Origin of the sequence: Streptomyces sp. NPDC059695, from assembly GCF_042733785.1 — a bacterium.
Lineage (GTDB): Bacteria > Actinomycetota > Actinomycetes > Streptomycetales > Streptomycetaceae > Streptomyces.
The window spans coordinates 1-55,457 of the sequence record NZ_JBHWFF010000012.1 but is presented as its reverse complement, the minus strand read 5'-3'; the positions used below and the strand labels follow the sequence as shown (position 1 = coordinate 55,457).

The window sequence follows — 55,457 nt, the reverse complement described above, 5'->3', positions numbered from 1 at the left end:
CCGTGTCCGTCGTGTCCCGCCGTGTGCGAACTCTTGTCCAGGGGTTTACCGGCCAGTAGCCTTCGCGCTGTCGAACGTACTGGCGGTAACAGGCGAATCCAGGGGGTGGCCGAGGTGGCCCGCAGACCGATAGCCCTCGTGACGGCCGCGGTGCTCTTCCTCGAAGCGCCCGGCATCGTCGCGATCAACGCCGTCATGGCGGGCTTCCTGGAGGCGCAGTCGATGTCCCTCGACGGCATGGACCCCGACGCGATGGTCAAGGGCACCTGGGGGCTCGGCATCGCCTCCGGCGTCGCCCTCGTCGCCTGCGCCCTCGTCGCCCTCGTCGCGGGCGTCCGCGACCGCCGCCCCGGCCGCTTCGGCAGGGGCCTCCTGATCGGCTGCGCGGTCGTCCACGGCGTCCTCGGCGCCGTCGCCGTCGCGCTGCTCGGCTGGACGGCCTTCGCCTTCCTGGTGGCCGTGCTCGGGCTCGTCGTCCTCACCCTGGTGGCGTACGGCAAGGAGGCCGCCGCCCCCGGGGGGCGGGCGGCGACCGCCGGCTGATCTCAGGCCCAGAGGTCGGTGATCTCGACGTCCAGCTTGCGCAGGAGCCTGCGCAGCAGCGGCAGGGACAGGCCGATCACATTGCCCGGGTCGCCGTCGATGCCGTCGATGAACGGGGCCGAGCGGCCGTCCAGGGTGAACGCGCCCGCCACGTGGAGCGGTTCGCCGCTCGCCACGTACGCCGCGATCTCCTCGTCCGTCGGCTCGCCGAAGCGGACCACGGTGGAGGCCGTCGCCGACTCGTAGCGCTTCGCGGTCGTGTCGTAGACGCAGTGGCCGGTCTGGAGGATGCCGACCCTGCCCCGCATCGCCTGCCAGCGGGCGACGGCCTCCGCGGCGTCGGCCGGCTTGCCGAGGGCCTGCCGGTCGAGCTCCAGGACCGAGTCGCAGCCGATGACCAGCGCGCCGAACGCCTCGGGACGGGCGGCGACATGGGCGGCCTTCGCCTCCGCGAGGGTGAGCGCGAGCTCGGCCGGGGTGGGGGCGTGGACCTTGTCCTCGTCGACGCCGCTCACGATCACCTCGGGGGCGAGTCCGGCCTGCCGGAGCAGACCGAGCCGGGCGGGGGAGGCGGAGGCGAGCACGACACGGCGCGGATCAGCAGTCATGAGGGCAGCGTAGTCAGTGGCGGGCGCGCGCACGCGCGTGCGTGCGGCCCCGCGCGCCTGCGCACGGCACGACGCGTGCGTGTGCGGCCCCGCGCGCCTGCGCACGGCACGACGCGTGCGCGTGGTCAGCGGGCGGTCGCCACGAACATCGCCACCACCATCGCGAGCGCCAGCAGGACGCCGGTGCGGCGGAGCATCGCCTGCATGTCGCGCAGGAACTTCGGCGGCTGGTTCTTCGGGTCGGACCACAGCATGCCTCCGATCCTGCGGGCGGGACGGGCCGGGCGCCTGAGTACGGATACTCAGGCGCCGGGGTCCGGAAGGCCTAGATCCGGGTGGTCCGGATCCGGGAGGCCCCGCCTCAGGCCCGTACGAACACCCCGTCCCGCGCCGCCGCCAGAGCCGCCGTCACCGCCCTTTCCGCGACGGCCCCGTCGAGCTCCTCGCGGGTGACCGCGAAGCGGTAGTAGAGCGGCGCGGACACGGCACGGAGGACCTCGAAGGGGTCCGTGCCCGCCGGGACCTCGCCGCGCGCCGCGCCCCTGGTCACGACCGGGGCCCATTCGGCGAGCCGGGTCCGGTAGAAGCCGGCGAGGGCGCGGGCGCACTCCTCGTCGGAGGCCGCCGCGGCGATGACCGCGCGGAAGACGGCGCCCATCCGGGGGTCCACGAGCGTGGCCCGGACGAGTTCGGCGTTGGCCCGCAGGTCGCCCGCGAGGGTGCCGGTGTCGGAGGCGGGCAGCGACTGCTCCGCCATGTCGTGCAGGAGGTCGGTGACCAGACCGACGGGGGAGCCCCAGCGGCGGTACACGGTGGTCTTGCCGACGCCGGCGGCCGCGGCGATCCGGTCCATGTTCAGGGCGGGGAAGCCGGTGTCGGCGAGGGCGTCCAGGGTGGCGTCGAGGACGGCCCTGCGGACCTTCGCGGTGCGGCCGCCGGGGCGCACGGTGCCGGGCGAGGCCGGCCGGCTCTCAGTCAAACGGGTCTCCTGTTCCATTAACACCTTCGACTCTGCTACGGTACGGGACATCTTAACGGAACGAGCTTCCCATTAAGGGGTTCTCCGCATGGTTGCCGTCGATCTCCCCGCCACCTCCACCGCCCACCCCGACCGGATGACCGGCCGGATGCGGCTCGTCCTCGTCGTCCTCCTCCTCGCCCAGTTCATGCTGGCCGTGGACTTCTCGATCCTGAACGTCGCCCTGCCCGTCATCGGCCAAGGACTCGGCTTCACCCTCGGCGGCCTCCAGTGGATCGCCACCGCCTTCGCCCTCGCCGCCGCCGGATTCACCCTCCTCTTCGGGCGCGTCGCCGACCTGATCGGCCGCCGCCGCCTCTTCCTCGGCGGCATGGCCCTCCTCGGCGTCTCCTCCCTCGCCGGCGGACTCGCCACCGGCCCCGAGGTCCTCATGGCCGCCCGGGTCGCCCAGGGCCTCGCCACCGCCGCCGTCACCCCCGCCGGGCTCTCCCTGCTCACCGCCTCCTTCCCCGAGGGCCCGCTGCGGGCCAGGGCGCTCGGCCTCAACGGCGCCCTCATGTCCGCGGGCTTCACCACCGGCGCCATCCTCGGCGGCGTCCTCACCGACCTGCTCTCCTGGCGCTGGGCCTTCCTCGTCAACGTGCCCGTGGCCCTCGCCGTCCTCCTCGTCGCCCCCGCCGTCCTGAAGGAGAGCCGCCCGGCCGTCCGGCCCGGCCTCGACGTGCCCGGCGCGATCACCGTCACCGGCGGACTCCTCGCCCTCGTCTACGGCCTCACCGTCACCGGCGGGCACGGCTGGACCGACCCCACCGCGCTCACCGCGCTCGCCGTCGGCGCGGCGCTCCTCGTCGCCTTCGTCCTCGTCGAACGGCGCGCCGCCTCACCGCTGGTCCCGGTCCACGTCCTGAAGCGCCGCACCGTCGTCTGGGGCAACCTCGCCGGGCTGGTCGCCTTCGTCACCGAGACCTCGCTGGTCTTCCTGATGACCCTGTACCTCCAGGACGTCCTGGGCTTCTCCCCGCTCGCCGCCGGACTCTCCTTCGGCGTCCTCGGCGCCGGCACGATCCTCGGCGGCCTGGCCGCCTCCCGCTTCATCGGCCGCTTCGGCGCCCGCGCCGCCCTCGTCTCCGGCGGACTCCTCCAGGCCCTCGCGACCCTCGCCCTGTACGGACTCGGCGACGACCGGGGCAGCCTCGCGCTGCTGCTCACCGCGACCTTCGCCGGCGGCGTCGGCAACATGCTCGCGATCGTCGGCTTCATGGTCACCGCCACCTCCGGCATCCCCGACGGCGAGCAGGGCATGGCGACCGGCCTCGCGACCATGACCCAGCAGATCGGCATCACCCTGGGCACCCCGGTCATGAGCGCCGTCGTGGTCACCGCGCCCGTGCTCCTCGACGGCATCGGCCTCGCGGTCCTCGTCAACGCCGCGATCGTCGCCGCCGGAGCCGTCCTGTCGGGCGTCTTCCTCCGCCGGACGTGACCCGCGCCGGGGCATGCGAAAGGGCCGGATCCCCCGCACACGGGATCCGGCCCTTCCTCGTGCCGTGACGACTACACCGGCCAGTACGACCGCGCCCAGGCCCGCGGGCCCGGCCGCTGCCGTACGGTGCGCGCGATCCGCGAGGGATCCGACCAGCCCTCCGGCACCGCCGGGCCGCCCGCCCCGGCGGACGCCGCCGCCGTCGCCGCGGCCCGGGCTTGGACCACCGCCAGTGCGGCGGCCAACTCCTCCGGAGTCGGGTTGCCTCGTACGACCTTGATCATGTCGGCTCCTTGAGGTCCGGAGGGTCTAGAGCGGGATGTTGCCGTGCTTCTTCGGAGGCAGGGATTCCCGCTTCGTCCGCAGCTGACGCAGACCCTTCACGATCTGCGGGCGGGTGTCCGAGGGCAGGACGACCCCGTCGATGTAGCCGCGCTCGGCCGCGATGTACGGGTTGAGCAGGGCGTCCTCGTACTCCTGCATGAGCCGCGCCCGCTCGGCGTCCTGGTCCTCCGCCTCGGCGATCGTCCGCCGGTGCAGGATGTTCACCGCGCCCTGCGCGCCCATGACCGCGATCTGCGCCGTCGGCCACGCCAGGTTCAGGTCCGCGCCCAGGTGCTTGGAGCCCATGACGTCGTACGCGCCGCCGAAGGCCTTGCGCGTGATGACCGTGATCAGCGGGACGGTCGCCTCCGCGTACGCGTAGATCAGCTTCGCGCCGCGCCGGATGATGCCGCCGTACTCCTGGTCGACGCCGGGCAGGAAGCCGGGCACGTCCACGAAGGTCAGCACCGGGATGTTGAAGGCGTCGCAGGTCCGGACGAACCGCGCGGCCTTCTCGCTCGCGTCGATGTCCAGGCAGCCCGCGAACTGCATCGGCTGGTTCGCGACCACACCCACCGGGAAGCCCTCGACGCGGCCGAAGCCGGTCAGGATGTTCGGCGCGAACAGCGACTGCGTCTCCAGGAACTCGCCGTCGTCGAGGACGTGCTCGATGACCTTGTGCATGTCGTACGGCTGGTTCGCCGAGTCCGGGATCAGCGTGTCGAGCTCGCGGTCCTCGTCCGTCACCTCGGTCTCCGCGACCTCCGGGAAGGCCGGCGGCTCCGACAGGTTGTTCGAAGGAAGGTACGAGAGGAGGGACTTGACGTACTCGATCGCGTCCTTCTCGTCCCCCGCCATGTGGTGCGCCACGCCCGAGGTCGCGTTGTGCGTCCGGGCGCCGCCCAGCTCCTCGAAGCCCACGTCCTCGCCGGTCACCGTCTTGATGACGTCCGGGCCGGTGATGAACATGTGCGAGGTCTGATCGACCATCACCGTGAAGTCGGTGATCGCGGGGGAGTACACCGCGCCGCCCGCGCACGGGCCGACGACCAGGGAGATCTGCGGGATGACCCCGGACGCGTGCGTGTTGCGGCGGAAGATCTCGCCGTACATGCCCAGCGCGCTCACACCCTCCTGGATGCGGGCGCCGCCGGAGTCGTTGATGCCGACGACGGGGCAGCCCGTCTTCAGCGCGAAGTCCATCACCTTGATGATCTTCTGGCCGTACGTCTCGCCCAGCGCGCCGCCGAAGACCGTGAAGTCCTGCGAGAACACGGCGACCGGACGGCCGTCCACCGTGCCGTAGCCGGTGACGACACCGTCGCCGTACGGCCGGTTCTTCTCCAGGCCGAAGTTGGTCGAGCGGTGGCGCGCCAGCTCGTCCAGCTCCACGAACGAACCCTCGTCCAGGAGAAGGGCGATCCGCTCGCGCGCCGTCAGCTTGCCCTTGGCGTGCTGCTTCTCCACCGCGCGCTCCGAGCCGGCGTGCGTGGCCTCGTCGATACGGCGCCTGAGGTCCGCGATCTTGCCCGCGGTCGTGTGAATGTCGATCTCGTACTGCTCTGCCGGCTCGGACATCGGGATGCGGCTCCCTGCCTGGTCACGGGGGGTTCGTTGACTACGAATGGGCTACTGCTGGCCTACTGACCCGTAGAGTATCGACGCCGATACGGTTCGGCACTGCGGTCTTTGCCACACCTAGTCTGGCTTGCATGACGTCCTCACAAGCCTCAGGCGGACCCTGGTCCGACCTCGACCGGCCCCCGCTGAACGCCACCGCGCTGCGCCGCGCGCTCGTTCTCCCCGACGGGCTGTGGACCTCGCTCGACGTGGTCACCACCACCGGCTCCACCAACAGCGACCTCGCCGCCCGGGCCGGTGAACTGCCCGAAGGCGCCGTCCTCGTCGCCGAGGAGCAGACCACGGGCCGCGGGCGGCTCGACCGCACCTGGACCGCGCCCGCCCGCTCCGGGCTCTTCCTCTCCGTCCTCCTCAAGCCGGACGTCCCCGTCCACCGCTGGGGCTGGCTCCCGCTGCTCACCGGGGTGGCCGCCGCCACCGGCCTCGCGAAGGCCGCCGGCGTCGACACCTCCCTCAAGTGGCCCAACGACGTCCTGGTTTCCGTCGCGGGCGAGGAGCGCAAGGCCGGCGGCATCCTCGCCGAGCGCGCCGGCGAGGACGCGATCGTCGTCGGCCTCGGCATCAACGTCACCCTCCGTGAGGACGAGCTGCCCGTCCCCGCCGCCGGCTCGCTCCTCCTGGCCGGCGCGGTCTCCACCGACCGCGACACCCTCCTGCGGGCCGTCCTGCGCTCCCTCGCCCAGTGGTACGGCGACTGGACCCGGGCCGACGGCGATCCGGCCGCCTCCGGCCTCCAGACGGCCTACGCGGCCGGCTGCGCCACCCTCGGCCGCCGCGTGCGCGCCGAGCTGCCCGGTGAGCGCATGCTGGAGGGAGAGGCCGTCGCCCTGGACGGGGACGGCCGTCTGGTCGTCGCCACGGAGGGCGGCGGCACGGAAGCGGTGGGAGCGGGCGACATCGTCCACCTGCGGACGTGACCCACGGGTGCGGCGCCCTCCCGTCGGTTCGCCCGGAGGGCCCGCGCGCGGTCGCCGGGCGGCCGCGATCGCGCGTGAGCCAGCACACACCTGCCGTATCGTGGAGCGCGATCCACGGCGACAGATCGGCAGGACAAGTGGGCAGCGGCAGGGAACGGGCAGGAGGCGGCCGGTGACCGTCGACGACGCGAACGCGGGCGACGGCGCCGAGCCGGCCGGACCGCCGACGTACCCCACCCCCCACCACGAGGTGGACCACACGGCCGAGCCGAGCCACGACCCCCTCGCCATCCGCCTCGAACAGCTCATCCTCGGGGCCGACCGCCGCTACACCCCGTTCCAGGCCGCCCGCACCGCGGGCGTCTCCATGGAGCTCGCCTCCCGCTTCTGGCGCGCCATGGGCTTCGCCGACATCGGCCAGGCCAAGGCCCTCACCGAGGCCGACGTCCTCGCCCTGCGGCGGCTCGCCGGCCTCGTCGAGGCCGGGCTGCTCAGCGAGCCCATGGCCGTGCAGGTCGCCCGGTCCACCGGACAGACCACCGCGCGCCTCGCCGAATGGCAGATCGACTCCTTCCTGGAGGGCCTCACCGAGCCGCCCGAGCCCGGCATGACCCGCACCGAGGTCACGTACCCGCTGGTCGAGCTGCTCCTGCCCGAGCTGGAGGAGTTCCTGATCTACGTGTGGCGCCGGCAGCTCGCCGCCGCGACCGGCCGGGTGCTCGTCCAGGCCGCCGACGACGAGGAGATGGTCGACCGCCGGCTCGCCGTCGGCTTCGCGGACCTCGTCGGCTTCACCCGGCTGACCCGCCGGCTGGAGGAGGAGGAACTCGGCGAGCTCGTCGAGGCCTTCGAGACCACCTGCGCCGACCTGGTCGCCGCGCACGGCGGACGGCTCATCAAGACCCTCGGCGACGAGGTGCTGTACTGCGCCGACGACGCGGGCACCGCCGCCGAGATCGCGCTCCGGCTCATCGAGACCCTGAGCCACGACGAGACGATGCCCGCGCTGCGCGTCGGCATCGCGTTCGGCACCGTGACGACCCGGATGGGCGATGTCTTCGGCACCACCGTGAACCTGGCCAGCCGCCTCACCTCGATAGCCCCCAAGGACGCCGTCCTCGTCGACGGGGCCCTCGCGGAGGAGCTGACGAGGACCCGGGAGGCACCCGCCTCGGAGGCGTCGGCCGCCGAGGAGGCGACCCGCGCCGAGAAGGAGGGCCGCCCGGCCGAGACGTACCGCTTCGCGCTCCAGCCCATGTGGCAGCGCCCGGTCCGGGGCCTCGGCGTCGTCGAACCCTGGCTCCTGAGCCGTCGGCCGACCTAGAGACCGCCGACCGGCAGGGCCTAGGATCTCCCGGTGAACGCCTGTTAACAGCTGTTGACGGGCCCGAGCCGGGAGGGTGTCGGTCATGTCCGAGCAGCGCTTTGGTGAGTTCGTGGTGGTCCGGAAGGACGGCCACGTCGCGGAGCTGGTCCTCGACCGGCCCAAGGCCATGAACGCCGTCTCCTCCGAGATGGCCCGCTCCCTCGGGGCCGCCTGCGACGCCCTCGCCGCCGACCCCGAGGTCCGCGTCACCGTCCTGACCTCCTCGAACGACCGCGCCTTCTGCGTCGGCGCCGACCTGAAGGAGCGCAACTCCTTCACCGACGCCGAGCTCGTCCGCCAGCGGCCGACCGCCCGCGCCGCCTACACCGGCGTCCTGGAGTTGCCGATGCCGACCGTCGCCGCCGTGCACGGCTTCGCCCTCGGCGGCGGCTTCGAGCTGGCGCTCGCCTGCGACGTCATCGTCGCCGACGCGACCGCCGTCGTCGGCCTCCCCGAGGTCTCCGTGGGCGTCATCCCGGGCGGCGGCGGTACGCAGCTGCTGCCGCGCCGGGTGGGCGCGGCGCGCGCCGCCGAGCTGGTCTTCACGGCCCGCCGGGTGGAGGCGGCCGAGGCTCGTGCGCTCGGCCTGGTCGACCTCCTGGAGGAGGACGCGCGGACGGGGGCCCTGGAGCTCGCCGGCCGGATCGCGGCGAACTCGCCGGTCGGCCTGCGCGCCGCGAAGAAGGCGATGCGGCTCGGCCAGGGCCTGGACCTGCGGGCCGGCCTGGAGGTCGAGGACGCGGCCTGGCGTTCGGTGGCCTTCTCGGGCGACCGCGCGGAGGGCGTGGCGGCCTTCAACGAGAAGCGGAAGCCGAACTGGCCGGGCGAGTAGATTTTACCGTTTCATGCCACTTGTGACTCTTGGTGACGTCTCGGTGAGGAAAACGGACCAAACCTCCCTAAGCTGGAGGAATGGGTGAGGATGTACGGCTGCGGGCCGTCGTGGCGCTGGCGCAGGGGATGGCGGCGGCGCACACTCCGCGTGAGTTCTGGCGGGCGGCGGCGCTCGGGGCCTGTGACGGGCTCGACGGGAGCTTCGCCGCCCTGTCCGTCTGGCAGCGGGACCTCGGCCGCCTGAAGGTCCTGGTGAACGCCGGGGACCGGGCCGCGGGCGAGGAGGAGTTCCCGGACTCGGAGACGTATCCGGTGCACCAGTTCCCCGAGATCACCGAGTTCCTGCACGAGCAGTGGGCCGGCGGCGGCGAGCCGGACGCCTGGGTGGAGACGGCCGCCGACTCCGTCGCGACCGGCCGGGTGGCCGGCCTGCGGCGACGGGGGCGCGGCTGCTGCGTGGTCGCCCCGATCGTGCTGCACGGGCGCGCGTGGGGCGAGCTGTACGTGGCCCGCCCTCCGGAGCAGAAACCTTTCACTCGGAGGGACGCGGATTTCGCGACGGTCCTGGCGGCGGTCGTCGCCGCCGGCGTCGCCCAGGCCGAGCGTCTGGAGGAGGTCCGCAAGCTGGCCTTCACCGACCCCCTGACCGGCCTGGCCAACCGCCGGGCCGTCGACACCCGCCTCGACGAGGCCATCGAGCGCTACCGGGCGGACGGCTCCGTGGTGAGCCTCGTGGTCTGCGACCTGAACGGCCTCAAGCGGGTCAACGACACCCACGGCCACGCCGTCGGCGACCGCCTCCTCGAACGCTTCGGCTCGGTCCTGTCCCGCTGCGGCGCGATGCTCCCCGGCGCCCTCGCGGCCCGGCTGGGCGGCGACGAGTTCTGCCTTCTCACCGTCGGCCCGACGGCGGACGAGGTCGTCGCGGTGGCGGAGGAGCTGTGCGTCCGGGCGGCGGAGCTGGAGCTCGGCGAGGGCGTGGCCTGCGGGGTCGCGTCCACCGGCGACCCCATCGGCCCGCTCAGGTCGGCCCGGCGCCTCTTCCGGCTCGCCGACGCCGCCCAGTACCAGGCGAAGGCCGAGCGCTCGTCGAAGCCCGTCGTCGCGGGCCGCGACGGCACGGTCATCCGGCTCGCCGACGCCCCTCCGGGGGCCCGGGACCGCCGCCGCTTCCGTGACGCGCCGCCGACCGGCCCGCTCCCGGCGGGTCCGGGTGCCCCGGGGGGCCCGGGGGCGCCCGGCGATCCGGGTCCCTGAGGGTCAGTTCTCCGAGTGGACGATCGACCAGAGGTCGAAGTACGAGCCGTAGCTGCGGTTGTCGCAGGTGTCGAGCTTCATCTTGGCGCCCTGGGCGGTGCCGCCCCAGGCCGTGACACAGGTGGAGGAGGCGTTCTTGGGCTGGAACTGGAAGTAGTCGTTCCAGCCCGAACCGACCTGGTTGAACCAGGAGTCGGTGCTGCTGTTGCAGGCGTGGAGCTTGATGGGGTCGCCCTTGGCGCCGCGGCTGTTCCAGTTGTTCAGGCACAGGCTCGGGTTGGCGTGCACCCGCACCTGGAAGTACTGGCTGCTCACGTAGACGACGTCCCAGCGCTGGGCGTTGGTGCTGTTGCAGCTCCACTCCTGGACGTCCACGCCGTTGCTGAAGTTGGCGTTGGGCACGTCGAGGCACTTGCCGTCGGCGAGGTCGATCTCGATGTTGTAGAAGTCGGCGGCCTGGGCCGGGCCGGCGGTCGCGAAGGTGCCGAGGGCGGCCGCGGCGACCGTGGTCATCGCGAGGGCGGTGGTGCGCAGGCGCATGGGGTCTCCCAGGAGGTGCCGAAGGCGTCGGAGGTGATCGGTGCAGGTCAGGGGGAACCTAGCGAGGCCGGGCCGCCCGTGCCGGTCCCACGGGCCGCCGGGACGTCCCGAGACGGGAGTGGGGCCGTCCCGGCGGCCCCCGGCGGTTCGGGCGCCGCCCCGACGGGGGTCCCGGTCCTCGCCCGACGGCGGTTCGGGCGCCGCCCCGGCGGCCGCCCCGACGGCCGTTCCGGCGGAGCCCCGGGGGCCGTCGGGGCGCAGACTGGGAGTCCGTCGGCGGGGATCGGCCCCGTAAGGGTCCGTCCCCTGGAGGGACGGTGACGAAGTCGACTAGTGACATGTCGGTCTTCAATCCGTAGGGTGCTGAATATGGATATGCAGACAGTCGTCCTCGGCACGTCCGGCACGACCCCGCAGGACGTCATCGACGTCGCCCGCCACGGCGCCCGCGTCGAGCTGTCGAACGAGGCCGTGCGCGCCCTGGCCGCCGCCCGGGACATCGTCGACGCGCTCGCCGCCAAGCCCGAGCCCGTCTACGGGGTCTCCACCGGCTTCGGCGCGCTCGCCACCCGGCACATCAGCCACGAGCTCCGCGCCCAGCTCCAGCGCAACATCGTCCGCTCGCACGCCGCCGGCATGGGCCCGCGCGTCGAGCGCGAGGTCGTGCGCGCCCTGATGTTCCTCCGGCTGAAGACCGTCGCCTCCGGCCACACCGGCGTCCGCCCCGAGGTCGCCCAGACCATGGCCGACGTCCTCAACGCCGGCATCACCCCGGTCGTCCACGAGTACGGCTCCCTCGGCTGCTCCGGCGACCTCGCCCCGCTCTCCCACTGCGCCCTCGCGCTCATGGGCGAGGGCGACGCCGAAGGCCCCGACGGCGAGCTGAGGCCCGCGGGCGAACTCCTCGCCGCCGCCGGCATCGCGCCCGTCGAGCTCAAGGAGAAGGAGGGCCTCGCCCTCCTCAACGGCACCGACGGCATGCTCGGCATGCTGGTCATGGCCCTCGCCGACCTCGACACCCTCTACAAGTCGGCCGACATCACCGCCGCGCTCTCCCTCGAAGCCCTCCTCGGCACCGAGAAGGTCCTCGAACCCGAGCTGCACGCCATCCGCCCGCACCCCGGCCAGGCCGCCTCCGCCGCCAACATGCTGGCCGTGCTCAAGGGGTCCGGCCTCACCGGCCACGCCCAGGCCGGCGAGGCCCCCCGCGTCCAGGACGCCTACTCGGTGCGCTGCGCCCCGCAGGTCGCCGGCGCGGGCCGCGACACCATGGCCCACGCCCGGCTCGTCGCCGAGCGCGAACTGGCCGCCGCCGTCGACAACCCCGTCGTCCTGCCCGACGGCCGCGTCGCCTCCAACGGCAACTTCCACGGCGCCCCCGTCGCGTACGTCCTCGACTTCCTCGCGATCGCCGCCGCCGACCTCGGCTCCATCGCCGAGCGCCGCACCGACCGGCTCCTCGACAAGAACCGCTCGCACGGCCTCCCGCCGTTCCTCGCGGACGACGCCGGCGTCGACTCGGGCCTGATGATCGCCCAGTACACGCAGGCCGCCCTGGTCAGCGAGATGAAGCGGCTCGCCGTCCCGGCCTCCGCCGACTCCATCCCGTCCTCGGCCATGCAGGAGGACCACGTCTCCATGGGCTGGTCCGCCGCCCGCAAGCTGCGCACGGCGATCGGCAACCTCAACCGGATCATCGCGGTCGAGCTGTACGCCGCCACCCGCGGCGTCGAGCTCCGCGCGGGCCTGACCCCGGCGCCCGCCTCGCAGGCCGCCATCGACGCCCTGCGCGCGGCCGGAGTGGAGGGCCCGGGCCCGGACCGGTTCCTCGCCCCCGACCTGGCGGCCGCCGACGCCTTCGTACGCGAAGGGAAGCTGGTCGCCGCGGTCGAGCCGGTCACCGGACCGCTGGCGTAACGACGCCACCGTGCGTGCAAGGGCCGCCCCCGGCACCCGGGGGGCGGCCCTTCGCGCGTCCGTGCGGAGCCGCAGACCCGCGGAGCCGCAGACCCGCAGACCCGCAGAGCCGCAGGAGGCACGGAGCCGCAGGGGAACGCGGGGCCCAGGACGCGCAACGCTCAGAAGGCGCAACGCTCAGAAGGCGCGGCCCCGGCGGCGCATCGCCAGTGCCACGAACCCCGCCCCGACCCCGAGGAAACCCGTCCCGCCGAGCAGGTACGGCGTGGTGTCCCGGTTCCCGGTCTCGGCCAGGCGCCCGTCGTCCGTCAGGGGCCCGTCCTGGGTCACCCCGATCCTCACCCCGCCCTGTTGGTCGGTGGCGTTCGCCGACGGCACGAACCACAGGGCGCACAGGAGCGTCCCCGCGGCGACGGCGGTCAGCAGTGGGCGTCGGGCCACGGACACGGAAATTTCGATCCCCCTTGCGGAAACCGCGAATTGGTCGCTGCGCCGATGCTACGGAACACAGCGGGTCGCGGGAAACCCGAGAGCCCGCGGCCCCCTACGCTCCGACCCATGAGCACTTCTGAGACCGCCCGCTATATCCGCCTTCGCGTCGATGTCGTCCTGGAGATCGACGGATCCGCCGAACTGACCGAGGCCGCCGTGGCCCGGATCGACGGCGACGAGTTCATGCCCGAGGAGGAGCGCGTGCAGGCGCGTGCCGCCGCCCGCGAGGACAGCGCCGAGGCGCTCGCCCACCTCGTCGAGCCCTTCGACCTGATCCGGGACGTCCCCGGCATCGAGATGGTCCAGGCCTCCTGGAGCAGCGAGGAGGTCGAGTACGACCCCGACGCACTGGAGTGGGACCTCGACGGGGAAGATGGTGCCGAGGAAGACGACGACCAGCCGTAGGGCCGGGTATCCGCCCTGTTCGCGGGCCCCGGGACGCCGTCCCGGGGCCTTTCCGGTTTTGCCGGGGTGATCCCGGGAACCGGAAGTCCGGTGGACGCGTGTGGATCAGTGGTGTTCCCCACAAACCGTCCGGTCACGGAACCGGACGGGGTGTCATGGGCGTTCATAGAAGATGTTGGCAGGGAACCGGCGACGATGGAGAAGCGTGTGATGACGGTCGGCAAGCGCCGCAGGAGCCTGGCGGCCGCCGCCGCGGTGCTCAGCGGCGTACTCGTGCTCTCGGCGTGCAACGACGGGGACAAGGGCGGCAGCGCCTCCGGTTCCGCGACGCCGCAGTCACAGGCCCAGGTCGACGAGGCGGCCGCGCAGAAGACCTCCAAGGCGCAGATCACCATCTCGCCGAAGAACGGCGCGCAGAACGCCTCCATCAACAACGACGCCAAGGTCACCGTGACCGAGGGCAAGCTCACCGAGGTCACCATGACCTCGGCCGAGGGCGCCGAGGTCAAGGGTGAGATAGCGGCCGACGGGCTCACCTGGAAGCCCAGCGGGCCGCTCAAGCGCTCCACGGTCTACAAGATCGCCGCCACCGCCACCGACGCGGAGGGCCTGGAGGCCCACGAGAACTCCTCGTTCACCACCGTCTCGCAGGCCAACAGCTTCATCGGCAACTTCACGCCCGAGGACGGCTCGACCGTCGGCGTCGGCATGCCGGTCTCGATCAACTTCAACAAGGCGATCACCGACCAGAAGGCCGTCCAGGGCGGCATCACGGTCACCTCCAGCTCCGGCCAGGAGGTCGTGGGCCACTGGTTCAGCCCGACGCGCCTGGACTTCCGCCCCGACGCGTACTGGACCGAGGGCTCGACCGTCACGCTGAAGCTGGACCTCGACGGCGTCGAGGGCGCCGACGGCGTCTTCGGCGTCCAGCAGAAGACCGTCACCTTCAAGATCGGCCGCAACCAGGTCTCGACCGTCGACGTCGCCACCAAGACCATGACGGTCAAGCAGGACGGCAAGACGATCAAGACCATCCCGATTTCCGCCGGCTCCCCGGAGAACACCACCTACAACGGTCAGATGGTGATCTCCGAGAAGTTCAAGGAGACCCGGATGAACGGCGCCACCGTCGGCTTCACCGACGACGACGGCAAGGGCGAGTACGACATCAAGGACGTGCCGCACGCCATGCGCCTGTCCACCTCCGGCACCTTCATCCACGGCAACTACTGGGGCGCGCGGTCGATCTTCGGCAGCGTGAACACCAGCCACGGCTGCGTCGGCCTCGCCGACGTCAAGGGCGCCGGCGACCCGAACCAGACGGCCGCCTGGCTCTTCGACCACTCGCTCGTCGGTGACGTCGTGATCGTCAAGAACTCCAACGACAAGACGATCAAGCCGGACAACGGCCTCAACGGCTGGAACATGAGCTGGTCCGAGTGGAAGGCCGGCTCGGCGGCCTGATCCACGGATCCGCGCGTACGCGGGGGGGGGGGCCCCCCCCCCCCGGGGGGCGCGCGGCCCGGGCGCGGGCGGGGTGGGGGGGGGGGCGCGCCCCCCCGCGGGGGGGCCGCGCGCCCCCCCCCCCCCCCCCCCCCCCCCCCCCCCCCCCCCACGTCCGGGTGAGCGTGCGTCCGCGTCACCGCAGGGCGTGATCCGCGCCCCAGCTGGCCAGCAGCCCCAGCGCCTCCTCCGAGGGCGACCCCGGCTCCGCGTGGAAGGTCACGAGGCACTGCTCGGAGTCCCCGGCCAGCACCAGCGTCTCGCACCACAGCGTCAGCTCACCCACCAGCGGGTGGTGCAGCCGCTTGCTGCCGTGCCCCTTGTCCTTCACGTGGTGGGCCGCCCACAGGCTCCTGAAGGGCTCGCTCTTCACCGACAGCTCACCGACCAGCGCCGACAGCAGCGGGTCGTCCGGATGACGGCCCGCGTCCACCCGCAGGAAGCTCACGACCTCGCACGCCTTCTGCTCCCAGTCGACGAACAGGTCCCGGCAGTTGTCGCCCAGGAAGAGCAGGCGCGCGATGTTCCGCTGCTCCGGCGGCAGCGCCGTGACGTCGCCGAACAGCGCGGTCGCCATGCGGTTGGACCCGAGGACGTCCGTGCGGCGCCCCACGACGTACGCGGGGATCCCCGTCATCGCGTCCATCAGCTGCTGGACGCCCGGCCGCAGCCGCTGCGGCCGCGCGGGCCGCTTCCGGGCGGGCGCGGGCTTCGCCAGCCGGGTGAGATGGTCCCGCTCGGCCTCGCTCAGGCGCAGGGCCCGCGCGATCGAGTCGAGGACCTCCAGGGACACGTTGCGCCCGTTGCCCTGTTCGAGCCGGGTGTAGTACGCCACGGACACCCCGGCCAGCTGCGCCAGCTCCTCGCGGCGCAGGCCCGGCACCCGCCGGTGCCGCCCGAACTCCGGCAGACCCACGTCCTGGGGCTTCAGCCGGGCCCTCCGGGAGCGCAGGAATTCGCTGAGTTCGGCACTGAGGTCCATACCGCCCCATTATCGCCGCAGGTCGTCGCTGACGGACGGACGTTCCTGACCCTGCCGGTGGTAGGCACGCCGGTCGTAGGCAGAACAGGTGACTGGGTACGGTCCGCGCGCTCCGGCATGCTGGAGCGCATGACCACGAACGTGACCACCGTCCCCGCCTACGCCGCACCCGCCCCCGACGCGCCGCTGGAGCGCACCACCGTGCCGCGCAGGGCCGTCGGCGAGCACGACGTCCTCATCGAGATCAAGTACGCCGGAATCTGCCACTCCGACATCCACCAGGCCACGAACGGCTGGGGCGAGGGCATCTTCCCGATGGTCCCCGGCCACGAGATAGCCGGGATCGTCGCCGAGGTCGGCCCCGGGGTCACGAGGTTCCGGGCCGGCGACCGGGTCGGCGTCGGCTGCTTCGTCGACTCCTGCCGGGAGTGCGCGTACTGCCTGCGCGGCCTGGAGCAGTACTGCGCGAACGGCATGACCGGCACGTACAACGCGCTCGACGGGAACGGCGAGCCGACCTACGGCGGCTACTCCACCCACATCGTCGTCGACGAGAACTACACCCTGCGCATCCCCGAGGGCATCGGCCTCGACGAGGCGGCCCCGCTGCTCTGCGCCGGCATCACCCTCTACTCGCCGCTCGCCCACTGGGGCGCCGGGCCCGGCAAGAAGGTCGCGATCGTCGGCCTCGGCGGCCTCGGCCACATGGGCGTCAAGATCGCCCACGCGCTCGGCGCCGAGGTGACCGTCCTCAGCCAGTCGCTGCGCAAGCGGGAGGACGGCCTGAAGCTGGGCGCCGACCACTTCCACGCCACCAGCGACCCGAAGACCTTCACCGAGCTCGCCGGGACGTTCGACCTGGTGATCTCCACGGTCTCGGCGCCGCTCGACTTCGACGCCTACCTGAGCCTCGTGAGGACGGACGGGGCGCTGGTGAACGTCGGCGCGCCCGAGGAGCCGGTCAAGGTCGGCCTCTTCTCCCTCATCGGCGGCCGCAAGACCCTCGCGGGCTCGATGATCGGCGGCATCGCCGAGACCCAGGAGATGCTCGACTTCTGCGCCGAGCACGGCCTGGGCGCCGAGATCGAACTGATCCGCGCGGACCAGATCAACGAGGCGTACGAGCGGGTCGTGAAGAGCGACGTCCGCTACCGCTTCGTGATCGACACGTCGACGATCTGACCCGTCACCGCGGCCGGGGCATGACCTCCGGGGTAATCGACCCGGACGCCGTGCCCCGGCACGCTGGTCCCATGACCGCATACGCCATCGGAAACCTGCACCCGAAGCCCGTCCTCGACGAGGAGGTCTTCGACTACATGGAGCGCATCCAGGACACCCTGGACCCCTTCGGAGGCCGCTTCCTCGTCCACGGCGCCCCCGCCCGCGAGGTCCGCGAGGGCAGCTGGCCCGGCGCCGTGGTGATCATCGGCTTCCCGACGTACGAGGACGCCAGGTCCTGGTACGACTCCGAGGCCTACCAGGCCCTGATCCCCCTCCGCACCCGCCACATGCCCGGCGACATCCTCCTCGTCGAGGGCGTCCCGGCCGACTACGAGGCCGCCGCGACGGCGGCCTCGCTGCGGGCGGCGGGCGGCTGAGCGCTACTCGGCCTTCGCGACGCCGATCGGGCAGGACAGGCCCGTGCCGCCGATGCCGCAGTAGCCGGCCGGGTTCTTGTCCAGGTACTGCTGGTGGTAGGGCTCCGCCGGGTAGAACGGGCGGGTCTCGTCGGCCGGGAGGACGTGGGTGGTGATCTCGCCGTAGCCCGAGCCCGTCAGGACCTTCTGGTAGGCCTCGCGGGACGCCTCGGCCGCCGTGGCCTGGGCGGGGGAGTGGGTGTAGACCGCCGAGCGGTACTGGGTGCCCACGTCGTTGCCCTGGCGGAAGCCCTGGGTGGGGTCGTGGGACTCCCAGAACAGCTTCAGGAGCGACGCGTACGAGACCTTAGACGGGTCGAAGACGACGCGGACGACCTCGGTGTGCCCGGTCAGGCCCGAGCAGACCTCCTCGTACGCCGGGTTCGGCGTGTGGCCGCCCTGGTAGCCGACGAGCGTCGTCCAGACGCCCTCGGTCTGCCAGAACTTGCGCTCGGCCCCCCAGAAACAGCCCAGCGCGAAGTCGGCGACCTCCAGGCCCTCCGGGTAGGGGCCCAGAAGCGGATGGCCGAGGACGGTGTGGCGCTCGGGCACGGAGAACTCCGGCTCGGGCCGGCCGCGCAGGGCCTGGTCGGGAGTGGGGAGTACGGGGGTGCGGGACAGGAACATGCTGCATCTCTCCTCGACGGTCGGCAGCTCTGTCAACGTCCGAGGGGCGGGCGGGATTCCCCGTCCGGCGCGTGCCCCGCGCAGTCGTCGCGGGCCCGGCAGAACTCCTGCGCCGGGTCCGCCTTGTACCGCCAGGGAAGCGCCCCGACGTAGCCGTCCACCCGGCGGAACTGCTCCATCGCCTCCGCGTACCGGTCCTGGAGCCAGAGGTAGTACGCCAGCAGGTGCCGGGCCTCCGGGAGGCGCGGGTGGGCCGGGTCGGCGGCGGTCACGTCCGCGAGGAGCGCGTCCACGGCCGCGTACATCTCCGGGGTCCGGTCGGCGTCCGTCGTCTCCGAGGCGTCGTGCTCGAAGTGGGCGACCAACGGCAGCGCCGTCAGCAGGCTGCCGGGCGGCGCGCCCGCCGCCGCCCGGACCGCGAAGGCGTGCGCGAGCTCCGCCGAGCCGCACCACTTGGCGCACCAGTACTGCAGCGCCGCGAAGTGCGCCTCGTAGTGGTGCGGGGCCCGGTCGGCGACCTCGCGCCACAGCCGCCGCAGCTCCTCGTGCGGCAGGCCGAGGCCCATGGCCGTCCAGATCTCGCCCACGTACGGCGACGGGTCCCCGGCCGGCGCCAGGGCCACCGCGCGCGCGTGCTCCGCCCGGGAGCCGGTCAGGATCCGGCGGAACCCCTCGCTCTGCTCCGGCGTGGTGTCCTCGTCCCGCCGCCCACCCCGTACGTTCCACGCCAGGAGGACCGTCCCGCGCGCCCTCACCAACGCCGCCCCCGGATCGGCCGGTCGCGCCTCCTCCCAGTCCCGCAGCCACCCGTCCTCCTCGGCCGCGAGGTCCGCGAGCCGCTCGCAGAGCGCCGAGCGGCCCTCCCAGTCGCGGTTCGCGGCCGTCGCGTCGAGCAGCGCGGCGGCCGGTGCCCAGTCGCCGCCGCGGGCGGAGGCCAGGGCCACCGTGAGGTCCGGCGGCCTCGGGGCGGCCAGCTCCGTGTGCTGCCGCTCGGCGGGCAGCAGCCCGAGCGAGGCGGCGCGGGACGCGTCCGCGCCGGCGCTCACGTCCCCGGCGAGGCCGCGCACGACCGCCACGAGGAAGACGAGGGCGACGGCGGCCACGCAGAGGGCGAGCGGGGTCAGGACGATCCAGAGCAGTACGGTCACGACGCTCCCGGCCGGTCGGGCACGATCACGGTCAGGGGGATGAGAGGGGGCATGCGGTGCGTGGCTCCGTCGGTAGGGGGTACGGGTGGTCAGCCGGCGGCCAGCAGCTTGCGGAGCCGCTCGGTGTCCGGGCGGTCCTCGACGGCCGCGTCCAGGGCCGCCGGGAGTTCCCCGGCGTACCCGTCGGGCAGCAGCAGGGACGCGGGGGCCGACCAGGAGAGCTGCCAGCGGGCGCGGCCTTCCGAGGCGAGCGCGGCCGTCAGAAGGCGGGCGAGCTCGCGCCGCAGCGAGGAGCGGGCGAACTCCCGGCGGGCCCGGCCGGTCGCCGCGGCCGCCTCCTCGGACAGGGGCAGCCGTTCGAGGAGGTCCCAGACCGCGCCCGTGGCGACGGCGTCGAGGCAGGCCTCGACCTCCCGCCGGAGCCGGTCGGCGCCGACGGTCCCGTCCGGCCCCGTCGGCGTCGCGAGAGCCGCCCGCAGCTGCTCCGTGTCGCGGACGTACTTCGCCGTCATCGCCTCGTGCACCAGGTCCGGCCAGTCGAGCCGGCGCATCCGGAGCGCCTCCGGGGTCAGGGTCGCGTCCTCGACGGCGCGCAGGGCCTCCTCGGGCGAGGCGAACAGGTCGAAGGCAGGGCGCTCCTCCTCCGCGGCGCGGCCGTCGTCGGGAAGGGCCTCGATGGCGGCGACGCGCTCGGCGGTCGGCGGGTGCGAGTCGTAGGGCGTGGCGGGTCCGCCGGGCAGGGTGGCGCGCATCCTCGCCAGTTCCTCCGCGCGGGCGCCGAGCAGGTGACGCACCCCGCCGAAGACCTCGCCGTGCGGCGGCAGCATCCCGAACTCGACGCCGAGGGTGGCGTACGAGTCCAGGTAGAACTCGTACGCGGTGTCGAGCACCGGAAGCGCGCGCAGCGCCGACGCGGTGGCGTCGCGGCCCGCGATGCGGGCGGCGGCCAGGTCGGCTGCGACCTCCTGGCGGCGGGAGCCGCTCTGGGTGGCACGCATGGAGAAGCGGCCGTACGCCGTGTAGATCCGTGCCATCGCGCGGTACGAGATGCCGACTCCGGTGGTGCTCACCTCCTTGGCCGGTCTGCCCTTGGCGACGCGCCGGGCGGATCGCCGTTCCTGCCGGGCGCGTTCCTTCGCGACCTTGAGGTCGGACCTCTCCTCGAACCGGCCGACGGTACGCGCGACGTGGAGGCGGCTGCGCTCGGTGATGCCGGAGAGCCTGGTGTCGGAGTGGGCGTAGTGGCCGAGCTCGTGGGCGAGGACGGCGCGCAGCCGGGCCTCGGAGAGGCCGGCCACCAGGGGGAGCCCGAGGTAGAGGCGGCGGGTGCCGCCGCGCAGGCCGAGGAGGCGGGCGTCCTCGGTGACGGCGGCGTTCATGTCGGCGGTGAGCCGGATCTCGTCGGGCGCCCGGGTCCCGACCAGGCCGGCGAGGTCGCGGACGGCCGCCCAGAGCCGGGGCTCCTCGGCGTCGGTGACGGGGACGCCGACGACGCCCTCGTCCCGCGGGGTGCGGAGCATGAGCATGCCGCGGACGACGGGGACGGCGAGGACGACGCTGAGGACGTACGTCTTCAGGGCCCACCCGGCCGGGGCCCACCGCCAGGCCACCCAGTCCAGGGCGCCGAGCAGGACGAGCAGCAGGAGGCCGAGCAGATGGAAGCCGGCGAGCAGGACGAGGGCGCGCAGCGCGCGCAGAGTGGCGCCCATCGGGCAGATTCCCCCCACGGGAAAGGCGTGACGATCAGCGGACGAGCGGGTGGGGGGAGTGTCGATCATGGCCCACGGAGGCGGATGCCGTCCACCGGGAATCCGTGGGTTCGCGCAGGTCGCGGCCGGTCGGCGGGCGGGTCGCCCGGCCGGTCGGCGCGGCTGGGCGGCCGGGCCGGCCGGCGCGGGGGCCCCCCCCCCCCGGGGCCCCCGCCCCCGCGCCCCCGCCCCCCCCCCCGCGCCCCCCACCCCCCCCCCCCCCCCACCACCCACACACACACTCAAATATTCCGCGGCAGCGTCCGATGTGTAAACGAGACCGGGGCCGGCCGGCGCGGCGACCCGCCGGGCCGGTCAGCGCGGCAGGGTCGCCGGGCTCCCGCCGTTCGCCTCGTAGCCCGCCACCGCCAGGTTCCGGAAGACCGTGTACTCCGCCGCCGGGTCGCCGCTCAGCGTCCACGGGACCGCGCCCACGTGGCCGTCGACCCGCACCAGCTGGTGCATGGCCTCCGACCAGCGCTGCGAGCGCACCAGGAACCAGACGAGCAGATGGCGGACGTGCGCCAGCATCGGGTCGTCGGGGCGGGCCGAGTGGACCGCGTACAGCGCGCCGTCCATCGCCTTCGACACCACCGCCGTACGGAAGAAGTCCTGCACGAGCACCACGTCCGGCACGTGCTCGAAGACCGCGAACAGCGGCAGCGCGGCCAGCAGCGAACCCCGCGGGGCGCGCGCCGCGGCCGTCGTCGCGAAGTGGTCGGCCTCCTCGCGCGAACCGTGCCACTTCTCGCACCAGTAGTGCAGCGCCGCCAGATGCGCCCCCATGTGCTCCGGCGCGCGGTCGATCACCTTCGCCCACACCTGGTCGAACTCCTCGTGGCCGTAGCCGAGTCCGCGCGCCACCGCGAGCCGCGTGATGTACGGGACCGGGTCGCCCGGGGCGAGCAGCGCCGCCTCCTCCGTGACCTTCAGCGCCTCCTCCAGGATGATCCGGAAGTCGTCGGTCCCGGCCGACGAGGACCGCCACGCCTGCTGCACCAGGAACTCCGCGTGCACGGCCGCGCCGCCCGCGTCCTTCGGCTCCTCCGCCCGCCAGGTCCGCAGCCACGCCCCGCCGGCCCCGGGCCGCTCCTGGAGTTCGAGGGAGGCCGCGCCCGCGAAGGCCTGGACGCGCTGCCAGCGCACCTCGCCCTCCTTGCCGGTGGCGGCGAGCAGCCGCGACGCCGGGCGCCAGTCCTGGGTGGCCTGCACGACGTCGAGGACGTGCAGGAGCTCCTCGTCGGCACCGGGCAGCCGCACGTCCTGGTCCTCCTGGCGCACGAAGCCGTACGCCTCCGGGTCCGCCGCGTCCGGTGCCCCCGGCGCGACCTGCCGGATCCCGCCGCCGCCCCTGCGGCGCAGCACGTAGGGACCGAGGACGCCGAACAGCAGGCCGAGCGCGATCAGGAACCAGAGAATGTCCATGTGTCCATTGTCCAGGACACCCGGTGAGACGAACTCAGCGGCGGGAGGCGCGCGGCACTACGCTCCTGACCCATGAGCGACCAGCACTCCCATCAGAGCTTCGAGACCCGCGCGATCCACGCGGGCAACACCGCCGACCCGCTGACCGGCGCGGTCGTCCCGCCCATCTACCAGGTGTCCACCTACAAGCAGGACGGCGTGGGCGGGCTGCGCGGCGGTTACGAGTACAGCCGCAGCGCGAACCCGACCCGTACCGCCCTGGAGGAGAACCTCGCGGCCCTGGAGGGGGGCCGCCGCGGTCTCGCCTTCGCCTCGGGCCTCGCCGCCGAGGACTGCCTGCTCCGCACGCTCCTCGCGCCCGGCGACCACGTGGTCATCCCGAACGACGCCTACGGCGGCACCTTCCGGCTCTTCGCCAAGGTCGTGCAGCGCTGGGGCGTGGACTTCTCCGTCGCGGACACCTCCGACATCGAGTCGGTGCGCGGTGCGGTCAACGACCGTACGAAGCTGATCTGGGTCGAGACCCCGTCGAACCCGCTCCTCGGCATCACCGACATCGAGGCCGTCGCCGGCGTCGCCCGCCAGGCCGGCGTGAAGCTCGTCGTCGACAACACCTTCGCCTCGCCGTACCTCCAGCAGCCGCTGGCGCTCGGCGCGGACGTCGTCGTGCACTCCCTCACCAAGTACATGGGCGGCCACTCCGACGTCGTCGGCGGCGCCCTGGTCACCGCGGACGAGGCGCTCGGCGAGGAACTCGCCTACCACCAGAACGCGATGGGCGCGGTCGCCGGTCCCTTCGACTCGTGGATCGTGCTGCGCGGCATCAAGACCCTCGCCGTGCGCATGGACCGCCACAGCGAGAACGCCGAGAAGATCGCCGAGATGCTCACGCAGCACCCGAAGGTCACCCAGGTCCTCTACCCGGGCCTCCCGGAGCACCCCGGGCACGAGATCGCGGCCAAGCAGATGCGCTCCTTCGGCGGCATGATCTCCTTCCGCGTGCAGGGCGGCGAGGAGGCGGCCGTCGAGGTCTGCAACCGCGCGAAGCTCTTCACCCTCGGCGAGTCCCTGGGCGGCGTCGAGTCCCTCATCGAGCACCCGGGCCGGATGACGCACGCCTCCGTCGCGGGCTCGGCCCTGGAGGTCCCGGCCGACCTGGTCCGCATCTCGGTGGGCATCGAGAACGTCGACGACCTGCTCGCCGACCTCCGCCAGGCGCTGGGCTAGGTCGTTTCCTTCGGATCAGGCCGGATGAGGGAGCGGCGTCTGGAGCGTGCGTGCCAGGCGTCGTGAGCCCGGCACGATCCGAAAGGGACGGCCTGGTCCCGCGCGGTGACGGCCGGGCCTCCCGGCCGTCACCAGCCCTCCAGCGGCGGCGTCGTCTCCGCGGGCGGGACCTCCCACGGGTGGGTCGTCGACGCCCAGACGACGAACGCGAGCACCGCGACCGCGCCCAGGGCCCACAGCACCCGCCGCACCCGCCGGGCCCGGTGGAGCCGCCGGGTGCCGCGCTCGGCGGCGCGCAGCGCCAGGTCGCCGGGGACGGGCGGATGGGGCGTGTCGAGCAGCCGCCGGACCGCCGCCTCCTTGTCCTCGTGCCGGCTCACGCGGCCGCCCCGGCGGTGCCCGGTGCGCCCCGGGCCGCCGCCCGCAGCGCGGCGACCGAGCGGGCGCACACCGCGCGGACCCGGGCCTCGGGCAGGCCGAGCAGCGCCGCGACCTGCTCCTCCGCGACCCCCTCGTACAGACGCAGGACGACGACGAGACGCTCCTGCGGGGAGAGCGCGGCGAGCACCCCGCCGTCACCGCCGTGGTGTCTCCAGGCGGTGCGGGCGAAGCGGGCGGCGAGGTCGCGCCGGGCGAGATCGTATGGATCCTCGTCGCGCAGCCGGTCCCACACCGCGTACGTGTGCGCGAGGGCGGCCGTCAGCAGGGCCTGGGCGTACGGGTTGCGGGTACGGGTCTCGGCCGTGAGCAGCGTCGCGGCGTGCAGCAGCCGCCCCGCCGCCCCGGCCACGAACGCGTCGAACTCCCGGGTGCGGTGGGCGTGTTCGGCACTCCGCCCGCGCTGCTGCTCTCGCACCTCCTCATCTGAGGACAGCGCGGGTGCGGGGTCAAGAGGTCTGCGCGGACTCCGTCCCCGGCGCGCGGCGGCGCTCCGTCAGGCCGTGACCCCGGACTCCGGCGCGGCGCCCCCGGCCGGCTCCGCCGGAACGTGGCCCGCGTGCGCCGACTGCCGGGCGGACAGGGCGGTGTTGAAGCGGGTGAGCAGCGAGCAGAAGGACTCCCGCTCGTCCGGCGTCCAGCCCTCCGTGACCTCGACCATCAGCTGGCGGCGCGAGGACCGGACCTCCTCCAGGCGCGCGAGACCGCGCGGCGACAGCTGCAGCACGACCGCCCGCCCGTCCTCCGGGTGCGAGGTCCGCTTCACCAGGCCGGTGTCGACGAGCGGGGCGACCTGGCGGGTCACCGTGGACGAGTCGATCCCCATGCCCGCGGCGAGCGCCTTCACCCCCATCGGCCCTTCCTGGTCCAGCCGGTTGAGGAGGAGGTAGGCCGCGCGGTCCATGGAGTTACGGAGCTGCCCGGTGCCGCCGAGCCGCGTCTGCTCGGCGCGGCGGGCGAAGACGGCCACCTGGTGCTGGAGGGCATCGAGGAGACCGGGGTCGAGCGCAGTCGTCATGTCCTGAGAATTGGGCATGGCTGTGGGTCTCTCTCGTGCGGGGGTGGTCGGTCGGTGGGGGACAGAGTACGCGGACCCGCCGGGGTCCGTACCGGCGCTGCGCAAACCCGTCCGGCGACCCGGCCGCCGGACGGCCACGGGGGCCGTGAGCTGCGAGACTTGCTGTCATGAGCTTCCGTACGCCACACCCCTTGCACCGGTTGATGCTCGACGACGTGCGGGGGGCGCAGAAGATGCTGGCCGGGGTGGCCAGGACGACGGCGATGGAGGGCAGCCGCCACCTGTCCTCGCTGGTGGGAGCCCCGGTCCACCTCAAGTGCGAGAACCTCCAGCGGACCGGCTCCTTCAAACTCCGCGGGGCGTACGTGCGGATCTCCGGGCTGCGGCCCGAGGAGCGGGCGGCCGGGGTGGTCGCCGCCTCCGCCGGCAACCACGCGCAGGGCGTCGCACTCGCCTCCCAGCTGCTCGGCGTGCACGCGACCGTCTTCATGCCGCTCGGAGCCCCGCTGCCGAAGGTCGCGGCGACCCGCGACTACGGCGCCGACGTCCGGCTGCACGGCCACGTCGTCGACGAGACGCTCGCGGCGGCGGAGGAGTACGCCCGGGAGACCGGCGCGGTCTTCATCCACCCCTTCGACCACCCCGACATCATCGCCGGGCAGGGCACCGTCGGCCTGGAGATCCTGGAGCAGTGCCCCGAGATCCGGACGATCCTCGTCGGCGTCGGCGGCGGCGGGCTCGCGGCCGGCATCGGGCTCGCGGTGAAGTCGCTGCGCCCCGACGTGAAGGTCATCGGCGTCCAGGCGGAGGGCGCCGCCGCCTACCCGCCCTCGCTGGCCGCCGGGTACCCCGTCGCGATCGACGCGCCGGTGACGATGGCGGACGGGATCAAGGTCGGGCGCCCGGGCGACGTGCCGTTCGCCCTCGTCAGGGAGTACGTCGACGAGGTCCGTACGGTCTCCGAGGACGCCCTCTCCTCGGCGCTGCTGCTCTGCCTGGAGCGGGCCAAGCTGGTGGTCGAACCGGCGGGCGCGAGCCCGGTGGCCGCGCTCCTCGCCGACCCGGCGTCCTTCCGCGGGCCGGTCGTCGCGGTCCTCTCCGGCGGGAACGTCGACCCGCTCCTGCTCCAGCGGATCCTGCGCCACGGCATGGCCGCCGGGGGCCGCTACCTGAGCCTGCGGCTGCGCGTCACGGACCGGCCGGGGGCGCTCGCGACGCTGCTCGCGGTCCTGACGGTGGTCGACGCGAACGTCCTGGACGTGGGCCACGTACGCACCGATCCGCGCCTCGGCCTGACGGAGGTGGAGGTCGAGCTGCACCTGGAGACGAAGGGCCCGGAGCACTGCCGGGAGGTGGAGGAGGCGCTGCGGGACGCCGGGTACGCGGTGCTCGGCTGACGAGCCCGCGTCCGCCCGGCGTCCCTCCGTGCGCAGGGCGTCCCTCCGTCCGCCCGGCGTCACCGCCCGGGCCCGAGAGCCCGCGTACGCCTCCTCCGGCTCTCCCGCCCCTTCCGGCCCTTCCGTCTCAGAGGCTCCTGCGGACCCGGGCCGCCCGGTTCAGGACCGTCACCAGGCCGCCGCCGACCAGGGCCCCCGCCGCGAGCAGGCCCAGGGGCCGGCCGAGGCCCGGCAGGCCGGACTCGCGTCCGGGGGCCGGGATCGCGGGCACGAGCGCCGGCTCCCCGCCCCGCGCACCCTCCCGCGCCCCCTCACGGGCGGCGGTCGCCGCGCGGGCGGCCGTCTCGTGGGCGAGCGAGCGCTCCAGGCGGAGCAGCAGGGGACCCGGGTCCGTCCCGGCGGCCGCGGCGAACTCCTCGACCGCGACCCGGGTCGGCAACTGCTTCTGGTTCAGGAACCGCTCCCACGAGGAGCGGCTGTAGTGCGTGCGCTGCGCGAGCTTGCCGTAGCTCAGCTCGGTGGCGCACTTGATGCGGCGCATCTCGGCGGCCAGCTCGGCCCACGGCGTCGTCGTGTCGCACCCGGCACAACCGGAGCACCCCCGGTCGCCCGTCTCACCCGCCGATCCCGCCCCGCCCGTCGATCCCGCCCCGCCGGTCCTGCCCGTTCCCCCGGGCCCTCCTGTCCTGCCCGTCCCGCTCGTCCCGCCGACTCTGCCCGTACCGTGTGCGCCGACAGCCATTCCGTGCTCCCCGTTCGTCGTGCTCCGTGCCAGGCCCCCAGCTTCGTCCCCGTGACCAACGGCCCGCCAACAGCACGCCAACGGGTGTCCCGGGCCACCGCGCGGGACCCGGTCGGGACGCCCGGGACGCGCTGAGGGACGTCCCGTACGCCCCCGCATGATCGTGCGTCCCGGGTCTCCCCTTCACCGGGCGCGCGGCGCACGGAAATCCTAGGATCGGTAGGAAACGCCCGAATCTCCCTGGGAGAATCCACATGCCAGGCGCGATCTACGCCGAGAGTCTGGTGAAGACCTTCGGCGACGTACGAGCTCTGGACGGGGTCGACCTGGACGTGCCGGAGGGCACGGTCCTGGGCCTGCTCGGCCCGAACGGCGCGGGGAAGACGACCGCCGTGCGGGTCCTGACGACCCTCATCAAGCCCGACAGCGGACGGGCCGTCGTCGCCGGGATCGACGTCCTCAGCCACCCCGACGAGGTCCGCCGCTCGATCGGCCTCTCCGGCCAGTTCGCGGCCGTCGACGAGTACCTCACCGGCCGGGAGAACCTGCAGATGGTCGGCGAGCTCTACCAGATGAGGTCCCGGGCCGCGAAGGCGCGGGCCGGTGAGCTGCTCGACCGTTTCCACCTCGCCGACGCGGCCGACCGGCCCGCGAAGACGTACTCCGGCGGCATGCGACGCCGCCTCGACCTCGCGGCGGCCCTCGTCGTCTCCCCGCCGGTCATGTTCATGGACGAGCCGACGACCGGTCTCGACCCGCGCAACCGGCAGGAGCTCTGGGAGGTCATCAAGGAGCTCGTCGCCGGAGGGACGACGCTGCTCCTCACCACCCAGTACCTGGAGGAGGCCGACCACCTCGCCCATGACATCTGCGTGATCGACCGGGGCCGGGCCATCGCCCGCGGCACCTCCGACCAGCTCAAGGCCCAGACGGGCGGCGAGCGCGTCGAGGTGGTCGTGCACGACCGGGAGACGATCCCCGAGGCCCGGGAGGTCCTCGCCCGCTACGGCGCCGCGGGGATCGGCCACGGCGAGGTGTCCGTCGAGGAGCACACCCGCAGGCTCACCGTCCCCGTCACCGGCGGCGCCAAGCTGCTCGCCGAGGTCATCCGCGACCTGGACGCCGTCGACGTCGAGATCGACGACATCGGCCTGCGCCGCCCGACCCTCGACGACGTCTTCATCTCCCTCACCGGCCACGCGGCCGAGCGGGACGAGGAGGAGGCCGAGCGGCGGGCGGCGGCCGAGGCCGGGAGGAGCCGGAAGGAGGCCGTGAAGTGACCACCGTCATCGGGTCGACCGACGACCTGGCCGCCCCGCGCCGGCGCGGGGCCGTCGTCCAGTCCGTGAGCGACTCGCTCGTGATCGCCCGCCGCAACCTGATCAGAATGTCCCGCATTCCCGAAATGATCATTTTCGGGCTCATTCAGCCGATCATGTTCGTCGTGCTGTTCAGCTACGTCTTCGGCGGCTCCATGCAGATCGGCGACTCCACCTCGCCGGCCGTCTACCGCGAGTTCCTGATGGCGGGCATCTTCGCCCAGACCGTCACCTTCGCCACCGCCGGAGCGGGCGCCGGCATCGCCGACGACATGCACAAGGGCCTCATCGACCGCTTCCGCTCGCTGCCGATGGCCCGTGGCGCGGTCCTCACCGGCCGTACGCTCGCCGACCTGGTCCAGACGACGCTCACCCTCTTCGTCCTGGCGATCGTCGCCCTGCTCGTCGGCTGGCGCATCCACGAGGGCGTCCCGAAGGCCCTCGGCGCCTTCGCCCTGCTGCTGCTCCTCGGCTACGCCTTCTCCTGGATCGGGGCGCTGATCGGCCTCTCGGTCCGCACCCCCGAGGCGGCGACCTCCGGCGGACTGATCTGGCTCTTCCCGGTCACGTTCATCTCGAACGCGTTCGTGGACTCCAGCAATCTGCCCTCCTGGCTCCAGCCCATCGCCGAGTGGAACCCCTTCAGCGCGACCGTCCAGGCCTGCCGCGTGCTCTTCGGCAACCCCGGGGTCTCGACCTCCGACGCCTGGCCGATGCAGCACCCGGTGTGGGCCTCGCTCCTCTGGTCGATCCTGATCATCGTGGTCTTCCGGACGCTCTCGGTCCGCAAGTACCGCTCGGCGACGGCCTGAGGACCCGGTGACCGGCGGAGCCGTCAGGGCAGGTACGCGGAGACCACCAGGCCCTCGGGGAAGGCGAGGAACACCGCCCCTCCGGCGGCGAGCACCTCCGGGGGGAACTCCGGGGTCTCGACCCCCTCCGGGATGTTCGGCCGGTAGTCCTCGGAGCCCTTGCCGTCGGCCGGATACGACGTGACGCGGTCGCTGCTCGCCGTGATCACGCGGTCGCCCGCGACGTACACACGGTCCCGGGACAGCGGCTCGGTCCGCCACCGTTCCCGGCCGTCGGCCACGTCGTACGTGACCAGCGTCCCCGTGGCGTCGAGGAGGGCCACGCGCCCGTCCGCGCTCACCGCGGGCGCGAGGGTCGTCCGCACGCCCAGCGTGTGCCGCGGCTTCAGGGTCCGGGCGTCGAGGACGGCGACCGAGCGGTCGGCGCGGCCCCAGCACAGCACGCTCCCGCTCCTCTCGTGCGCGGTGAGGGAGCCGCACGGCTCCGTGGCCCGCGCCGCCTCCCTGCCCGTCGCCGCGTCCAGCGCGACCGGCGGCCGGTCGCCGAGCGGTACCAGCACCCGGCCGTCCACGGCCACCACCTGCTCGGGGACACCGGGGACCGCCGAGCGCCACAGCATCCTGCGGTCCTTGAGCCGCACGGCCGTGACGAGTCCCGTGCCGTCCTCCCGGAGCCCGAAGTACGAGGAGTACAGGACGCCGTCCAGCAGGTCCGTGCTCTTCACCGCCCAGCCGCCGTCCGGCACCGGGATCACGCCCCGCGCCGCCCCGTCCGCGAGTCCGTACGCGGTGATCCCGTCGGCGTCCGACAGGTACACCGTGTCGTCGACCACCGCCGGATACAGCGGGCCGACCGGCGAGGTCTCGCGCTTCCCCGGCACCGCCCACAGCTTCCGGCCGTCCGAGGCGCTCAACCCGACGGCCGAGCCGCCCGAGCCCGTGCACACGAGGACCTTCGGGGAGAGCGCGCAGGAACCGATCGGCCAGTCGGTCCGGGCCGTCCAGGGCGACCAGCCCGCCGGGCGGTGGGCCGGGTCCGTCGCCGCCGTGCCGAAGTCACGGGACCGGCCGGCCGCGCCGTACGGCTGCACCACCCGGCTCAGCGCGACGACCGGCGGCGTCGCGGTGCTCGCCCCGGGGCCGGTCGCCGACGGTCCCGCGGCCCCGCCCGCACCGCCCTGCCCGTCGTTCCCGGCCAGGAGCACCACGCCCACCGTCGCCACCAGCGCGACCGCCACCGCGCCCCCGACCACCGCGCCCCACGGGCGGCGACGCCGCTCCACGGGCGCTTGGGGGAGCACCGGCCGGTCCGTCACCGCCGTGGGGGAGTAGGGCACGACCGGGCCGAGCGTCGGCAGGTCGGCCACGCCCGCGCCGGAGGCCGCCGCCTCCCCGGCGCTCCGGGCCGCCGCCCCGTACTCGGCGAGCAGCGAGAGCACCGCGCCCGGCCACGGGAACACCTCGGGCGCGTCCCCGCCGCCGAGGAGTTCCGCCAGCTCCGCCGCCGACGGCCGCTGCGCCGGGTCGAGCCGCATGCAGCGCTCCACGGCCGGCCGCAGCTCCCGCGGAACCCCGTCGAGCTCGGCCTCGGCCCGGCTGATCCGGTAGATCACGGCCGCCATCTCGTCGTCGTGGAACGGCCCCCGGCCGCTCGCCGCGAACGCCAGCACCGCGCCCAGGCAGAACACGTCCGAGGCGGGCACCATCGCCCGGCTGCCCACCAGGTGCTCCGGCGACATGAACCCCGGCGAGCCCACCACGAGTCCGGTCGAGGTCAGCGCGGTCGCCTCGAAGGCCTGCGCGATGCCGAAGTCGATCAGCTTCGGCCCGGCCGGGGCGAGCAGCACGTTCGCCGGCTTGAGGTCCCGGTGCAGCACCTTCACGGCGTGCACGTCCGCGAGCGCCCGCGCCAGGGCGACCCCGAGGGCCCGGACGGCCGGGACGGGCAGCGCCCCGGAACGCACGACCGCCTCCGCGAGCGACGGCCCCGGCACGTACGCGGTCGCCAGCCACGGCGACGGCGCGTCGGCGTCCGCGTCCACGAGCCGCGCGACGCCCGGCCCGTCCACGGTGCGCGCCGCCGCGATCTCCCGCCGGAAGCGGGTCCGGAAGTCCCCGTCGACCTCCAGGTCCTCCCGCACGGTCTTCACCGCGACCATCCGGTACGGATCGGCCGTCGGTGCGTCCGCCCGGCAGGCGAGGTGCACCTCGCCCATGCCCCCGGCGCCGAGGCGGGCGAGCAGCCGGTAGGGGCCGAGGAGTCGCGGGGGTCCCGGTGGCAGGGCTTCCAGCACGGGGCTACTCCTTCTCGCCGGGGAGCGCGACGGAGGCGACGACCCCGGTGTCGTACACGACGTGGGCCACACCGCCGAGCGGGAGGACCACCGGCGGACGGATCTCCCGGTCGAGGGAGGTGCCGGACACGCGGTCGTACGGGTCGTCGGCGCGCGGCCCGGGGGCGCCGGGCACGGGCACGACCCGCTCCTTGCCGGGCTTGCCGTCGCTGCCCAGGGGCACCAGGTGCAGGGACGCGAAGTCCGCCCACAGCACGGAGTTCCCGGCGATCAGCGGGTCGGAGACGAGCTGCCGCTTCCCGTCGGCCGCCCCGGCCTGCGGAAGCGGGTAGTGGCCGAGCAGCCTGCCGGTGGCCGGGTCGAGGACGAACGCGCCCTCGGGCGCGCTGGTGTTGTGCCAGTCGGCCCAGCGCATGGCCCCCCGGTCGAGGACGACGGCGGCCCGGGCGGACACGGCGGTCGGCCAGGCGCCCGACTTCGCCACCGCGGCCGGGACGGCCAGCGGGCCGCCGCCCACCGGGGCGAGCGTCGTGGCGTCCAGGCGGTGCAGTACGAGCGGGGCCTGGTTCGTCGCGTCGAGCGGCGCGCAGTAGGCGTACCGGCCCTGGACGAGGAGGCTGTCGCACCCCTTGGCCGCCGGGGGCACCTGGCCGCGCTGCTGGCCGGTCTTCGCGTCGAACGCCACGAAGCCGCCGTCGCTGAGCGCGTACACGAGCCCCTTCGCGTAGGCGACGGGCTCGAAGCTGCGGAACTCCCCGCGTGCGAGTTCGGCGTTGGTGAGCGCCTTGGACCACAGCTCCCGGCCGTCCGCCAGCGCGAAGGCCGTCATCCGGCCGCTGGTGTCGTCACCGGTCGGGACGAAGACCGTGCCGTCGCCCACGACGGGCTGCGTGCGCAGCTTGGAGCCGGAGGTGCTCCTCTTCTCCCAGCGCACCGTGCCGCTGCGGGCCTCGCGGACCTGGACGCGCTCACCGGAGAACAGGACGACGGAACCGTCGTGGACGGCGGGCACGGCGGTGCCGCCCGCGATGAAGATCCCGCCGGTGGGCCCGATGAAGCTCACGTCGTCACGGGGGTCCGCCACGAGGTCGGCGGTCCACAGCCGCTTCCCGTTCGCCGGGTCCAGCGCCTCGTACCGGCCGTCCGTCGTCCGGCACACCAGCGCCTTCTCCCCGGCCGAGCAGCCGAACGCGGGGGCGGTCAGCTTCGCCCGCCAGGGCGTCCAGCCGGCCGGGCGCTGGGCGGCGTTCTGCGCGACGACGCCCGAGGCGTCGGCGGGGCCGCGGTCGCTCACGCCGGGGACGCGGGGCCCGGCCGGCGGGCCCGCCGTGACGGGCGCCTTCGGCGGCGCCGGGTCGGGCCACAGCAGATACGTGCCGAGGCCGCCGGCCACGACCGCGAGCGCGAGGACGGCGGCGAGCAGCCGCTTCCGCCGCTTCCGGGGCGCCGCGGAGGCGGGGACGGTGGGCGGGGACACCGGCCCGAGCGTCGGCGCGGAGTGCGGACCGGGGACGGCCGGGGTGACGGCGGGCCCGGCGGGCGCCTCCAGGAGCGGCCCGCCCGAGGCGACGAGCTGGGCGAGCTCCCTGCCGTACTCGCCGATGTGGTCCCGTACGCCCTCCGTCCACGGGAAGACCTTCCGCGTCCCGGCGCCGAGGAGCCCGGCGAGCTCCCGCGGCGCGGGCCGCTCCTCCGGGTCCACGGCCAGGCAGGCGGCGATCGTCCCGCGCAGCTCCTCCGGGACGCGGGTGAGGTCGGCCTCGGCCCGGGAGACCCGGTACAGGACGGCCGCGAGGGGACCGTCGCCGAAGGGGTCCTCACCGGTCGCCGCGTAGCAGAGCAGCGAGCCGAGGCAGAACACGTCGGAGGCGGCCGTGACCCGGCGGGCGCCGGCCACGTGCTCGGGGGACATGAAGGAGGGGGTCCCGACCATCAGACCGGTCGCGGTCATGGTGGTCGCGGTGCTGCTGCGGGCGATGCCGAAGTCGATGAGCCGGGGGCCGTCGACGGAGAGCATGACGTTGCCGGGCTTGAGGTCCCGGTGCAGGACCCCGGCCCCGTGCAGGTCGGCGAGGGCCCGGGCGACGTCCGCGCCGAGCGCCCGCACGGTCGTGACGGGCAGCGGGCCGCCGCGCCGCACGGCCTGCGAGAGGCTGGGCCCGGGGACGTACGCGGTGGCCAGCCAGGGCACCTCGGCGTCGGCGTCACCGCCGACCGGCGCGGCGGCGTACGCGCTGTCGACGAGCGTGGCGACCTTGATCTCGCGCCGGAAGCGGTCCCGGAAGGCCGGGTCGCCTGCGACGTCCCGCCGCACGGTCTTCACGGCGACGAACACACCGCCGCCGGTTCCGTCGGCGTCCCGCGCGAGGAACACCTCGCCCATGCCGCCGGCGCCGAGCCGTGCGAGCACCTCGTACGGTCCGATCCGGCGTGGCGCATCCCCGCGCAGCGGTCCCAGCACCTCGTCCTCCCCCTGGTGACGTGACGTCAGGGGCGCATCATTACATGTGCATGCAGGACGAAGGGCCGGCCCCCCCGGGGGCCGGCCCTTCGCTCAAGGAGGCGGCTCAGCCGGTGTACGGCTTCGCGCTGAGGATCTTCACCGTGGCCTTCTTGCCGTTCGGCAGCTCGTAGTCCGCGTCGTCGCCGGCCTTCTTGCCGTTGACGCCGACGCCGAGCGGCGACTGCGGCGAGTAGGTCTCGATGTCGTCGCTCGCGTACTCGCGGGAGGCGAGCAGGAAGGTCATCGTGTCGTCCTCGTCACCGTCGAAGGCGATCGTCACGACCATGCCGGGCTCGACGACACCGTCGTCCGCCGGCGCCTCGCCGACCTTGGCGTGCTGGAGCAGCTGGGTGAGCTGGCGGATGCGGAGCTCCTGCTTGCCCTGCTCCTCCTTGGCCGCGTGGTACCCGCCGTTCTCGCGCAGGTCCCCCTCTTCGCGGGCGGCGGCGATCTTGACGGTGATCTCCGTGCGCGCGGGACCAGACAGGTACTCAAGCTCGTCCTTGAGCTTGTTGTACGCCTCCTGGGTGAGCCAGGTGACGTTGTCGCTGGTCTGGGTCACAGGTGCTCCTCGTAGGTACTGGGAATACAAAGCATCGCCCTACACGGGAAGGCCTTGCTGTCCCGGGTGGGCGAAACCACGAGCCTAACAATGAGTGGCGGAAAGCGGGAGGACATAAACCATCAAGATGGCGTCTCCCCAGGTCACCGCAGTGACTCGCCGGGACTCGACACCCCGTCCCTACCCACCGCTACCGGGCCGTACACCCGATGAGCTCGGCACTCGTCGCGCGGGCGGTCGTGCGGAGCGAGAAGACGCGGTCGATCCGGGACGCGGCGTCGTCGACGCGGACGTCCTTGCGGGCCACCTCGGCCCCGTCCTCGGAGCGCGAGCGCAGCGTGCACACGCCCTCGACGGCCTCGTCCTTGCGGATCTCCAGGTGCACCTGGACCTCGTCGTCGCTCATCACTTCGAACTTGATCATCTCGGCGCTGATCTTGTTGTCGACGACGTAGTGCCAGCCGAACCAGCCCATCACGCCGAGGAACACGACCCCGAGCACCGCTCCGACGACCCTGAGCTTGCGGTCGGCCCGCTCGTCCGCGGAGCGCCCGTAGCGTCCCTCGGGCAGCTGCTCTCGCACCGCGCTCATGGGGGATCCTCTCGAAGCCGGGGGTGGCGGAATTTTCACTCCCCCGATTCCGTCACTATAGAGACCACCCTCCGCGTCGAATCACTGAGGATCGAGTCTTGACTGAGCAGCTGCGATTGATGGCCGTTCACGCCCACCCCGACGACGAGTCGAGCAAGGGTGCGGCCACGATGGCCAAGTACGTGTCCGAGGGGGTGGACGTCATGGTGGTGACGTGCACGGGCGGCGAGCGCGGCTCGGTCCTGAACCCCCAGCTTCAGGGCGACCCCTACATCGAGGCGAACATCCACGAGGTGCGCCGCAAGGAGATGGACGAGGCCCGCGAGATCCTCGGCGTCTCCCAGGAATGGCTCGGTTTCGTCGACTCGGGCCTGCCCGAGGGCGACCCGCTGCCCCCGCTGCCCGAGGGCTGCTTCGCCCTGGAGGACGTGGACGGCGCGGCCGGCGCGCTGGTCCGCAAGATCCGCTCCTTCCGTCCGCAGGTCGTCACGACCTACGACGAGAACGGCGGGTACCCGCACCCCGACCACATCATGACGCACAAGATCACGATGGTGGCCTTCGACGGCGCGGCCGACACCGAGAAGTACCCGGAGGCCGAGTTCGGCCCGGTCTGGCGGCCCCTGAAGCTCTACTACAACCAGGGCTTCAACCGCCCCCGCACCGAGGCCCTGCACAACGCCCTCCTGGAGCGCGGCCTGGAGTCGCCGTACGGGGACTGGCTGAAGCGCTGGGACGAGTTCGGCGGCAAGGCGCGCACCCTCACCACCCACGTGCCCTGCGCCGACTTCTTCGAGACCCGCGACAAGGCCCTGATCGCCCACCGCACCCAGATCGACCCCGACGGCGGCTGGTTCCGGGTCCCGATGGACATCCAGAAGGAGGTCTGGCCGACGGAGGAGTACGAGCTCAGCAAGGCGCTGGTCCCGACCTCCCTCCCCGAGGAAGATCTCTTCGCGGGCATCCGCGACAATGCCTGACATGAGCGCACACCTGGCACTGACCCAGCTTGTCCCCTTCGCCGCCGAAGAGCTGGACAAGAACAAGGTGACCCCCGGCGTCCTCGGCTTCGTCGTCTTCGCGGCCCTGGCCCTCGCGGTCTGGATGCTGATGAAGTCGATGAACCGCCACATGGGCAAGGTCTCCTTCGAAGAGGCCCCGGACCCGTCGGCGACGACCCCGGACGCCCCGGCGAAGAAGGCCGGCACCCAGGGCAGGTGACCCGACCGCCCCCGGCCCGCACCGCAGAGGCACGGGCCGGGGGCGGCTCCCGCTTCCCGGCGGCCCGGGGCGTCCCGCGGGCCAAGGGGGGGCACACCCCACCCCGCGGGCCTCGGGGCACCCCGGTACCCCGCGCGTCAGCGGGGGCCCGGCACCCCCAGCACCTCCCTGGCCCGCCGGGACGGGACCAGGCCCAGGTCCCAGGCCTGCCACGGGGTCGTGGGGGCGATGCCGCGGTTCAGGAGCAGGACGTGGGCCTCGGCGCAGTCGTCGACCCGCGGGTCGCGCGCCGGATGCCGGTCCGCCGCCAGGGCCGCCAGCTCCTCGCGCGCCGACGCCGTGCCCGGCTCCGGGCTGTCCGGGACCGCGTGCGGGAGCAGCCCGCAGCGCAGCAGACGGGCCCAGTCCGCACCCCGCCGGTCCCCGTACGCGTCGAAGAGCGCCCGCGCCTCCTCGCACAGCGCCAGCGCCTGCGGGACCCGCCCGTTCCCGGCGTCCACGACCGCCAGCTCCAGGCACGCCCAGGCCTCCCCGTGCGCGACCCCGATCCGGCGGAAGTCCGCCCGCGCGTCCACGAGCAGCTGCCGGGCGAACCCCGAGTTGCGCAGGTTCCCGGCCCGCGCCCCCTGCTGGTCCCGGGTGACCCGCCCCAGCTGGTGCCGGGCGCACGCCAGCCCGTACAGGTCCCGCATCCGCGAGAACATCGACCGCGCCCGCCCCAGCTCCCGCACCGCCTCGTCCCGGTCGCCCCGCTCCTCCAGCGCCTGCCCCAGGTAGTACAGCGTCCACGCCTCGCCGCGCGCGTCCTCCTGCTCCCGGTGCCGGGCGAGCGCCCCGCGCAGCTCCTCCACCGCCGGCTCCGCCTCCCCGGCGGCCAGCCGCACCCGGGCCAGCTGGGTCAGCGCCCACGCCCCGCCGCGCCCGTCGTGCACGCGCCCGTAGATCTCCAGGGCGAGCCGCAGCTCCTCCCGCGCGCCCGGCACGTCGCCCCGCAGCAGCAGCACCTGACCGCGCTGGAAGTGCGCCCACGCCTCGCCGTGCGGCGACTCGTGCTCCCGGTGCAGCGCGAGCGACCGCTCCAGGAGCGCCGTCGCCTCGGCCAGATCGCCCCGGTCCCGCTCCACGGCGGCCAGCGCGTGCAGCGTCCACCCCCGGTCGGCGGCCAGCGACTCCGGCTCCTGGAGCGCCAGCGCCTCCCGCAGCCGCTCCGCGGCCTCCGTCAGCCGCCCCTGGTGGTGCAGCGTGATCCCGAGCGAGCAGAGCGCGAGCGCGGCGCCCGCGTCCTGATGGGCCTCCTGGTAGAGGGAGACGACCGAGGTCAGCGTCGTGTGGGCCTTGTCGAGCTCGCCGAGCTGCCGGGCCGCGATGCCGGTCCGCCACCGCACCGAGCGGGTCAGCAGCCCCTGCCCGACGGACTCGGCCAGCTCCTCGATCTCCCCGAGCCGGTAGAGGTCGCCGCGCAGCAGGCAGTAGTCGCAGAGCGCGCTGAGCAGGCCGAGAACGGTCTCCTGGTCGACGCCCTCCGCGTGCCGCAGGGCCGCCGTGAGGAAGCTGGACTCCTCGTCGAGCCAGCCGAGCGCCGCCTCCAGGGAACCGAAGCCGTGCCCGTCGAACCGGTCCGCGCGGGTCGACATCTTGCCGTCGACCATCCGGATCACCGCGTCGGCGAGCTCCGCGTGGTTCCGCACGAGCCGCTCCTGCGCCGCCGCGATCTCGCCCGCGTCCTCCTCGTCCAGGAGCCGGGCGGACGCGAATCCGCGCACCGCGTCGTGCAGCCGGTACCGCTCCCCGCGCACGTGGTCGAGCAGTCCCGCGCCGGCGAGCTCCCGCAGCCGCCCGGCCGCCTCCGCCCCGCCGCCCCCGCCGAGCAGGGCCGCAGCCGCCGCCGCGCCGAGGGAGGCCCGCCCGGCCAGCGCGAGCCGCCGCAGCAGCTGCCGGGCGTCCGCGTCGAAGTCCAGGAAGTACCGTACGGAGAGGGCGCGTTCGACGGGATCGGTACCCCAGCCGGGGCGGGCGAGCACATGCGCGAGGTCGTCCATCGAGCGGTGCCCGAGCAGGGACCCCGCCACGCGCAGCGCCAGCGGCAGGCCGCCGCACAGCTCCCGTATCCGCTCGAACGCCTCGGCGTCGTACGGGCCGGGGTCGGGCGCTCCGGCGGTCGCGCGCAGCAGCTCCTCGGCGCCGGCCGCGTCGAGCGCGTCGACCGGCAGCGCGTGCACGTCGGCCGGGACGTCCCCGCCGAGGTCCAGCGGCTCCCGGCAGGTCACCAGGACCAGGCCGGCGGAACGCCCGGGCAGCAGGGCCCGCACCTGGGCGGGGTCGGCGGCGTCGTCGAGGATCAGCACCACGGGCACCCCGGCCAGCTGCCGCTGGTACAACTCCGACAGCCTGCGCACCTGTTCGTCCGCCGAGGCGCCCTCGCGGAACAGGAGCCGGTCGCGCGGGGCGCCGAGCCGGTTCAGCAGGTGCAGCAGCGCCTCCCGGGTCGTCACCGGCCGCTCGCCCGTCCCGCCGCCCCGCAGGTCCACCACGCAGGCCCCGTGGAACCGGTCGCGCAGCGCGTGCGCGGCCCGCACGGCGAGGGCGGTGCGCCCGGACCCGGGCGCGCCGTGCAGCAGCACCACGGTCGGCCGGTCGACGGTCCCGGCCCGCCCGGCCGACGCCCAGCCGGAGATCAGGCCCAGCTCCTCCCGACGCCCGGCGAACAACCCGCCGGGATCGGGCAGATGTCCGAAGGACCGCGCCAGGACGCTGCGGCTCCGGGCGGCGGCACTCCGGTCCGCTCCCCGGACCCACCGGTCGGCGGCCCCGGCCTTCGGCGTGGTCCCGGCCCCGGGGGCGGCCGTCGTTCCGCCACCCGCCTCCTCCCCGGCCGCGCGGGCCTCCGGGTCCCGGGCCCCGCCCGGCCCGGCGACGCTCTCCGGCGCTCCCGTTCCCGGCTCCCCGGGCGCGCCGCCCCCGGTCAGGTCCGCCCGCGCCCGCTCGCGCTCCAGGAACGGCCGCACGCCCCGGATCTCCAGGGCCGCCAGCCACTCCCGCCGGAGCCGCTCGGTCTCTCCCGGTCCGTCCGGCGCCCGGTGGCCGGCCGTCACGCGCAGGACGGTCGCCGCCGCCCCGGCCACCGCGACCGCCGCGCCCGCACCGAGCGCCGTCCCCGCCGCCGTACCGAGCGCCAGGTCCGCTCCGAAGGCCGCCGCGGCGGCGACACCCGTGACCAGCGCGGGACCCCCGACGGCCGGTCCCGTGAGCCGGCCCGCCCGCGTCCGCCCGCCCTCCGCCCGCAGATAGGCCGCGTACTCCCCGCCCGCGCCCGCCGCCATCGCGTCGAGGCCCGCCCGGCCCCGCGCGAGCAGCACCTCCGCGTCGGCCGGGGCGCCTCCCCGGGCCCTCACCTCCTCCGCCACGGCCCGCTCCAACAGCGCCTCGGCCTCGGCCCGGTGACTCTCCCGCATCTGCGTTCCCCCTCCGCGCGTGCCCGACGAATCCGGCCCAGTGTCCTGCGTCGTGCGCGTCGGCGCGAGGGAGCGGAGAAAGGAGGAGACGGCTGCGGCAGGATGGGGACATGCCGAACCGACTGGCCCATGAGACCTCCCCCTACCTCCTGCAGCACGCCGACAACCCGGTCGACTGGTGGCCGTGGTCGGCCGAGGCCTTCGAGGAGGCCCGGCGCCGCGACGTCCCCGTGCTGCTCAGCGTCGGATACAGCTCCTGCCACTGGTGCCACGTCATGGCGCACGAGTCCTTCGAGGACGACGCCACCGCCGCCCTGGTCAACGACCACTTCGTCGCCGTCAAGGTGGACCGCGAGGAGCGCCCGGACGTCGACGCCGTCTACATGGAGGCCGTGCAGGCGGCGACCGGTCAGGGTGGCTGGCCGATGACCGTCTTCCTCACCCCGGACGCCGCCCCCTTCTACTTCGGTACGTACTTCCCGCCCGAGCCCCGCCACGGCATGCCGTCCTTCCCGGAGGTCCTGGAGGGCGTCAAGGACGCCTGGGCCGGCCGCCGCGAGGAGGTCTCCGAGGTCGCGGACCGCATCGTGAAGGACCTCGCGGGCCGCTCCCTCGCCTACGGCGGCGACGGCGTCCCCGGCGAGGAGGAGCTCGCGCAGGCCCTCCTCGGCCTCACCCGGGAGTACGACGCGACCCGCGGCGGCTTCGGCGGCGCCCCCAAGTTCCCGCCGTCGATGGCCGTCGAGTTCCTGCTCCGCCACCACGCCCGTACGGGTTCCGTCGGCGCCCTCCAGATGGCCGCCGACTCCTGCGAGGCGATGGCCCGCGGCGGCATCTACGACCAGCTCGGCGGCGGGTTCGCCCGCTACGCCGTCGACCGCGCCTGGGTCGTGCCGCACTTCGAGAAGATGCTCTACGACAACGCCCTGCTGTGCCGGGTGTACGCCCACCTGTGGAAGGCCACCGGCAGCGACCTGGCCCGCAGGGTCGCCCTGGAGACCGCCGACTTCCTGGTCCGTGAACTCCGCACCCCCGAGGGCGGCTTCGCCTCCGCGCTCGACGCCGACTCCGACGACGGCACCGGCCGGCACGTCGAGGGCGCCTACTACGTGTGGACCCCCGAGCAGCTCACGGAGGTCCTCGGAGCGGAGGACGCCGCCCTCGCCGCCGCCCACTTCGGCGTCACCGAGGACGGCACCTTCGAGCACGGCAGCTCGGTCCTCCAGCTGCCGCAGGAGGCGGGCCCGGCCGACGCCGGCCGGATCGCCTCGATCGCGGCCCGGCTCCTCGCCGCCCGCGAGGAGCGCGAGCGTCCCGGTCGGGACGACAAGGTCGTCGCCGCCTGGAACGGCCTCGCGATCGCCGCCCTCGCCGAGACCGGCGCCCTCTTCGACCGCCCCGACCTGGTCGAGCGCGCGACCGAGGCCGCCGACCTCCTCGTCCGCGTCCACATGGACGAGTCCGCCCGGCTGACCCGGACGTCCAAGGACGGCCGTCCCGGCACCAACGCGGGCGTCCTGGAGGACTACGCCGACGTCGCCGAGGGGTTCCTCGCCCTCGCCGCCGTCACCGGCGAGGGCGCCTGGCTGGAGTTCGCCGGCTTCCTCCTGGACCTCGTCCTCGACCGCTTCACCGCCGAGGGCGGCGCGCTGTACGACACGGCCCACGACGCCGAGACCCTCATCCGGCGCCCGCAGGACCCCACCGACAACGCCACCCCGTCCGGCTGGACCGCCGCCGCCGGAGCGCTCCTGTCGTACGCGGCGCACACCGGCTCCCAGGCCCACCGGGCCGCCGCCGAGGGCGCCCTCGGCGTGGTCAAGGCCCTCGGCCCCCGCGCGCCCCGCTTCATCGGCTGGGGCCTGGCCGTCGCCGAGGCCCTCCTCGACGGGCCGCGCGAGATCGCCGTCGTCGGCGACCCCGCCGACCCGGCGTTCCGCGAGCTGCGCCGTACGGCCCTGGAGGCGGCCACCCCCGGGGCGGTCGTGGCCACCGGAGCCCCCGACGGCGAGGAGTTCCCGCTCCTGAAGGACCGGCCGCTGGTGGCCGGGGCGCCCGCCGCGTACGTGTGCCGTCACTTCACCTGCGACGCCCCCGTCACCGACCCGGCCGAGCTGCGCCGGAGGCTCTGAGCACGGCGCCGGACGGGAACGGCCCCGCCGCCCCTCCTCGGAGGGACGGCGGGGCCGCGCCGTGGCCGGGTGCCGCGGCTCAGCTGTTGCCGGCGCCGTTGCCCGAGAGCACCGGGATGTCGCTGAGGATGTGCGACAGCGGCTCGTCACCCTTGGCCTGGGTGGAGTTCTCGGTGCACTGCTGGTTCTGCGGGGAGGACAGGACGTTGACGTCCTGGACCGAGATCGGGATCAGGCCGATCAGGGAACCGGCGTTGACCTTGGCCGGCAGGCCCACGCAGGGCTTGTTCAGGGAGCCCTGGACGAGCGCGAACTGCGGGCTCATGTCGCCGTGGGTCGAGGAGTTGCCGAACTCCTGGTGCGCGCCGTTGCCGGACAGCGAGGTGGTGCCGCCGTCGTCGGCGATCGCCAGCGCCTGACCGGCACCCGCCGCCGTCGCGCCGAGGACGGACGCGGCCACAGCAGCCGTCGCCAAGAGCTTCTTCATTGTTGAGGCCTTTCGGATCCTGGCCCCGCTGAGTGCCGAGCCGTGCTGATCAACTGGTCAGAGGCCCGGAGGTTCCGGGAAGTCCACCGGACGGACTACGGGCAGATGAGCGAGGACCCCCTGGCCGGCCGGTACGCGGCCGCCGGGATCGCGCTCGGCGCGACGGCCTCGCGCGCGGGCAGCGGCCGGTCCTCGGCGAGGCGTCCGAAGACCTCGGCGGCGCCCTCCTCGTCCCAGACGAGCGTGGATCCGACGCCCTCGATCGCCGGGTGGAAGCCCCGCACGGGCACGGTCGCGAACTCCATGCGCTCCGGGGGCAGGTCCCCCAGGCGCGCGGCGAGCGTCAGCAGCTCCGCCGTGGAGAGGCCCCGCTCGGCCGCCGCCGTCCCGCGCAGGCCGGCCGCGAAGGCCTTCAGCCGCTCCGGGTCGTCCAGGACCGTGTCGTGGAGCCGGAGCAGGGTGTTGACCACGAACCGCTGCTGCTTGCGGATGCGGCCGAAGTCCATCTGCCCGTCGGCCTTCCGGGAGCGCACGTACTGGAGCGCCTCGCCGCCCGCGACGCGCGTGGTGCCGGGCGCGAGGTCGATGCCCGTGGACGGGTCCTTGAGCGGCTCCTCCGTGCAGACCGGCACCCCGCCGTCGACGCGGTCCACGGTGTCCATGAAGCGCCGGAAGTCGATCTCCAGGTAGCGGTGGACGGGCAGGCCGGTCATCGACTCGACGGTCTTCACCGTGAACGCGGAGCCGCCCTCCGCCCAGGCGCCGTTGATCTTCGCGTGATGGGCGGCGTGCGTGGTCCCGGTGCGCCGGTCGACGTGCCCCTCCGGGAAGGAGGTGAGCGAGTCGCGGGGCAGGCTGACGACCTCGACCCGGTCGTTCGCCTCGGAGACGTGCACGAGCATCATCACGTCCGTGCAGTCGCACTCCTTCCCGCCGAGGTGGAAACGTTCCTTCTCGTCCGCCGTGACTCCCTTGCGGCTGTCGACGCCGACGACGAGCAGGTTCAGCCCCTTCTCGGGGGAGGGGAGGCCGCCCGGTGCGACGGCGCCGGCCAGGGCGCCGGGAGCGAGGGCGGCGAGGGCGGTGAGAGCGGCCGCCGCGAGCAGTGGACGCCGGAGGGGCCGAAGGCGCGAGAATTCCATGCCCGCACCGTATTTTCGAATCTCTCGCACACAGGTACACGACGCGACATGAACAGGACGAATCACTCTCCCGCTGCGCCTGTGGAATGATGCGGGAATCGCAGCGGAAGGAGCGAAAATGGCGCCGGATCCCGGAAAATGGGAACGGATGGCCTTCATTCCGAAGAGCCGATATGTGAGTGACCCGCCCCCGGCCGACAGCACCCCGTTCCCCCTCTATTCCGCACTCGTCACGCAGTGGGTCCAGGCGGGGCGGGCGGTGCCGGGGATGCCCGACCGGGAGTGGGAGCGCCTCATGGCGACGCCGGTCTGGCCCACCTGGTAGCGACGGACTCGGGGACGACGGAAGGGGCCGCCCCGGAGGGCGGCCCCTGACGTGTGAACGCCGTCGTGCTCAGGCGGAACGTCAGTTGTTGCCGACGCCGTTGCCCGACAGGACCGGGATGTCGTCCAGGATGTGCGAGAGGGCCTCGTCACCCTTGGCCTGGGTGGAGTTCTCGGTGCACTGCTGGTTCTGCGGGGACGACAGGACGTTGATGTCCTGGACGGCGATCGGGATGGCACCGATCAGCGAACCGGCGTTGACCTTGGCCGGCAGACCGATGCAGGGCTTGTTCAGGGAGCCCTGGACGAGCGCGAACTGCGGGCTCATGTTGCCGTAGGTGGCGGAGTTGCCGAACTCCTGGTGCGCGCCGTTGCCGGAGAGCGACGTGGTGCCGCCGTCGTTGGCGATGGCGAGCGCCGGAGAGGCCACGGCGGCGGTGGCGCCGACGATGGAGACGGCTGCGGCCGCGGTGGCCATAACCTTCTTGATCACGGGAGTTCCCTTCTAGAACCTGCTCCGTGCAGGGAGCGACCTGATCAACAGGCCCTCGGACGCCGGGGTTCCGCTGTGTCACCCCGTTGGCGGAGCGCGCGCGGCAGCGCGAAACGCGGACACAGTCGAACGAGTGAAGGGCCGGAACCAAAGCACGCGGCCGCAGTTGATCCGGTCGCATCAATCAGGTCGATTGGTGGGAACAGGAAACGGAATCACCGTGAACAAGAAGATTATGGCGGCCGCGGCCCTTACGGCCTCTGTTGTCGGCGCTTCTGCTGCGGCGGCCTCCCCGGCGCTCGCCATCGCCGACGACGGCGGCACGACCTCGCTCTCGGGCAACGGCGCGCACCAGTCCTTCGGCAACTCGAAGACCACCGGCGACCAGAGCCCGCAGTTCTCGGCCGTCCAGGGCTCGCTGAACAAGCTCTGCCTCGGTGCCCCGGTGAAGGGCAACCTCGGTTCCCTCGTGGGCGTCCTGGTCCCGGTCGCCGTCCAGGACGTCAACGTCCTGTCCTCCCCGCAGAACCAGCAGTGCGCGGAGAACTCCACCCAGGCGAAGGGCGACGAGCCGCTGTCGCACCTCATCGAGGACATCCCGGTGCTCTCCGGGAACGGCGCCTACAACGGCTGATCCGTACCGCGCGCGACGGGGCCGGAGGGAACGCACGTGTTCCCTCCGGCCCTGTTCCGTGCGGGCAATGGAGTGAAAGAGAAGGCGCCGGTGTTATTCCGGTTTCCTTTGTGCGGGATGTTCGTTGTGTTGTGTGCAGCGGAAACGCATTCCGCCGAGGAAAGGATCCAGACGAAATGAACTGTAAGAAGGCTGCGGCCGTCGTCGCCGGTATCGTCCTGGCCATGGGTGTGGCGTCGCCCGCCTTCGCGGACGCGGACGCGGCCGGTGCGGCCATCGGTTCGCCGGGCGTCCTCTCCGGGAACGTCGTGCAGATCCCGATCCACATCCCGATCAACGCCTGCGGCAACAGCGTGAACGTCATCGGCCTGCTCAACCCGGCCATCGGCAACACCTGCATCAACGCCTGAGTCCCGGCGCCCCGCAGACACGCAGGGCCGGTCCCGGAGAGCCTCCGCTCCCCGGGACCGGCCCTCCGTCACGCCGGGACGGCCGTCCTCCCGCCCGTACGCGGACGGCCCGGAAGACCGCGCCCGGCGCCCGCGCGCAGCCGCTGCCGCACCCCCTTCACCAGCCGCCCCGCCGTGTACTCCGCCCCGAACACGAAGCGCATGGACGGCCCGTACGAGGGAGCCGTGAGCAGACCGGAGAGGAAGAGGCCTGGCCAGGAGGACTCGAAGAGACGGCCGACCTCGGGCGCCCCGCCCGCGCCGACCCTGCGCAGCGCCCCGCGCAGCGCGGGGGAGAGCACCCCGGCCCGGTCCAGGTCCGGGACGAAGCCGGTGGCCGCGATCACGTGGTCCGTCTCCAGGACCGTCGCCCCGTCCGGCCCCGCCACGCCGAGCCGGAGCCGCTCGTCCCCGGTGACGTCCGCCGAGGCGATCCGCTGCCCCAGCCGGACGTCGCCGACGGCCGCGAACCGCTCGCGGAGCCACCAGGCGCCCGCCGGGCCGAGCGCCCGCTCGAAGATCCGCTCCCGCGCGGCGGCCGGCAGCCGCCGGAAGATCCCGGGAGTGTCCGCGTACAGCCGGTTCCGCCAGCCGCAGCCGAGGCCCGTGTGCGGGGCGCGGAGCGAGGGCAGAAGTCCCCGGTCGAGGGCCGGCGGCGGGGTGTTCCAGTCCAGCCGGCCGGCCCGGGCGACGATCCGTACGGCGGCGGCGCCCCGCTCGGTGAGGAGCGCGGCGGTCTCCAGGGCCGCCTGCCCGGCCCCCACGACGGTGACGTCCCGGCCCGCGAGGCCGTCGAGGTCGCCGTGGTGGCTGGAGTGGGTCACGAACCGGCGGGGGAGCCCCCGCAGCGCTCCGGGGACCTCCAGGAAGGGCAGGACGCCGACGGCCAGCGCCACCGTCCGGGCGCGCAGCCTCTCGCCGTCCTCGGTGCGCAGCTCGAAGCCCCCGGCGGTGGGCGCGACCGCGCCGACGAGCCGCTCGTCGACCGGGGGCACGGCCTGCCGGGCGAACCAGTCGCCGTACGCGGCGAAGCGCTCCACCGGCAGCGGGACGCCGTGCTCGGCGCGCACGCCCCGGGCCGCCGCGTAGGCGTCGAGGCCGTACCTCCCCTCCGGGTCGGAGAGGTGCGAGGCCCAGGGCTCCGACTTCAGGAACATCCCGGAGGGCATGGCGTGCCAGGACTCCATCGAGCGCCCGAAGACCCGCAGGTCCAGGCCCTGGGCCGCGGCGTGGGCGGCCACGGACAGCCCGTAGGGTCCGGCCCCGACGACCACCAGGTCGTACATCGACTTCGACATCGTGCCTTCCGCGTTCATCGCTGGGTGAGCTGGTCGGTGGAGGTGCGGGCCCGGGGCGCCGAGGGCGTGACGGCCGGGACCGGCCGGCGGGTCCGTAGCGCCCGTCGCAGCGCGCCCAGGGACTTGCGGAGCAGGTGCGCGAGCCAGGCGCGGCCCATGGACAGCGCGGGCGCCGGGTCGTCGGCCGCGAACCAGGCGCACTCGGTCCGCCCCGGTCCGCCGCCGGGCTCGGGCGCGTACCGGCGGCGCGGCGAGGCGAGCAGCGAGAGCGCCGCGTAGTTCTCGACGACGAACCGGCGGCCGTGCACGGGGGAGTGCGGCGGTACGGGACGGCCCGTCAGGTCCAGGTGCAGCGCCCGGACCACGTCCAGGCCGTCCGGGTCGGTGAAGAGCCGGAACTGCGCGCCGGGACGCGGGTTGAAGTCCAGCAGGTGGTACGCGCCGGTCGCCTTGTTCAGCCGGAAGTCCAGGTCGCACACGCCGCGGTAGCCCAGCGCGTCGAGCAGGTCGCGGGCCGTCCGCTCGACGGTCGGGTTCACCGTCCAGCGGCCGGAGGCGGTGAGCCCGGCCCCGTCCGGCCAGGAACGCTCCTTGCGCCCGGTCCCCCCGGTCGAGCAGCGGCCGGCGGAGTCCACGTACCCGTGGAAGAACCAGTCGAGGTCCCGGCCCGCCGGGAGCATCTCCTGGAGCAGCAGGCGGCTGCCGGCCTCCGGGGTGCGGGCGTACAGCTCCCGCACCTCGGCCAGGGAGCGCACGATCGTGGTGCTCCGCAGCCCGCCGCCGCCCGGGAGCAGCCAGGGCCGGCTCCACTTGGCGACGACCGGGAGCCCGATCGACCACGCCATGGCGGCGGCCTCGTCGGCGCCTTCGGGGAGCTCGGTACGGGGGTGGGGGAGGCCCAGGTCCGCGCAGGTCTCGGCGAGCGCCGCCTTGTCGGCGACCCGCAGCAGCTGGTCCTCGGTCTGCGCGGGCAGCAGGAAGCGCGGGACGAGGCCGGAGCGGCGGCGGGCCAGGGCGAGGGCGCTGACGTCGTCCAGCGGCACCGCCACCACGGGATGTGACGGGCCGTCGGCGATCTCGTCCGCGACGCGGGCCAGCAGGGCGGAGAGCTCCGCGGAGGAGTCCGTCCCGGGGCGCACCCGCGCCGAACGGACGTAACGGGAACGGGCGACCGGACTGGTTCTCGATTCGATGACGGCGTGCACCGGAATTCCGGCCCTTCCCAGCGACCGAGCGGCGCCGAGCGTGCCGTGATGGAAGGGATTCCGGTCGAGTCGCACAAGGACGGTGGGGACGCTGGTGTCGAAACGCTGATGGCTCAGCACGGCATGCCCTTCATCTCGGGTGCCCCAACTGGGCGATGAAATCCTCTAATGGACTACTGATCAGAGGGAAATCGAGTCCACGGTCGGCCCATTAGGAATACTTTCGGAGCATCGGATTGACGGACCATCAAATGGCGTACGACGTGAAGGAGCGGCCATGGCAGCTGCACACCGGAGAACCTCGAGAACGTGGCTGGGGGTGTTCACCGCCGCCCTTCTCGCCTCGGGCTCAGTCGTGCTCTCGTCCCCCGCGCACGCCGCCGGATCCGTGACGACGAAGGACCCCGAGCCGTCCCTCACCACCGCCATGGGCGCGTTCCTCGACTCGGGCTCGCTCGGGGTCGCCCGCATCGGGCAGCTCGAACGGTGGCTCGGTGGCCGTGAACTCCGCGTCGGCCACACCTACCTGCCGGGCGATCTCTGGAAGAACATCGAGGGACCCCCCGGCTTCCTCGACGCCTGGGCCGACTGGCGCAACGAACGGACCGACCGGCTCTTCGTCCTCAACGTGCCCATGCTGGAACGCAACGAGGCCCGCGTCCCCGACCGCGAGGTCCGCCGCCAGCTCCAGCTCGGCGCCGCCGGGTACTTCGACGACCACTTCACGGCCCTCGCCCGGCGTCTCGTCGACCTGAACGCCAAGGACACCGTCATCGTCCTGGGCTGGGAGATGAACGGCACCACCTACACCCACCGGTGCGCCCCCGACCCCACCGCGTGGAAGAAGTACTGGAACCGGATCGTCACCGCGATGCGTTCCGTGCCGGGCCAGAAGTTCCGCTTCGACTTCAACCCGAGCCGCGGCCGCGACGCGATTCCGTGGACCGAGTGCTACCCGGGCGACGACGTCGTCGACATCATCGGCATGGATTCGTACGACCAGCCGACGGGGAGCAGTTTCGACCAGCACGTCAGTGAACCGTACGGGCTCCAGAAGCAGGTCGATTTCGCCGCCGAGCACGGAAAGCAGATCTCCTATCCCGAATGGGGGCTCTTCCGGAACGGCGACAACCCGGAATACATGCGGCGCATGCTGGAGTGGATGAGGCAGCACAAGCCGCTCTACCACACCATCACCGACTACTGCCCGCACGGCGTCTGGCAGTGCGACGACAATCCGCAGTCGTCGCTGGTGTTCCGGCAGATGCTGTACGGCACGGAACCGGAACTCCCGACGGAGCCGACGGACCCGACGGAGCCGACCGACCCGACGGAGCCGACCGATCCGACGGACCCGGTCGACCCCACGGACCCGACGGTTCCTGAGCCGAAGCCGGAGCCGAAGCCGGAGCCGAAGCCGGAGCCGAAGCCGGAGCCGAAGCCGGAGCCGAAGCCGGAGCCGAAGCCGGAGCCGAAGCCTGAGCCGAAGCCGGAGCCGAAGCCGGAGCCGAAGCCTGAGCCGAAGCCCGAGCCGAAGCCCGAACCCAAGCCCGAACCCAAGCCGGAGCCCAAGCCCGAACCCAAGCCGGAACCGAAGCCCGAGCCGAAGCCCGAACCGAAGCCGGAGCCCAAGCCGGAACCGAAGCCCGAACCCAAGCCCGAACCCAAGCCCGACTGCTGGACCGTCCCGCTCGATTCGTGGGTGGAGAGCTTGATCGGCGGTTCCGTCTGCGTCCCCAAGGACAACTGGAAGGACCAGGTCGACCTCGACTGGAAGGACGTCCTGAAGGAGGTCTGGCCCTTCTGACGTCCCTCACGGCGGCGGTGGCGGAGTTCATCCGGCACCGCCGCCGCGGCGCAGCATCCGCCCCACCCAGGCCCGTTCCCGCGCCTGCCGGGCGACCCAGCGCCGGGCGTCGGCCGCGCCCGCGCGCAGCCAGAGGAGCGGGGCCGTACCGCGCCCCGTGAGGAGCAGCCGGCGGTTGCGGACCGGCTCGGGCCGCCAGTGCTGCTTGTACGGTTCGCTGCCCCGCAGCATGCTCAGCGTGGCGCGCCCGCCCGCGCTGGTCTCGCGGGCCCCGTGGCGCAGCAGCATCGTCGCCACGTCGACCTTCCGGGCGCGCAGCGCCGGGTCGGCGCCGTACAGGTAGCCGCCCGCGAGCCGCGGGGACATCAGGGTCAGGTCGGCGGCGACCACGTCCCCGGCGAGCCGGAACTCGGTGACCATCGCGTCGCCCCGCTCGACCATCGGCCGCACCGCCCGCGTGAGGTGCTGGGCGAAGCGCTCACTGGTGTGCTCGGCGGTCACGCCCCGGCCCTGCCACTGGAGCCGGTGGAGCCGCAGGAGCCGGTCGAGGGCCGCCGGGACCTCCTCGCCCGTCACCACGTGCGCGTCGATGCCGAGCGCGTCCAGCTTCCGCAGCTTGGCGCGGACCCGCTGGGCCTTCCCGGACGGGATCCGTTCGAGGAGACCCTCCATGGGGACGGCGGGCAGCTCCAGGCAGAGCGAGTCGGGCAGCCGGCGGCGCGGGCCGCGCCAGTGCGCGAAGACCCGCTCGCTGGCCGCGCCGGGCCGGACCTCCCGCAGGTCGACGACCGCTCCCCGGGCGGCCCGTGCGAGGGCCGCGGCCAGCGCCGGTGCCGCCTCGGGGCAGCCGTCGTCGAGCAGGACGTCCGTGAAGTCGGTGATGCTGCCGCCGAGCTGGGTCAGGACGGGCAGCGGCCCGCCGGCCCGCATCAGGGGCGCGGCGGCGACCAGCTCGCCGCCCTCCCGTCGTACGAGCACCACCCGCAGCGCACCGGGACGGCCGTACGAGAGCCACCAGGAGTGCAGCCAGGAGTGGGACTGGAAGGGGGTGGCGGAGGCGCAGCGTCCGTACAGCGCGGTCCACTCGGCCGAAAGCCCCGCGAACTCCTCCGCGTCTCGGCAGACCTCGGTCCGCAGGGATCTCGGGCTCACACCGCCTCCGGCTGGTGCGCGGCGGCCGCGGGGGCGGGCACCGCGGCCGGCCCGGCGGGGAAGGACGCCTGGCGGGAGTGCCGGGCCCCGTCGCGCGGGACGGGCCGCTTCGGGCGGACCAGCAGGACCAGGCCGCCGAGCAGGCCGCCCGCGCAGCCGCCGACCAGCGCGGAGAGCGCCGCGGAGGGGGAGACGGGAGCGACGGGCTTGGTGGCGCGGGAGAACTGGACGACCTTCACCCCGGTGCTGCCGGCGACGTGCGTGCTGTTCAGGACGAGCGAGCGGGCCACCCCGTCGGCCATCGAGACCGCCTGGGCGGGCTTCGCCGACCGCGCGGTGATCGAGATCATCGGCGCGTCCGGGGAGGTCTCCGCCTGCACGTTCTTCCGCAGCGTGTCGGCGGTCACCCCGGCCCACACCTGGGCGTCGCCGGTCACCGCGATGTCCGTGGCGACCCGCCCGTACGCCTGGGCGAAGCCGACCGCCGCCGCCGGGTCGGACTTCTCTGCCGGTACGACGATGACGTAGCTGGTCGCCGCGTACTCCGGGGCCTTCAGGGCGCCGTAGCCGCCGCCGAGGACCGCCCCGGCGAGGACGGCCGCAGGGAGGACCGCCCAGCGGCCCGGGGGGCGCAGACCGGCGGGGAGGACGGCGCGGGATCGGGTGGTGTTCATCGGAAGGGCTCTCTCACTTCGCGGGGGACGGGATGCCGTGGACGGCCTGGTCGTAGAGGGACATCAACTGCCGTGCGCTGTGCGCGATGTCGTAGCGGCGGGCGGCCGCCGGCGGCGGGAGCCGGACGGGCCGGGCGTCCCTGAGACCGCGCAGCGCGGAGGCCAGCTCGGGCCCGGACCCGCCGATCCGGCGCGCGCCCGGTGCCGCGTCCGGGGGCAGGTCGTCGATCGCCGGGCAGGCCACGTACAGCACGGGGAGGCCCGCGGCGAGCGCCTCGACGGCCGCGAGCCCGAAGGTCTCGTCGGGGGAGGTGGACACGAAGACGTCCATGGCGGCGAGGAGTTCGGGCATCGTGGGCCCGAGCGGGCCGCCCGCCGGCGGGTCCTCGCAGGCCCCGAAGAGCAGGATCCGGCCCGCGGCCCCGCACTCCCGGGCGACCCGCAGCAGCTCCTCGCGGTGCTCGCCCTCGCCGACCAGGAGCAGTCGGGCCTCCGGCACCGAGGCCACCGCCCGGACCAGCCGGTCGAACCGCTTCCCGGGCGTGAGCCGCCCGACGCCGCCGACGACGTACGCGTCCTCCGGGATGCCGAGGACGCCCCGGGTGAGGCGCCGGGCGCGCGCGTCGAACGCGAACCGGCCGGTCTCGATGCCGTTCGGCACCACCCGGATGCGGTCCGGGGGCACCCCCCAGTCCGCCAGCCGGCGGGCGACGCTGGGCGAGACGGCGACCGTGGACGTGCCGAGGCGCTCGGAGGCCAGGTAGAGGGCGCGGGTCCCCGCGGAGAGCGGGCGGCCCTCGATCTGGGTCTCGCCGAGGGAGTGCTCGGTGGCGATGACCCGGCGGACCCCGGCGAGCCGGGCCGCCGTCCTGCCGTACACGCACGCCCGGTAGAGGTGCGTGTGGACGAGGTCGTAGCGGCCCTGCCGGACGATCCGGGCGAGCCGGGGCAGCGCCCCCAGGTCCCGGTTCCCGGTCATGCCGAGGTGGGTGACGGGGGTGCCGTCGGCCACGATGCCCGCGGCGACCGCGCCCGGGTTGGTGAGCGTGACGACCCCGCCGCTCACCGGCAGGTGGCGCAGCAGGAGCCGCAGCTGCTGCTCGGCGCCGCCGATGCCGAGTCCGGTGATGACGTGCAGGACCTTCACGGCGCACCGACCGGGGCCGGGTTGTACGGGACGGAGAACAGGTCGGCGGGCCGGCGGCGGCGCAGCGGGTGCAGGACGCGCTTGGCGGCGAGCCGCGCGGGGGTGTCGTTCTCGCCGATGTGGACCCGGGGCAGGGCGTACGTCCCGGTGTGCGGGCCCGGGTCGATCGCGCAGGCGTACCGGTAGCCGGCCCTGCGGACGGCGCGGATGGCGCGCGGGTCGACCTGCCCGTACGGGTAGCAGAAGCCGTCCACCGGCCGGCCGGTCATGTCCTCCAGGAGCTCCCGGCTCAGCCGGGTCTCGGCGGCGAGCGCCGCGTCGTCGGCGTCGGTCAGCGGGACGTGCCGCAGGCCGTGCGAGCCGATCTCCATCCCGGCATCGGCGATCCGCCGGATGCCGTCCTCGTCGAGCAGTGGCTTGCGCGGCCCGGCCGTGTCCCAGCCGTTCTCGCCGCCGAGGCGGCCCGGCAGGACGTACACCGTCGCCGTGAAGCCGTGCCGGCGCAGCAGCGGCAGCGCCGAGTCGAGGAAGTCCGCGTACCCGTCGTCGAAGGTCAGGCCCACGAGGCCCTTGGCGCGCCCGGCGGCGGTGGCGTCGAGCAGTTCGCGCACCGAGACCCCGCGCAGCCCCCGGTCGCCGAGCCAGTGCAGCTGCCGGGCGAAGCGCACGGGGGAGACGGTCACCCGGTACGGATCGTCAGCGGTGTCCGTGATCGAGTGGTACATCGCCACCCACAGGGGCGGCTTCCACAGAGGCGGCTTCGGCAGCAGACGGCGCAGCGCGGTGGCGGCGGGCATGGGGGGTCCTCCGGAAGGCGGAGCGGGGCAGGGGCGGGATCTCGGGCGCCTTGGCGGCGCAGGCGATGAAGAGCACGAAGACGCCGGCGACGACCAGGGCGGCGGCGGCGACGGCGAGGACGGCGGAGTCGATCGCCAGCTGGACCAGCCAGCCGGCGCCGGTCGCCCAGGCGCCGGCGGTGGCGAGCCGCAGCAGTCCCTCGCCGAGGTGGGCGACGCGGACGGGGACGGACTGGCGGTGCGCGCCGCGCAGCAGCAGGACGGCGCTGAGGGTGATGCCGAGGGCGTTGGCGGCGGCGATGCCGACCGCGCCCCAGTAGTGGGCGCCCGGGACGCCGGCGGCGGCGGTCGTGACGAGACCGGTGGCCATGGCGGCGGCCGGGTACCAGAGCGGGCGGGCGGCGGAGAAGTAGCAGCGGACCAGGGCGCCGACCATCGTCTGGCCCAGCAGGCCCAGCGCGTACACCCGCATGACGGCGGCGGTGGCGGTGGTGTCTGCGCTCGTGAACTCACCCCGCTCGAAGAGCAGTTCGATGATGCGGGGAGCCGTGGAGATCACCGTCGAGGAGCCGGCCAGGACGACGACGGCGGCGAGCAGCAGGTCCCGCTCGACCCGGCGGCGGGCCGCCTCGGGGTCGCCCGCGGCGAGCGCGCGGGCCACCACCGGAAAGCTGACCGTGCACAGCATCAGGGAGAGGATCATCGGCATCTGCGCGACCTTCTGCGCGTAGTTCAGATGCGAGATGGCGCCGGCGGGCAGCGGCGAGGCGAGGAACCGCTCGATCAGCGTCTGGGACTGCCGGCAGAGCGAGAACGCGACGACGGGCGCGATGAGCCCCAGCGCCAGGATGCGTCCCTCGCCGCTGGAGGCGGGCGCGGGCGCCGCCGGCTCCTTCCGCCGGGGGGCCCGCAGCTCCCGCAGGAGCGTGGGGGCCTGGACGAGGACCATGAGGACCCCGCCGACGGCGACCCCGGCGGCGGCCGACCGCACCCCCCAGGGCTCGCGCAGCACCAGGATCGTGCCGATGATCCCCACGTTGTACGCCACGTAGATCGCCGCCGGCGGCAGGAACCGGCCGTGCGCGCGCAGCGCCGCCGAGCAGTAGCCCACCAGCGAGAACGTCAGCACGCAGGTGCCGGTGAGCCGCGTGCAGTCGACGGCGAGCGCCGGGTCGGGAAGCCCCGGCGCGAGCGCTCCGACGAGCAGCGGCGCGGCGACGATCAGGACGACGGCGACGAGACCGAGGGCGAGGACGATCCGGGGGAGGGTCCCGCGCACCAGGGCGCGCACCGGGTCACCGGAGAGCGCGGACGGACGGCGGGCCAGGGCGCGGGAGAAGGCGGGCACCATGATCAGCGCCATCGCGTCCTCGATGAGCAGCGTCGAGGCGAACTCGGGCACCGTCCACGCCACCAGGAACGCGTCGGTCCCGGCCCCGGCGCCGAAGTACCCGGCCAGGATCTGGTCCCGTACGAGTCCGAGGACCGCCCCGGCCGCGGTGAGCCCGGCGGTGACGGCCGCCGCCCTGGCGAGGAACCCGCCGCCGCCCGGAGCACCGCCGCCCGGAGTCCCGCCGCCGCGCACCCGGGCGTGCGCCCGGCGTCCGGAGGGCGGGGCGGGCGCGGCGGCCCGAGCGCCGGAGGGACGGCGCGCCACCCACCGGGCCCCGGCGACGAGCCGGGCGTCCGGCGACCCTCCGCGAGGGGCGCCGGGGCCCGCCCCGGCGCGCCGCCCGGGGGGGGGGTGCGGGCCGGCGGCC

Annotated in this window: 53 protein-coding genes; 22 read left to right on the top strand and 31 right to left on the bottom strand. The window is 74.0% G+C overall.

Translation table 11 applies throughout. From position 1 onward, the window contains the following. Positions 1-114: 114 nt before the first annotated feature. Positions 115-543, top strand: coding sequence for a hypothetical protein (locus tag ACFV2S_RS16935; RefSeq protein WP_385559084.1), 429 nt, complete (start codon positions 115-117; stop codon positions 541-543). Positions 544-545: 2 nt separating this feature from the next. Here ACFV2S_RS16935 and ACFV2S_RS16930 read toward each other — a convergent pair whose 3' ends face one another. From ACFV2S_RS16930 to ACFV2S_RS16920, 3 genes are all read right to left on the bottom strand, one after another. After that, positions 546-1,151, bottom strand: coding sequence for a Maf family protein (locus ACFV2S_RS16930; protein WP_383787233.1), 606 nt, complete (start codon positions 1,149-1,151; stop codon positions 546-548). A gap of 125 nt (positions 1,152-1,276) precedes the next feature. Beyond that, on the bottom strand, positions 1,277-1,405 hold the full coding sequence (gene mmpB / locus ACFV2S_RS16925) for a morphogenic membrane protein MmpB (RefSeq protein WP_267258901.1): 129 nt from the start codon (positions 1,403-1,405) through the stop codon (positions 1,277-1,279). A gap of 107 nt (positions 1,406-1,512) precedes the next feature. After that, the gene (locus tag ACFV2S_RS16920; protein WP_385559079.1) at positions 1,513-2,148 is read right to left on the bottom strand and encodes a TetR/AcrR family transcriptional regulator; all 636 of its coding nucleotides are present in this window, start codon (positions 2,146-2,148) and stop codon (positions 1,513-1,515) included. Positions 2,149-2,218: 70 nt separating this feature from the next. Between ACFV2S_RS16920 and ACFV2S_RS16915 the strand changes: the two genes are divergently transcribed. Further along, on the top strand, positions 2,219-3,613 hold the full coding sequence (locus tag ACFV2S_RS16915; RefSeq protein ID WP_385559076.1) for an MFS transporter: 1,395 nt from the start codon (positions 2,219-2,221) through the stop codon (positions 3,611-3,613). Between the two features lie 71 nt (positions 3,614-3,684). Here ACFV2S_RS16915 and ACFV2S_RS16910 read toward each other — a convergent pair whose 3' ends face one another. Both ACFV2S_RS16910 and ACFV2S_RS16905 read right to left on the bottom strand, forming a co-directional pair. Continuing rightward, entirely contained in the window at positions 3,685-3,897 is a 213-nt protein-coding gene (locus ACFV2S_RS16910; protein WP_190101587.1) for an acyl-CoA carboxylase epsilon subunit, read from the bottom strand. A gap of 25 nt (positions 3,898-3,922) precedes the next feature. Continuing rightward, a complete protein-coding gene (locus tag ACFV2S_RS16905; RefSeq protein ID WP_385559072.1) occupies positions 3,923-5,515 on the bottom strand; it encodes an acyl-CoA carboxylase subunit beta in 1,593 nt (530 codons plus the stop codon). Between the two features lie 134 nt (positions 5,516-5,649). On the opposite strand from ACFV2S_RS16905, the gene ACFV2S_RS16900 reads away from it, so the two are divergent. The 4 genes from ACFV2S_RS16900 to ACFV2S_RS16885 all read left to right on the top strand — a co-directional run bounded on the left by ACFV2S_RS16900 (position 5,650) and on the right by ACFV2S_RS16885 (position 9,952). Next, a complete protein-coding gene (locus ACFV2S_RS16900; protein WP_385559069.1) occupies positions 5,650-6,495 on the top strand; it encodes a biotin--[acetyl-CoA-carboxylase] ligase in 846 nt (281 codons plus the stop codon). 172 nt (positions 6,496-6,667) lie between these two features. Beyond that, on the top strand, positions 6,668-7,819 hold the full coding sequence (locus ACFV2S_RS16895; protein ID WP_385559066.1) for an adenylate/guanylate cyclase domain-containing protein: 1,152 nt from the start codon (positions 6,668-6,670) through the stop codon (positions 7,817-7,819). A gap of 85 nt (positions 7,820-7,904) precedes the next feature. After that, positions 7,905-8,693, top strand: coding sequence for an enoyl-CoA hydratase/isomerase family protein (locus ACFV2S_RS16890; protein ID WP_383787250.1), 789 nt, complete (start codon positions 7,905-7,907; stop codon positions 8,691-8,693). 80 nt (positions 8,694-8,773) lie between these two features. Further along, positions 8,774-9,952, top strand: a complete 1,179-nt coding sequence (locus ACFV2S_RS16885) for a diguanylate cyclase domain-containing protein (RefSeq protein WP_385559062.1) — start codon at positions 8,774-8,776, stop codon at positions 9,950-9,952. 3 nt (positions 9,953-9,955) lie between these two features. Here the strand turns inward: ACFV2S_RS16885 and ACFV2S_RS16880 are convergent, their stop codons facing one another. Beyond that, a complete protein-coding gene (locus ACFV2S_RS16880) occupies positions 9,956-10,492 on the bottom strand; it encodes an RICIN domain-containing protein (protein WP_385559059.1) in 537 nt (178 codons plus the stop codon). A 375-nt stretch (positions 10,493-10,867) separates the two neighbouring features. Here ACFV2S_RS16880 and hutH point away from each other — a divergent pair, with 375 nt between their 5' ends. Beyond that, on the top strand, positions 10,868-12,409 hold the full coding sequence (hutH, locus tag ACFV2S_RS16875; protein WP_383787272.1) for a histidine ammonia-lyase: 1,542 nt from the start codon (positions 10,868-10,870) through the stop codon (positions 12,407-12,409). Positions 12,410-12,586: 177 nt separating this feature from the next. Here hutH and ACFV2S_RS16870 read toward each other — a convergent pair whose 3' ends face one another. Then, positions 12,587-12,856: a hypothetical protein gene (locus ACFV2S_RS16870; protein WP_385559056.1), complete on the bottom strand. Its 270-nt coding sequence runs from the start codon at positions 12,854-12,856 to the stop codon at positions 12,587-12,589. Positions 12,857-12,967: 111 nt separating this feature from the next. Here ACFV2S_RS16870 and ACFV2S_RS16865 point away from each other — a divergent pair, with 111 nt between their 5' ends. After that, positions 12,968-13,306: a hypothetical protein gene (locus ACFV2S_RS16865; RefSeq protein ID WP_385559054.1), complete on the top strand. Its 339-nt coding sequence runs from the start codon at positions 12,968-12,970 to the stop codon at positions 13,304-13,306. Between the two features lie 195 nt (positions 13,307-13,501). Then, positions 13,502-14,770 carry an Ig-like domain-containing protein gene (locus ACFV2S_RS16860; protein WP_385559050.1) on the top strand — a complete coding sequence of 423 codons (1,269 nt, stop codon included), beginning with the start codon at positions 13,502-13,504 and terminating at the stop codon, positions 14,768-14,770. A gap of 175 nt (positions 14,771-14,945) precedes the next feature. On the opposite strand, the gene ACFV2S_RS16855 is transcribed toward ACFV2S_RS16860, so the two are convergent. Further along, entirely contained in the window at positions 14,946-15,791 is an 846-nt protein-coding gene (locus ACFV2S_RS16855; RefSeq protein WP_385559047.1) for a helix-turn-helix domain-containing protein, read from the bottom strand. Between the two features lie 129 nt (positions 15,792-15,920). On the opposite strand from ACFV2S_RS16855, the gene ACFV2S_RS16850 reads away from it, so the two are divergent. Both ACFV2S_RS16850 and ACFV2S_RS16845 read left to right on the top strand, forming a co-directional pair. After that, entirely contained in the window at positions 15,921-16,973 is a 1,053-nt protein-coding gene (locus tag ACFV2S_RS16850) for an NAD(P)-dependent alcohol dehydrogenase (RefSeq protein WP_385559044.1), read from the top strand. Positions 16,974-17,044: 71 nt separating this feature from the next. Beyond that, entirely contained in the window at positions 17,045-17,392 is a 348-nt protein-coding gene (locus tag ACFV2S_RS16845) for a DUF1330 domain-containing protein (RefSeq protein ID WP_385559041.1), read from the top strand. Positions 17,393-17,395: 3 nt separating this feature from the next. Here ACFV2S_RS16845 and msrA read toward each other — a convergent pair whose 3' ends face one another. The 4 genes from msrA to ACFV2S_RS16825 all read right to left on the bottom strand — a co-directional run bounded on the left by msrA (position 17,396) and on the right by ACFV2S_RS16825 (position 22,379). Beyond that, positions 17,396-18,058 carry a peptide-methionine (S)-S-oxide reductase MsrA gene (gene msrA / locus ACFV2S_RS16840; protein WP_385559038.1) on the bottom strand — a complete coding sequence of 221 codons (663 nt, stop codon included), beginning with the start codon at positions 18,056-18,058 and terminating at the stop codon, positions 17,396-17,398. A gap of 32 nt (positions 18,059-18,090) precedes the next feature. Beyond that, positions 18,091-19,206, bottom strand: coding sequence for a hypothetical protein (locus ACFV2S_RS16835; protein ID WP_385559035.1), 1,116 nt, complete (start codon positions 19,204-19,206; stop codon positions 18,091-18,093). An 89-nt stretch (positions 19,207-19,295) separates the two neighbouring features. Continuing rightward, complete coding sequence (locus ACFV2S_RS16830; protein ID WP_385559032.1) at positions 19,296-20,915, bottom strand: M48 family metallopeptidase; 1,620 nt, start codon at positions 20,913-20,915, stop codon at positions 19,296-19,298. A gap of 354 nt (positions 20,916-21,269) precedes the next feature. Further along, a complete protein-coding gene (locus ACFV2S_RS16825) occupies positions 21,270-22,379 on the bottom strand; it encodes a hypothetical protein (RefSeq protein ID WP_385559029.1) in 1,110 nt (369 codons plus the stop codon). Positions 22,380-22,451: 72 nt separating this feature from the next. Between ACFV2S_RS16825 and ACFV2S_RS16820 the strand changes: the two genes are divergently transcribed. Beyond that, a complete protein-coding gene (locus ACFV2S_RS16820) occupies positions 22,452-23,606 on the top strand; it encodes a cystathionine gamma-synthase (RefSeq protein ID WP_383802235.1) in 1,155 nt (384 codons plus the stop codon). A 128-nt stretch (positions 23,607-23,734) separates the two neighbouring features. Here the strand turns inward: ACFV2S_RS16820 and ACFV2S_RS16815 are convergent, their stop codons facing one another. From ACFV2S_RS16815 to ACFV2S_RS16805, 3 genes are all read right to left on the bottom strand, one after another. Further along, positions 23,735-23,986: a hypothetical protein gene (locus ACFV2S_RS16815; protein WP_385559025.1), complete on the bottom strand. Its 252-nt coding sequence runs from the start codon at positions 23,984-23,986 to the stop codon at positions 23,735-23,737. After that, positions 23,983-24,462: a sigma factor-like helix-turn-helix DNA-binding protein gene (locus ACFV2S_RS16810; RefSeq protein WP_383798886.1), complete on the bottom strand. Its 480-nt coding sequence runs from the start codon at positions 24,460-24,462 to the stop codon at positions 23,983-23,985. Before ACFV2S_RS16810 ends, ACFV2S_RS16815 begins: the two co-directional genes overlap by 4 nt. Before the next feature lie 78 nt (positions 24,463-24,540). Continuing rightward, positions 24,541-25,080, bottom strand: coding sequence for a MarR family winged helix-turn-helix transcriptional regulator (locus ACFV2S_RS16805; RefSeq protein WP_385559022.1), 540 nt, complete (start codon positions 25,078-25,080; stop codon positions 24,541-24,543). 149 nt (positions 25,081-25,229) lie between these two features. Here ACFV2S_RS16805 and ilvA point away from each other — a divergent pair, with 149 nt between their 5' ends. Further along, positions 25,230-26,459, top strand: coding sequence for a threonine ammonia-lyase (ilvA, locus tag ACFV2S_RS16800; protein ID WP_385559019.1), 1,230 nt, complete (start codon positions 25,230-25,232; stop codon positions 26,457-26,459). Between the two features lie 127 nt (positions 26,460-26,586). On the opposite strand, the gene ACFV2S_RS16795 is transcribed toward ilvA, so the two are convergent. Then, a complete protein-coding gene (locus ACFV2S_RS16795) occupies positions 26,587-27,000 on the bottom strand; it encodes a helix-turn-helix domain-containing protein (protein WP_385559016.1) in 414 nt (137 codons plus the stop codon). A gap of 455 nt (positions 27,001-27,455) precedes the next feature. On the opposite strand from ACFV2S_RS16795, the gene ACFV2S_RS16790 reads away from it, so the two are divergent. Together ACFV2S_RS16790 and ACFV2S_RS16785 are read left to right on the top strand one after the other, a co-directional pair. Next, on the top strand, positions 27,456-28,481 hold the full coding sequence (locus ACFV2S_RS16790; RefSeq protein WP_385559013.1) for an ATP-binding cassette domain-containing protein: 1,026 nt from the start codon (positions 27,456-27,458) through the stop codon (positions 28,479-28,481). A 107-nt stretch (positions 28,482-28,588) separates the two neighbouring features. Then, positions 28,589-29,332: an ABC transporter permease gene (locus ACFV2S_RS16785; protein ID WP_385559481.1), complete on the top strand. Its 744-nt coding sequence runs from the start codon at positions 28,589-28,591 to the stop codon at positions 29,330-29,332. A gap of 23 nt (positions 29,333-29,355) precedes the next feature. Here the strand turns inward: ACFV2S_RS16785 and ACFV2S_RS16780 are convergent, their stop codons facing one another. The 4 genes from ACFV2S_RS16780 to ACFV2S_RS16765 form a co-directional block, all read right to left on the bottom strand. Then, the gene (locus ACFV2S_RS16780; protein WP_385559010.1) at positions 29,356-31,626 is read right to left on the bottom strand and encodes a protein kinase; all 2,271 of its coding nucleotides are present in this window, start codon (positions 31,624-31,626) and stop codon (positions 29,356-29,358) included. Between the two features lie 4 nt (positions 31,627-31,630). After that, positions 31,631-34,087: a PQQ-binding-like beta-propeller repeat protein gene (locus tag ACFV2S_RS16775; RefSeq protein WP_385559007.1), complete on the bottom strand. Its 2,457-nt coding sequence runs from the start codon at positions 34,085-34,087 to the stop codon at positions 31,631-31,633. Between the two features lie 106 nt (positions 34,088-34,193). Continuing rightward, positions 34,194-34,691 carry a transcription elongation factor GreA gene (gene greA, locus ACFV2S_RS16770; RefSeq protein WP_383791974.1) on the bottom strand — a complete coding sequence of 166 codons (498 nt, stop codon included), beginning with the start codon at positions 34,689-34,691 and terminating at the stop codon, positions 34,194-34,196. A gap of 190 nt (positions 34,692-34,881) precedes the next feature. Further along, on the bottom strand, positions 34,882-35,283 hold the full coding sequence (locus tag ACFV2S_RS16765; protein ID WP_385559004.1) for a DUF4307 domain-containing protein: 402 nt from the start codon (positions 35,281-35,283) through the stop codon (positions 34,882-34,884). A gap of 98 nt (positions 35,284-35,381) precedes the next feature. Between ACFV2S_RS16765 and mca the strand changes: the two genes are divergently transcribed. Together mca and ACFV2S_RS16755 are read left to right on the top strand one after the other, a co-directional pair. After that, entirely contained in the window at positions 35,382-36,263 is an 882-nt protein-coding gene (mca, locus tag ACFV2S_RS16760) for a mycothiol conjugate amidase Mca (RefSeq protein ID WP_383791969.1), read from the top strand. Next, on the top strand, positions 36,256-36,504 hold the full coding sequence (locus ACFV2S_RS16755) for a hypothetical protein (RefSeq protein ID WP_385559001.1): 249 nt from the start codon (positions 36,256-36,258) through the stop codon (positions 36,502-36,504). Before mca ends, ACFV2S_RS16755 begins: the two co-directional genes overlap by 8 nt. A 137-nt stretch (positions 36,505-36,641) precedes the next feature. On the opposite strand, the gene ACFV2S_RS16750 is transcribed toward ACFV2S_RS16755, so the two are convergent. Continuing rightward, a complete protein-coding gene (locus ACFV2S_RS16750) occupies positions 36,642-39,956 on the bottom strand; it encodes an ATP-binding protein (RefSeq protein WP_385558998.1) in 3,315 nt (1,104 codons plus the stop codon). A 110-nt stretch (positions 39,957-40,066) separates the two neighbouring features. Here ACFV2S_RS16750 and ACFV2S_RS16745 point away from each other — a divergent pair, with 110 nt between their 5' ends. After that, complete coding sequence (locus ACFV2S_RS16745) at positions 40,067-42,088, top strand: thioredoxin domain-containing protein (RefSeq protein WP_385558995.1); 2,022 nt, start codon at positions 40,067-40,069, stop codon at positions 42,086-42,088. 79 nt (positions 42,089-42,167) lie between these two features. On the opposite strand, the gene ACFV2S_RS16740 is transcribed toward ACFV2S_RS16745, so the two are convergent. Further along, positions 42,168-42,575, bottom strand: coding sequence for a rodlin (locus tag ACFV2S_RS16740; protein ID WP_189800180.1), 408 nt, complete (start codon positions 42,573-42,575; stop codon positions 42,168-42,170). A gap of 95 nt (positions 42,576-42,670) precedes the next feature. Then, positions 42,671-43,717: an LCP family protein gene (locus ACFV2S_RS16735; protein ID WP_385558990.1), complete on the bottom strand. Its 1,047-nt coding sequence runs from the start codon at positions 43,715-43,717 to the stop codon at positions 42,671-42,673. A 175-nt stretch (positions 43,718-43,892) separates the two neighbouring features. On the opposite strand from ACFV2S_RS16735, the gene ACFV2S_RS16730 reads away from it, so the two are divergent. Next, positions 43,893-44,042 (top strand): hypothetical protein, encoded by a 150-nt coding sequence (locus ACFV2S_RS16730; RefSeq protein WP_383795955.1) that lies wholly within the window; start codon positions 43,893-43,895, stop codon positions 44,040-44,042. 81 nt (positions 44,043-44,123) lie between these two features. Here the strand turns inward: ACFV2S_RS16730 and ACFV2S_RS16725 are convergent, their stop codons facing one another. Continuing rightward, on the bottom strand, positions 44,124-44,534 hold the full coding sequence (locus tag ACFV2S_RS16725; protein ID WP_382863036.1) for a rodlin: 411 nt from the start codon (positions 44,532-44,534) through the stop codon (positions 44,124-44,126). A 220-nt stretch (positions 44,535-44,754) separates the two neighbouring features. Between ACFV2S_RS16725 and ACFV2S_RS16720 the strand changes: the two genes are divergently transcribed. Together ACFV2S_RS16720 and ACFV2S_RS16715 are read left to right on the top strand one after the other, a co-directional pair. Next, positions 44,755-45,168: a rodlin gene (locus ACFV2S_RS16720; protein WP_383795958.1), complete on the top strand. Its 414-nt coding sequence runs from the start codon at positions 44,755-44,757 to the stop codon at positions 45,166-45,168. Between the two features lie 176 nt (positions 45,169-45,344). Further along, on the top strand, positions 45,345-45,578 hold the full coding sequence (locus ACFV2S_RS16715) for a chaplin (protein WP_383795961.1): 234 nt from the start codon (positions 45,345-45,347) through the stop codon (positions 45,576-45,578). A 68-nt stretch (positions 45,579-45,646) separates the two neighbouring features. Here the strand turns inward: ACFV2S_RS16715 and ACFV2S_RS16710 are convergent, their stop codons facing one another. Together ACFV2S_RS16710 and ACFV2S_RS16705 are read right to left on the bottom strand one after the other, a co-directional pair. Further along, a complete protein-coding gene (locus ACFV2S_RS16710; RefSeq protein WP_385559478.1) occupies positions 45,647-46,903 on the bottom strand; it encodes an FAD-dependent oxidoreductase in 1,257 nt (418 codons plus the stop codon). Positions 46,904-46,929: 26 nt separating this feature from the next. After that, positions 46,930-48,054 (bottom strand): ATP-grasp domain-containing protein, encoded by a 1,125-nt coding sequence (locus tag ACFV2S_RS16705; protein ID WP_385558984.1) that lies wholly within the window; start codon positions 48,052-48,054, stop codon positions 46,930-46,932. 343 nt (positions 48,055-48,397) lie between these two features. Here ACFV2S_RS16705 and ACFV2S_RS16700 point away from each other — a divergent pair, with 343 nt between their 5' ends. Beyond that, complete coding sequence (locus ACFV2S_RS16700) at positions 48,398-49,927, top strand: glycoside hydrolase family 26 protein (protein WP_385558981.1); 1,530 nt, start codon at positions 48,398-48,400, stop codon at positions 49,925-49,927. A gap of 27 nt (positions 49,928-49,954) precedes the next feature. On the opposite strand, the gene ACFV2S_RS16695 is transcribed toward ACFV2S_RS16700, so the two are convergent. Genes ACFV2S_RS16695 through murJ form a run of 5 tightly spaced genes read right to left on the bottom strand, consistent with a single transcriptional unit; the run spans position 49,955 to position 55,354 of the window. Beyond that, on the bottom strand, positions 49,955-51,079 hold the full coding sequence (locus tag ACFV2S_RS16695; RefSeq protein WP_385558978.1) for a GNAT family N-acetyltransferase: 1,125 nt from the start codon (positions 51,077-51,079) through the stop codon (positions 49,955-49,957). After that, entirely contained in the window at positions 51,076-51,753 is a 678-nt protein-coding gene (locus ACFV2S_RS16690; protein WP_385558975.1) for a lipopolysaccharide biosynthesis protein, read from the bottom strand. Before ACFV2S_RS16690 ends, ACFV2S_RS16695 begins: the two co-directional genes overlap by 4 nt. Positions 51,754-51,766: 13 nt before the next feature. Further along, complete coding sequence (locus tag ACFV2S_RS16685) at positions 51,767-52,900, bottom strand: glycosyltransferase (protein WP_385558972.1); 1,134 nt, start codon at positions 52,898-52,900, stop codon at positions 51,767-51,769. Beyond that, the gene (locus ACFV2S_RS16680) at positions 52,897-53,697 is read right to left on the bottom strand and encodes a polysaccharide deacetylase family protein (RefSeq protein ID WP_385558969.1); all 801 of its coding nucleotides are present in this window, start codon (positions 53,695-53,697) and stop codon (positions 52,897-52,899) included. Before ACFV2S_RS16680 ends, ACFV2S_RS16685 begins: the two co-directional genes overlap by 4 nt. Further along, positions 53,597-55,354, bottom strand: coding sequence for a murein biosynthesis integral membrane protein MurJ (gene murJ / locus ACFV2S_RS16675; RefSeq protein ID WP_385559475.1), 1,758 nt, complete (start codon positions 55,352-55,354; stop codon positions 53,597-53,599). Before murJ ends, ACFV2S_RS16680 begins: the two co-directional genes overlap by 101 nt. Positions 55,355-55,457: the final 103 nt, after the last annotated feature.

Coding starts and splice junctions, on each gene's coding strand:
- ACFV2S_RS16790 (WP_385559013.1), top strand. CDS start 27,456: ATGCCAGGCGCGATCTACGCCGAGAGTCTGGTGAAGACCTTCGGCGAC.
- ACFV2S_RS16825 (WP_385559029.1), bottom strand. CDS start 22,379: ATGGACATTCTCTGGTTCCTGATCGCGCTCGGCCTGCTGTTCGGCGTC.
- ACFV2S_RS16915 (WP_385559076.1), top strand. CDS start 2,219: ATGGTTGCCGTCGATCTCCCCGCCACCTCCACCGCCCACCCCGACCGG.
- ACFV2S_RS16865 (WP_385559054.1), top strand. CDS start 12,968: ATGAGCACTTCTGAGACCGCCCGCTATATCCGCCTTCGCGTCGATGTC.
- ACFV2S_RS16690 (WP_385558975.1), bottom strand. CDS start 51,753: ATGAACACCACCCGATCCCGCGCCGTCCTCCCCGCCGGTCTGCGCCCC.
- ACFV2S_RS16700 (WP_385558981.1), top strand. CDS start 48,398: ATGGCAGCTGCACACCGGAGAACCTCGAGAACGTGGCTGGGGGTGTTC.
- ACFV2S_RS16735 (WP_385558990.1), bottom strand. CDS start 43,717: ATGGAATTCTCGCGCCTTCGGCCCCTCCGGCGTCCACTGCTCGCGGCG.
- ACFV2S_RS16785 (WP_385559481.1), top strand. CDS start 28,589: ATGTCCCGCATTCCCGAAATGATCATTTTCGGGCTCATTCAGCCGATC.
- ACFV2S_RS16880 (WP_385559059.1), bottom strand. CDS start 10,492: ATGCGCCTGCGCACCACCGCCCTCGCGATGACCACGGTCGCCGCGGCC.
- ACFV2S_RS16830 (WP_385559032.1), bottom strand. CDS start 20,915: ATGGGCGCCACTCTGCGCGCGCTGCGCGCCCTCGTCCTGCTCGCCGGC.
- mmpB (WP_267258901.1), bottom strand. CDS start 1,405: ATGCTGTGGTCCGACCCGAAGAACCAGCCGCCGAAGTTCCTGCGCGAC.
- ACFV2S_RS16855 (WP_385559047.1), bottom strand. CDS start 15,791: ATGGACCTCAGTGCCGAACTCAGCGAATTCCTGCGCTCCCGGAGGGCC.
- ACFV2S_RS16740 (WP_189800180.1), bottom strand. CDS start 42,575: ATGAAGAAGCTCTTGGCGACGGCTGCTGTGGCCGCGTCCGTCCTCGGC.
- ACFV2S_RS16845 (WP_385559041.1), top strand. CDS start 17,045: ATGACCGCATACGCCATCGGAAACCTGCACCCGAAGCCCGTCCTCGAC.
- ACFV2S_RS16795 (WP_385559016.1), bottom strand. CDS start 27,000: ATGCGCCGCATCAAGTGCGCCACCGAGCTGAGCTACGGCAAGCTCGCG.
- ACFV2S_RS16680 (WP_385558969.1), bottom strand. CDS start 53,697: ATGCCCGCCGCCACCGCGCTGCGCCGTCTGCTGCCGAAGCCGCCTCTG.
- ACFV2S_RS16850 (WP_385559044.1), top strand. CDS start 15,921: ATGACCACGAACGTGACCACCGTCCCCGCCTACGCCGCACCCGCCCCC.
- msrA (WP_385559038.1), bottom strand. CDS start 18,058: ATGTTCCTGTCCCGCACCCCCGTACTCCCCACTCCCGACCAGGCCCTG.
- ACFV2S_RS16890 (WP_383787250.1), top strand. CDS start 7,905: ATGTCCGAGCAGCGCTTTGGTGAGTTCGTGGTGGTCCGGAAGGACGGC.
- ACFV2S_RS16820 (WP_383802235.1), top strand. CDS start 22,452: ATGAGCGACCAGCACTCCCATCAGAGCTTCGAGACCCGCGCGATCCAC.
- ACFV2S_RS16765 (WP_385559004.1), bottom strand. CDS start 35,283: ATGAGCGCGGTGCGAGAGCAGCTGCCCGAGGGACGCTACGGGCGCTCC.
- ACFV2S_RS16900 (WP_385559069.1), top strand. CDS start 5,650: ATGACGTCCTCACAAGCCTCAGGCGGACCCTGGTCCGACCTCGACCGG.
- ACFV2S_RS16715 (WP_383795961.1), top strand. CDS start 45,345: ATGAACTGTAAGAAGGCTGCGGCCGTCGTCGCCGGTATCGTCCTGGCC.
- ACFV2S_RS16905 (WP_385559072.1), bottom strand. CDS start 5,515: ATGTCCGAGCCGGCAGAGCAGTACGAGATCGACATTCACACGACCGCG.
- ACFV2S_RS16930 (WP_383787233.1), bottom strand. CDS start 1,151: ATGACTGCTGATCCGCGCCGTGTCGTGCTCGCCTCCGCCTCCCCCGCC.
- ACFV2S_RS16885 (WP_385559062.1), top strand. CDS start 8,774: ATGGGTGAGGATGTACGGCTGCGGGCCGTCGTGGCGCTGGCGCAGGGG.
- ACFV2S_RS16750 (WP_385558998.1), bottom strand. CDS start 39,956: ATGCGGGAGAGTCACCGGGCCGAGGCCGAGGCGCTGTTGGAGCGGGCC.
- hutH (WP_383787272.1), top strand. CDS start 10,868: ATGCAGACAGTCGTCCTCGGCACGTCCGGCACGACCCCGCAGGACGTC.
- ACFV2S_RS16920 (WP_385559079.1), bottom strand. CDS start 2,148: ATGGAACAGGAGACCCGTTTGACTGAGAGCCGGCCGGCCTCGCCCGGC.
- ACFV2S_RS16710 (WP_385559478.1), bottom strand. CDS start 46,903: ATGTACGACCTGGTGGTCGTCGGGGCCGGACCCTACGGGCTGTCCGTG.
- ACFV2S_RS16860 (WP_385559050.1), top strand. CDS start 13,502: ATGGAGAAGCGTGTGATGACGGTCGGCAAGCGCCGCAGGAGCCTGGCG.
- ACFV2S_RS16805 (WP_385559022.1), bottom strand. CDS start 25,080: ATGCCCAATTCTCAGGACATGACGACTGCGCTCGACCCCGGTCTCCTC.
- ACFV2S_RS16755 (WP_385559001.1), top strand. CDS start 36,256: ATGCCTGACATGAGCGCACACCTGGCACTGACCCAGCTTGTCCCCTTC.
- ACFV2S_RS16745 (WP_385558995.1), top strand. CDS start 40,067: ATGCCGAACCGACTGGCCCATGAGACCTCCCCCTACCTCCTGCAGCAC.
- ACFV2S_RS16910 (WP_190101587.1), bottom strand. CDS start 3,897: ATGATCAAGGTCGTACGAGGCAACCCGACTCCGGAGGAGTTGGCCGCC.
- ilvA (WP_385559019.1), top strand. CDS start 25,230: ATGAGCTTCCGTACGCCACACCCCTTGCACCGGTTGATGCTCGACGAC.